At 48.6% G+C, this 57,671-nt stretch carries 45 protein-coding genes and 1 tRNA gene (2 of these 46 cut by a window edge); 28 read left to right on the plus strand and 18 right to left on the minus strand.

All coding sequences use genetic code 11. The features are described from left to right. The 12 genes from DWZ67_RS14585 to DWZ67_RS14640 form a co-directional block, all read left to right on the plus strand. A protein-coding gene (locus tag DWZ67_RS14585; protein ID WP_120139171.1) for a TrkH family potassium uptake protein crosses the window boundary here: on the plus strand, positions 1-319 show its end. 1,133 nt of this gene lie to the left of the window's left edge; 319 of the gene's 1,452 nt are visible here — the last part of the coding sequence; its start codon lies beyond the left edge, outside the window; its stop codon occupies positions 317-319. A gap of 103 nt (positions 320-422) precedes the next feature. Beyond that, the gene (locus tag DWZ67_RS14590; protein ID WP_005823953.1) at positions 423-794 is read left to right on the plus strand and encodes a hypothetical protein; all 372 of its coding nucleotides are present in this window, start codon (positions 423-425) and stop codon (positions 792-794) included. A 111-nt stretch (positions 795-905) separates the two neighbouring features. After that, entirely contained in the window at positions 906-1,256 is a 351-nt protein-coding gene (locus DWZ67_RS14595) for an NADH-quinone oxidoreductase subunit A (RefSeq protein WP_005823956.1), read from the plus strand. Beyond that, entirely contained in the window at positions 1,247-1,828 is a 582-nt protein-coding gene (locus DWZ67_RS14600; protein WP_005823959.1) for an NADH-quinone oxidoreductase subunit B, read from the plus strand. The genes DWZ67_RS14595 and DWZ67_RS14600 overlap by 10 nt, the downstream gene beginning before the upstream one ends. Positions 1,829-1,843: 15 nt before the next feature. Further along, the gene (locus DWZ67_RS14605) at positions 1,844-3,433 is read left to right on the plus strand and encodes an NADH-quinone oxidoreductase subunit D (RefSeq protein ID WP_016274121.1); all 1,590 of its coding nucleotides are present in this window, start codon (positions 1,844-1,846) and stop codon (positions 3,431-3,433) included. A gap of 140 nt (positions 3,434-3,573) precedes the next feature. Further along, the gene (nuoH, locus tag DWZ67_RS14610) at positions 3,574-4,650 is read left to right on the plus strand and encodes an NADH-quinone oxidoreductase subunit NuoH (protein ID WP_009037156.1); all 1,077 of its coding nucleotides are present in this window, start codon (positions 3,574-3,576) and stop codon (positions 4,648-4,650) included. 57 nt (positions 4,651-4,707) lie between these two features. Continuing rightward, complete coding sequence (locus DWZ67_RS14615) at positions 4,708-5,211, plus strand: 4Fe-4S binding protein (RefSeq protein WP_120139173.1); 504 nt, start codon at positions 4,708-4,710, stop codon at positions 5,209-5,211. Positions 5,212-5,241: 30 nt separating this feature from the next. After that, positions 5,242-5,754, plus strand: a complete 513-nt coding sequence (locus DWZ67_RS14620) for an NADH-quinone oxidoreductase subunit J (RefSeq protein ID WP_005823970.1) — start codon at positions 5,242-5,244, stop codon at positions 5,752-5,754. A gap of 5 nt (positions 5,755-5,759) precedes the next feature. Then, entirely contained in the window at positions 5,760-6,068 is a 309-nt protein-coding gene (gene nuoK / locus DWZ67_RS14625) for an NADH-quinone oxidoreductase subunit NuoK (protein ID WP_117749173.1), read from the plus strand. 85 nt (positions 6,069-6,153) lie between these two features. Then, positions 6,154-8,067, plus strand: a complete 1,914-nt coding sequence (nuoL, locus tag DWZ67_RS14630) for an NADH-quinone oxidoreductase subunit L (RefSeq protein WP_117703475.1) — start codon at positions 6,154-6,156, stop codon at positions 8,065-8,067. A gap of 51 nt (positions 8,068-8,118) precedes the next feature. Further along, positions 8,119-9,603 carry a NuoM family protein gene (locus tag DWZ67_RS14635; protein WP_005823976.1) on the plus strand — a complete coding sequence of 495 codons (1,485 nt, stop codon included), beginning with the start codon at positions 8,119-8,121 and terminating at the stop codon, positions 9,601-9,603. A 121-nt stretch (positions 9,604-9,724) separates the two neighbouring features. After that, positions 9,725-11,164, plus strand: a complete 1,440-nt coding sequence (locus DWZ67_RS14640; protein WP_117588658.1) for an NADH-quinone oxidoreductase subunit N — start codon at positions 9,725-9,727, stop codon at positions 11,162-11,164. 135 nt (positions 11,165-11,299) lie between these two features. On the opposite strand, the gene DWZ67_RS14645 is transcribed toward DWZ67_RS14640, so the two are convergent. After that, positions 11,300-14,083: an ATP-binding protein gene (locus DWZ67_RS14645; RefSeq protein WP_120139244.1), complete on the minus strand. Its 2,784-nt coding sequence runs from the start codon at positions 14,081-14,083 to the stop codon at positions 11,300-11,302. A 234-nt stretch (positions 14,084-14,317) separates the two neighbouring features. On the opposite strand from DWZ67_RS14645, the gene DWZ67_RS14650 reads away from it, so the two are divergent. Then, entirely contained in the window at positions 14,318-17,023 is a 2,706-nt protein-coding gene (locus tag DWZ67_RS14650; RefSeq protein WP_120139175.1) for a TonB-dependent receptor, read from the plus strand. Between the two features lie 120 nt (positions 17,024-17,143). Continuing rightward, positions 17,144-18,325 carry a hypothetical protein gene (locus DWZ67_RS14655; RefSeq protein ID WP_120139177.1) on the plus strand — a complete coding sequence of 394 codons (1,182 nt, stop codon included), beginning with the start codon at positions 17,144-17,146 and terminating at the stop codon, positions 18,323-18,325. Positions 18,326-18,447: 122 nt separating this feature from the next. Here the strand turns inward: DWZ67_RS14655 and DWZ67_RS14660 are convergent, their stop codons facing one another. The 4 genes from DWZ67_RS14660 to DWZ67_RS14680 all read right to left on the minus strand — a co-directional run bounded on the left by DWZ67_RS14660 (position 18,448) and on the right by DWZ67_RS14680 (position 22,369). Beyond that, entirely contained in the window at positions 18,448-18,873 is a 426-nt protein-coding gene (locus tag DWZ67_RS14660; protein WP_087332919.1) for a DNA-binding protein, read from the minus strand. Positions 18,874-19,208: 335 nt separating this feature from the next. After that, a complete protein-coding gene (locus DWZ67_RS14670; RefSeq protein ID WP_009037162.1) occupies positions 19,209-20,486 on the minus strand; it encodes a mechanosensitive ion channel family protein in 1,278 nt (425 codons plus the stop codon). 27 nt (positions 20,487-20,513) lie between these two features. Further along, on the minus strand, positions 20,514-21,527 hold the full coding sequence (locus DWZ67_RS14675) for a DUF4435 domain-containing protein (protein ID WP_120139181.1): 1,014 nt from the start codon (positions 21,525-21,527) through the stop codon (positions 20,514-20,516). Between the two features lie 11 nt (positions 21,528-21,538). Beyond that, on the minus strand, positions 21,539-22,369 hold the full coding sequence (locus tag DWZ67_RS14680) for an AAA family ATPase (RefSeq protein WP_022402321.1): 831 nt from the start codon (positions 22,367-22,369) through the stop codon (positions 21,539-21,541). A gap of 139 nt (positions 22,370-22,508) precedes the next feature. Between DWZ67_RS14680 and DWZ67_RS14685 the strand changes: the two genes are divergently transcribed. Next, positions 22,509-23,420, plus strand: coding sequence for a DMT family transporter (locus tag DWZ67_RS14685; protein WP_008665644.1), 912 nt, complete (start codon positions 22,509-22,511; stop codon positions 23,418-23,420). Positions 23,421-23,436: 16 nt separating this feature from the next. Here the strand turns inward: DWZ67_RS14685 and DWZ67_RS14690 are convergent, their stop codons facing one another. The 6 genes from DWZ67_RS14690 to DWZ67_RS14715 form a co-directional block, all read right to left on the minus strand. After that, positions 23,437-24,021 (minus strand): Crp/Fnr family transcriptional regulator, encoded by a 585-nt coding sequence (locus DWZ67_RS14690; protein ID WP_005824006.1) that lies wholly within the window; start codon positions 24,019-24,021, stop codon positions 23,437-23,439. A 24-nt stretch (positions 24,022-24,045) separates the two neighbouring features. After that, on the minus strand, positions 24,046-25,149 hold the full coding sequence (gene meaB, locus DWZ67_RS14695; protein WP_005824008.1) for a methylmalonyl Co-A mutase-associated GTPase MeaB: 1,104 nt from the start codon (positions 25,147-25,149) through the stop codon (positions 24,046-24,048). A 49-nt stretch (positions 25,150-25,198) separates the two neighbouring features. Next, positions 25,199-26,272: a DUF1573 domain-containing protein gene (locus DWZ67_RS14700; RefSeq protein WP_016274130.1), complete on the minus strand. Its 1,074-nt coding sequence runs from the start codon at positions 26,270-26,272 to the stop codon at positions 25,199-25,201. A gap of 141 nt (positions 26,273-26,413) precedes the next feature. Continuing rightward, positions 26,414-32,311 (minus strand): alpha-2-macroglobulin family protein, encoded by a 5,898-nt coding sequence (locus DWZ67_RS14705; RefSeq protein ID WP_120139182.1) that lies wholly within the window; start codon positions 32,309-32,311, stop codon positions 26,414-26,416. Positions 32,312-33,015: 704 nt separating this feature from the next. Beyond that, positions 33,016-34,473: an aminoacyl-histidine dipeptidase gene (locus tag DWZ67_RS14710; protein WP_120139184.1), complete on the minus strand. Its 1,458-nt coding sequence runs from the start codon at positions 34,471-34,473 to the stop codon at positions 33,016-33,018. 370 nt (positions 34,474-34,843) lie between these two features. After that, the gene (locus DWZ67_RS14715; protein ID WP_005824021.1) at positions 34,844-35,830 is read right to left on the minus strand and encodes a lysylphosphatidylglycerol synthase transmembrane domain-containing protein; all 987 of its coding nucleotides are present in this window, start codon (positions 35,828-35,830) and stop codon (positions 34,844-34,846) included. 135 nt (positions 35,831-35,965) lie between these two features. Between DWZ67_RS14715 and rsmA the strand changes: the two genes are divergently transcribed. From rsmA to DWZ67_RS14730, 3 genes are all read left to right on the plus strand, one after another. Continuing rightward, the gene (gene rsmA / locus DWZ67_RS14720) at positions 35,966-36,760 is read left to right on the plus strand and encodes a 16S rRNA (adenine(1518)-N(6)/adenine(1519)-N(6))-dimethyltransferase RsmA (protein ID WP_120139186.1); all 795 of its coding nucleotides are present in this window, start codon (positions 35,966-35,968) and stop codon (positions 36,758-36,760) included. Between the two features lie 26 nt (positions 36,761-36,786). Continuing rightward, entirely contained in the window at positions 36,787-38,133 is a 1,347-nt protein-coding gene (gene mgtE / locus DWZ67_RS14725) for a magnesium transporter (protein ID WP_165852480.1), read from the plus strand. A gap of 117 nt (positions 38,134-38,250) precedes the next feature. Next, on the plus strand, positions 38,251-40,104 hold the full coding sequence (locus DWZ67_RS14730) for a DUF349 domain-containing protein (RefSeq protein ID WP_120139187.1): 1,854 nt from the start codon (positions 38,251-38,253) through the stop codon (positions 40,102-40,104). A gap of 85 nt (positions 40,105-40,189) precedes the next feature. Here the strand turns inward: DWZ67_RS14730 and DWZ67_RS14735 are convergent, their stop codons facing one another. Continuing rightward, positions 40,190-41,368: a phosphoribosylaminoimidazolecarboxamide formyltransferase gene (locus DWZ67_RS14735; protein WP_044468380.1), complete on the minus strand. Its 1,179-nt coding sequence runs from the start codon at positions 41,366-41,368 to the stop codon at positions 40,190-40,192. 182 nt (positions 41,369-41,550) lie between these two features. Beyond that, positions 41,551-41,621: transfer RNA gene (locus DWZ67_RS14740), tRNA-Gln, on the minus strand. Positions 41,622-41,838: 217 nt separating this feature from the next. Between DWZ67_RS14740 and rsfS the strand changes: the two genes are divergently transcribed. From rsfS to DWZ67_RS14755, 3 genes are read left to right on the plus strand one after another with little or no spacing between them, the layout of a single operon-like run. Then, positions 41,839-42,198 (plus strand): ribosome silencing factor, encoded by a 360-nt coding sequence (gene rsfS / locus DWZ67_RS14745; protein WP_005824036.1) that lies wholly within the window; start codon positions 41,839-41,841, stop codon positions 42,196-42,198. Positions 42,199-42,207: 9 nt separating this feature from the next. Continuing rightward, positions 42,208-44,223: an ATP-dependent zinc metalloprotease FtsH gene (gene ftsH, locus DWZ67_RS14750; protein ID WP_120139189.1), complete on the plus strand. Its 2,016-nt coding sequence runs from the start codon at positions 42,208-42,210 to the stop codon at positions 44,221-44,223. Further along, positions 44,213-45,055, plus strand: a complete 843-nt coding sequence (locus DWZ67_RS14755) for a phosphatidate cytidylyltransferase (RefSeq protein ID WP_005824038.1) — start codon at positions 44,213-44,215, stop codon at positions 45,053-45,055. Before ftsH ends, DWZ67_RS14755 begins: the two co-directional genes overlap by 11 nt. Positions 45,056-45,172: 117 nt before the next feature. Here DWZ67_RS14755 and DWZ67_RS14760 read toward each other — a convergent pair whose 3' ends face one another. The 3 genes from DWZ67_RS14760 to surE all read right to left on the minus strand — a co-directional run bounded on the left by DWZ67_RS14760 (position 45,173) and on the right by surE (position 47,958). Then, entirely contained in the window at positions 45,173-45,922 is a 750-nt protein-coding gene (locus tag DWZ67_RS14760; RefSeq protein ID WP_165852481.1) for a NigD-like protein, read from the minus strand. Positions 45,923-46,020: 98 nt separating this feature from the next. After that, positions 46,021-47,169: a lipid-A-disaccharide synthase gene (gene lpxB / locus DWZ67_RS14765; RefSeq protein WP_009037174.1), complete on the minus strand. Its 1,149-nt coding sequence runs from the start codon at positions 47,167-47,169 to the stop codon at positions 46,021-46,023. 24 nt (positions 47,170-47,193) lie between these two features. Further along, on the minus strand, positions 47,194-47,958 hold the full coding sequence (gene surE, locus DWZ67_RS14770) for a 5'/3'-nucleotidase SurE (protein ID WP_005824046.1): 765 nt from the start codon (positions 47,956-47,958) through the stop codon (positions 47,194-47,196). 157 nt (positions 47,959-48,115) lie between these two features. On the opposite strand from surE, the gene DWZ67_RS14775 reads away from it, so the two are divergent. The 7 genes from DWZ67_RS14775 to DWZ67_RS14805 all read left to right on the plus strand — a co-directional run bounded on the left by DWZ67_RS14775 (position 48,116) and on the right by DWZ67_RS14805 (position 56,725). Next, entirely contained in the window at positions 48,116-49,552 is a 1,437-nt protein-coding gene (locus DWZ67_RS14775; RefSeq protein WP_120139193.1) for a DUF1080 domain-containing protein, read from the plus strand. 45 nt (positions 49,553-49,597) lie between these two features. Continuing rightward, entirely contained in the window at positions 49,598-50,071 is a 474-nt protein-coding gene (locus DWZ67_RS14780) for a DUF456 domain-containing protein (protein ID WP_005824051.1), read from the plus strand. A 421-nt stretch (positions 50,072-50,492) separates the two neighbouring features. Then, positions 50,493-51,263: a ParA family protein gene (locus DWZ67_RS14785; protein ID WP_008665665.1), complete on the plus strand. Its 771-nt coding sequence runs from the start codon at positions 50,493-50,495 to the stop codon at positions 51,261-51,263. A gap of 114 nt (positions 51,264-51,377) precedes the next feature. Continuing rightward, the gene (locus tag DWZ67_RS14790) at positions 51,378-52,262 is read left to right on the plus strand and encodes a ParB/RepB/Spo0J family partition protein (protein ID WP_005824054.1); all 885 of its coding nucleotides are present in this window, start codon (positions 51,378-51,380) and stop codon (positions 52,260-52,262) included. After that, entirely contained in the window at positions 52,263-53,042 is a 780-nt protein-coding gene (locus tag DWZ67_RS14795; protein WP_005824056.1) for a DUF5683 domain-containing protein, read from the plus strand. 52 nt (positions 53,043-53,094) lie between these two features. Continuing rightward, positions 53,095-54,390 carry a transglycosylase SLT domain-containing protein gene (locus tag DWZ67_RS14800; RefSeq protein WP_410492082.1) on the plus strand — a complete coding sequence of 432 codons (1,296 nt, stop codon included), beginning with the start codon at positions 53,095-53,097 and terminating at the stop codon, positions 54,388-54,390. A 76-nt stretch (positions 54,391-54,466) separates the two neighbouring features. Further along, complete coding sequence (locus DWZ67_RS14805) at positions 54,467-56,725, plus strand: RelA/SpoT family protein (RefSeq protein ID WP_005824059.1); 2,259 nt, start codon at positions 54,467-54,469, stop codon at positions 56,723-56,725. A 17-nt stretch (positions 56,726-56,742) separates the two neighbouring features. Here the strand turns inward: DWZ67_RS14805 and DWZ67_RS14810 are convergent, their stop codons facing one another. Both DWZ67_RS14810 and DWZ67_RS14815 read right to left on the minus strand, forming a co-directional pair. Continuing rightward, the gene (locus DWZ67_RS14810; protein ID WP_005824060.1) at positions 56,743-57,132 is read right to left on the minus strand and encodes a MerR family transcriptional regulator; all 390 of its coding nucleotides are present in this window, start codon (positions 57,130-57,132) and stop codon (positions 56,743-56,745) included. Between the two features lie 29 nt (positions 57,133-57,161). After that, positions 57,162-57,671, minus strand: partial view of a M23 family metallopeptidase gene (locus DWZ67_RS14815; protein ID WP_005824061.1) — the 3' portion only. Its footprint extends 459 nt past the window's final position; 510 of the gene's 969 nt are visible here — the last part of the coding sequence; the start codon falls outside the window, past its right edge; it ends in the stop codon at positions 57,162-57,164.

A 57,671-nucleotide genomic window follows, 5' to 3' on the forward strand; every position in this document is an offset into this window, starting at 1 on the left:
GATTCGGATAAACAAGCAGGTTATACCTCCCTCCATAGTCTCCACCGTACTGGCTTTTTGTTTCATCTACCTGATTATCATCATCGTCAGTACATTGCTGATGATGGCTATGGGAGTAGGAACTGCGGAATCGTTGGGTTGCGTTATTTCCAGTATCGGCAATATGGGACCCGGGTTAGGCGAAACCGGACCTGCCTATTCGTGGAATGCCCTGCCCGATGCAGCTAAATGGCTGTTATCCTTTTTAATGCTTCTGGGTCGTCTTGAGTTATTTACCGTACTGCTGCTTTTCACACCGGATTTCTGGAAACGGAATTGATTTAGGATAAAAAGTGTAAAAATAATCATTTTTTGTTATGCGGGGATAGCAAATTGAACAATACTTATTATATCTTTGCGCCCTTGAAAGAGAGAATTGTGGTATGAAGCAATGCATTAAATACTGTTTAATCATAATCTTTGCAGCCCTATTGCACGACAGTGCAACCGGAGCTGCAGATATTTTGTGCGTTCCTGCCACCCGACAAGCAGAATGCTGTACGCTGTCACAAGCTCCTACCACCCAACAAGCAGTCCAGAAGTTCTACGACTTGTTTTCACCAAACTCCCTCTGCATAGAACATGTGGACCATACGCAAGTACCAACCAACAAAAGCGTACTCCTGCGCATGTACATCTACAAGATGCAGCAGCATGCCTATGCACCGGAATGCGACCGTTTGTTGAATCTGTCTCCTCATCCCGTACCCGACGCGAATTATTACGTGTTCGGGCTAAGAAAGATTATCATTTAGAAGGCCTGCAAGCGCAGACGCTTGCCCCTGACCTCGCCGGACAACAAATCAGAGGTTTTGTCCTCCGGTGCGATGTATCTATTATTATATATCTAAAATCTTATCAGGTTTATGAACTTTACTTTGTTAGTGGTCGTCTTATTGACGGCAATCGCTTTCGTGGGTATCGTCATCGCGCTCTCCAATGCGATAGCACCCCGTTCGTACAATGCACAGAAGATGGAGCCGTACGAGTGTGGTATCCCTACCCGCGGTAAATCGTGGATGCAATTCCGGGTAGGTTACTATCTGTTTGCCATCTTGTTCCTGATGTTCGAAGTGGAAACGGTATTTCTGTTCCCTTGGGCAGTCATCACCCGCGAACTTGGCGTGGCAGGACTTTTCAGTGTTTTATTTTTCCTGATTATATTGATTCTGGGCCTTGCTTATGCCTGGAGGAAAGGAGCTTTGGAATGGAAGTAACAAAGAAACCGAAAATTAAATCTATCCCTTATGAGGAGTTTACAGACAACGAAACGTTGGAGAAACTGGTTCGGGAACTTAATGCCGGAGGCGCCAATGTCGCCCTTGGCGTACTGGACGATTTCGTCAACTGGGGACGCAGCAACTCACTGTGGCCTCTTACGTTTGCAACCAGTTGTTGCGGTATCGAATTCATGGCCCTCGGCGCAGCCCGCTACGATATGGCGCGCTTCGGGTTCGAGGTAGCCCGTGCCAGTCCGCGCCAGGCAGACATGATTATGGTTTGCGGAACAATAACCAACAAGATGGCTCCCGTTCTGAAACGTCTTTACGACCAGATGGCCGATCCGAAATATGTAGTAGCCGTAGGCGGCTGTGCCGTCAGCGGAGGCCCGTTCAAGAAATCCTATCACGTGGTGAACGGTGTGGACAAGATTCTGCCGGTGGATGTCTACATTCCCGGTTGTCCTCCGCGTCCGGAAGCATTCTACTACGGCATGATGCAATTGCAGCGTAAAGTGAAAATAGAGAAATACTTCGGTGGAGTAAACAGAAAAGAAGAGAACCACTAATCAGTACTTAAAAATATGGAAATAAAATACATAGAGCCCTCAGTCCTGCACGACGAAATGCTGCGTCTGCGGAAAGAGAAACAAATGGACTTCCTGGAATGCCTCAGCGGTATGGATTGGGGAATACCCGACGAGAAAGACGCACCGGACACCCCCCGCGGACTCGGCGTAGTCTATCTGTTGGAATCTACTGTTACCGGCGAACGGATAGCGGTACGCACCGCCACTCTAAACCGGGAACATCCCGAACTTCCTTCCGTCAGCGATATCTGGAAAGCTGCGGATTTCAACGAGCGCGAAGTCTACGACTTTTACGGCATCGTTTTCATTGGTCATCCGGATATGCGCCGACTCTATCTGCGCAATGACTGGGTAGGCTATCCCATGCGTAAAGACAATGAGCCGGAAAAAGATAATCCGTTGCGTATGGACAACGAAGAAACGGTGGACACTACCATGGAATTGGAGCTGAATCCCGACGGTAGCATCAAGAATAAGGAGATGCAACTTTTCGGTGATGAGGAATATGTGGTGAACATCGGTCCCCAACATCCGGCCACCCACGGCGTAATGCGTTTCCGTGTATCATTGGAGGGTGAAATCATCGACAAGATTGATGCCAACTGCGGCTACATCCACCGGGGTATCGAGAAGATGTGCGAAAGCCTGACCTATCCGCAGACCTTGGCTCTGACCGACCGTCTGGACTACCTGGGCGCACACCAGAACCGCCATGCCTTGTGCATGTGTATCGAAAAGGCAATGGGCGTGGAAGTAAGCGAACGCGTGCAGTACATACGTACCATCATGGACGAGTTGCAGCGAATAGACTCTCACCTGCTGTTCTATTCTTGTCTTGCTATGGACCTGGGTGCATTAACGGCCTTCTTCTACGGTTTCCGCGACCGCGAAAAGATACTCGACATCTTTGAGGAAACTTGCGGCGGACGCCTCATCATGAACTACAACACCATCGGTGGCGTGCAGGCAGACATTGCTCCCGGCTTCGTAAAGAAAGTGAAGGAGTTTATCCCCTACCTCCGCGGTATCCTACACGAATATCACGACGTATTCACCGGGAACATCATTGCCCAGCAACGTCTGAAAGGTGTGGGTATACTCTCACGGGAAGATGCCATCGCCTTTGGAGCTACCGGAGGCACCGGACGCGCCAGCGGATGGGCCTGCGACGTGCGTAAGCGTATGCCATATGCCGTATATGACAAGGTGGACTTTAAAGAAGTCATCCGCACCGAAGGCGATTCATGGGCACGCTACCTTATCCGTATGGATGAAATTCTGGAGAGCCTGAAAATTATCGAGCAACTGATAGACAACATCCCGGAAGGAGCCTACCAGGAAAAGATGAAACCTATTATCCGCGTACCGGAAGGCACTTATTATGCAGCCGTAGAAGGTAGCCGCGGTGAGTTCGGCGTCTTCCTCGAAAGCCACGGCGACAAGATGCCTTACCGCCTGCATTTCCGCAGTACGGGCTTGCCATTGGTATCGACCGTAAATACGATTTGCCGCGGAGCTAAAATCGCCGACCTTATTGCCATTGGCGGAACATTGGATTATGTAGTACCAGATATTGACAGATAAAAGGATTTACGATTTGACAATTTACAATTTACCATGCGGAATTACAGCGCAGCCAAATTGTAAATTGTACATTGTGAATTGTAAATCAAAAAGCGCCTCGTAAATTGTAAATAGTAAATTGTAAATAGTAAATGAACAACGTGTTTGACTTTAGTATAGTAACCAACTGGATACACCAGATGCTGACTTCCCTGATGCCGGAAGGACTGGCAATATTCCTCGAATGCGTGGTGATTGGCGTATGCATCATCTTGATGTATGCCGTGCTTGCCATCATCCTGATTTACATGGAGCGTAAGATATGCGCCTTCTTCCAATGCCGCCTCGGTCCGATGCGCGTGGGGAAATGGGGATTGCTCCAAGTGCCCTGCGACGTCATCAAGATGTTGACAAAGGAAATCATTGATTTGAAATTCTCTGACCGGTTCCTCTACAATCTGGCACCGTTCATGGTAATCATCGCTTCTTTCCTGACATTTGCCTGCCTGCCCATCAACAAGGGATTGGAGGTATTGGACTTCAATGTAGGAGTGTTCTTCCTGCTGGCTGCATCGAGTATCGGCGTAGTGGGTATCCTGCTGGCAGGCTGGAGTTCCAACAATAAATTCTCGCTGATTGGAGCCATGCGAAGCGGTGCGCAGATTATCAGCTACGAGTTGTCCTGCGGATTGAGCATACTGACAATGGTAGTGTTGATGGGAACCATGCAGTTCTCCGAAATAGTAGAAGGACAAGCTGACGGCTGGTTCATCTTCAAGGGACATATCCCTGCATTGATAGCCTTCATCATCTACCTCATTGCCGGAAATGCGGAAACCAACCGCGGTCCCTTCGACTTGCCCGAAGCCGAAAGCGAGTTGACTGCCGGATACCATACGGAATACAGCGGTATGGGCTTCGGATTCTTCTATCTGGCAGAATATTTGAATCTGTTTATCGTAGCCTCCGTGGCAGCCACCATCTTCCTGGGAGGCTGGATGCCGCTACACATCGTAGGCCTGGACGGCTTCAACGCAGTGATGGATTACATTCCGGGATTTGTATGGTTCTTCGGAAAGGCCTTCTTCGTAGTCTTCCTGCTGATGTGGATAAAGTGGACCTTCCCCCGCCTGCGTATTGACCAGATTCTGAATCTGGAGTGGAAGTACCTGGTACCCATCTCTATGGTGAACTTGATTTTGATGGTATTAATTGTAGTATTTAAATTGCATTTCTAACCGGCGTAGCGCCGGAGCAAGATTTCCTTGCGGATAATTTTAATAAAGGCAAAAGTAATGAAAGAAAAGAACTCTTATATCAGCGGACTCATACACGGCGTCACTTCTCTGCTGACGGGTATGAAGACAACCATGACCGTATTCTGCCGACGAAAGACTACCGAACAATATCCGGAAAACCGCTTGACATTGAAACTCTCCGACCGTTTCCGTGGCACGCTGACCATGCCCCATAATGATAAAAATGAACATCGGTGTGTAGCTTGCGGTTTGTGCCAGATGGCTTGTCCCAACGACACTATCAAGGTGACCGGCGAGATGGTTGAAACGGAAGACGGCAAGAAAAAGAAGATATTGGTTAAGTACGAATACGACCTCGGTTCGTGCATGTTCTGCCAACTCTGTGTGAATGCCTGCCCTCATGATGCCATCACGTTCGACCAGGATTTTGAGCATGCTGTGTTTGACCGCACGAAACTGGTCATGACGCTGAACCGTCCGGGCAGCCATGTAGAAGAAAAAAAGAAACCCGCTGCTCCCAAAGAAGAGACAACAAAGTAATTCGTTAATAGTAACTTGTAATTAAACAACATGGAAATAACTCTTGAAACAGTAGTATTCTACTTCCTTGCGGCCTTTATCACCGTATTTTCCATCTTGACGGTAACGACCCACCGCATGGTGCGCTCGGCCACCTACCTGCTGTTCGTGCTTTTCGGTACGGCAGGCATCTACTTTCTGCTGGGTTACACCTTCCTCGGTTCCGTGCAGATTATGGTCTATGCCGGCGGTATCGTAGTGCTCTACGTCTTCTCCATACTGCTTACCAGTGGCGAAGGCGATGTCATCGAGAAGTTAAAGCGTAGCAGGTTCCTTGCCGGACTGGGTGCCACCGTGGGCGGTGCCATCATCGTAGTATTCATCACTTTGAAGCATAAGTTCATTGCCACCACCGACGTGGAACCTTTGGAGGTCAACATCAAGACCATCGGTCACCACATGCTGAGCGGTGACAAGTATGGTTATCTGCTTCCCTTCGAAGCTGTCAGCATCTTGTTATTGGCATGTATCGTAGGCGGATTATTAATAGCACGTAAAAGATAAGAATTATGATACACATGGAATATTATCTGATAGTTTCGGCTATCATGTTCTTCGCAGGCATCTATGGGTTCTTCACCCGCCGCAACACACTGGCAATACTTATCAGCATCGAGCTGATTCTGAATGCCACGGACATCAACTTTGCGGTGTTCAACCGTTTCCTATTCCCCGGAGGACTGGAAGGATATTTCTTCTCTTTATTCTCCATCGCCATCTCGGCGGCCGAAACGGCTGTAGCCATTGCCATCATGATTAACATCTACCGTAACATCCGCAGCATCCAGGTGAACAAACTGGATGAGATGAAATATTAAACAGTGGAAAGTTGAAAACAGAAAGTGAAAAATTAACTTTTCACTTTCAGTTTTCAACTTTCACCTTTCAATTATCAATTAAATTATGGAATATACAATATTAATCCTTCTACTCCCTTTCCTCTCTTTCCTCGCTCTGGGACTTGGAGGTAAATGGATGTCACACCGCACTGCCGGCCTTATCGGAACTACGGCACTGGGTGTGGTCGCAGTGCTTTCCTATCTCACCGCAGGAATGTACTTCAGCGCTCCCCGCCTTGCCGATGGTACGTACGAGGCGCTGATGCCCTATAACTTCAAATGGCTGCCTTTCACAGAAAGCCTCAGTATCGACATGGGTATCCTACTCGACCCGATTTCGGTTATGATGCTCGTGGTCATCAGTACCGTTTCGCTGCTGGTACACATATACTCTTTCGGCTACATGAAGGGCGAACGCGGTTTCCAGCGTTACTACGCCTTCCTGTCGCTCTTCACCATGTCCATGCTCGGACTGGTAGTAGCAACGAATATCTTCCAGATGTATCTGTTCTGGGAGTTGGTGGGCGTGTCCTCCTATCTGCTGATTGGTTTCTATTATACGAAGCCGGCGGCTATTGCCGCTTCGAAGAAGGCGTTTATCGTGACCCGTTTTGCTGACCTGGGATTCCTTATAGGTATCCTCGTCTATGGGTATTATGCCGGTACATACACCTTCAGCCCTAATGAGATGGCGCTGGCAAAGGGCGGTGCGGCAATGATTCCGCTTGCCTTGGGACTGATGTTCATCGGTGGTGCCGGAAAGAGTGCCATGTTCCCGTTGCACATCTGGCTGCCCGATGCCATGGAAGGTCCTACGCCGGTCAGTGCACTGATTCATGCCGCCACAATGGTGGTTGCAGGTGTCTATCTGGTGGCACGCATGTTCCCGTTGTTCATAGAATATGCTCCCAGCGTGCTGCACATCGTGGCATACGTAGGAGCCTTCACGGCATTCTATGCCGCCAGTGTGGCATGTGTGCAGAGTGACATCAAGCGTGTACTGGCATTCTCCACCATCTCCCAAATCGGTTTCATGATGGTGGCGCTGGGTGTATGTACATCAGCCGACCCACACGAAGGGGGACTGGGCTACATGGCAGGCATGTTCCACTTGTTCACACACGCCATGTTCAAGGCATTGCTGTTCCTCGGAGCGGGTAGCATCATCCATGCCGTACACAGCAACGAGATGTCTGCCATGGGTGGACTGCGGAAGTATATGCCCATTACGCATATCACGTTCCTCATCGCATGTCTCGCCATTGCAGGTATCCCGCCGTTCTCCGGATTCTTCTCCAAAGATGAAATCCTGACGGCATGCTTCCAGTTCAGCCCCACTATGGGATGGATTATGACAGTGATTGCAGGTATGACAGCATTCTATATGTTCCGTCTTTATTATGGTATCTTTTGGGCCGGCTCAGAGCCGGGGCAAAAGTCGGCAAGCGATGGGGGCGACAGCCACATGCCTCACCCCCACGAGAGTCCTCTGGCGATGACCCTGCCCCTGATGCTCCTTGCTGTGGTTACGATAATTGCCGGTTTCATTCCTTTCGGACACTTCATCAGTTCCAACGGTGAAGCATATAACATCCATCTGGATTGGAGTGTGGCAGGTACAAGTATCGCCGTAGCGGTGGTTTCCATAGCCATTGCCACCTACATCTATGCAGGTAGCCGGCAACCCGTTGCCGATACATTGGCACACCGTTTCAAAGGCTTGTGGACAGCAGCTTACCACCGCTTCTATCTGGACGAGGTCTACCAGTTCATCACCCACCGCATCATCTTCGGCTGCATCTGCCACCCCATTGCATGGTGGGACCGCCACGTGGTCGACGGTTTCTTCAACTTCCTTGCCTGGGGGGCTGAAGCTACCAGTGAAGAGATACGCGGCCTGCAAAGCGGACGCATCCAGCAATATACATTTGTATTCCTGCTGGGCACGCTGGCACTGATACTGCTACTATTGCTATAACCCGAGATTTTTCAATCGTAAATCGTAAATCGTTAAATCGTAAATATAAAGATGAACTTTTTATCATTATTCGTACTCATCCCCTTGCTGATGTTGCTGGGTCTTTGGCTCAGCCGCAACATCGCACAAATACGCGCGGTGATGGTGACCGGTGCATCGGCTCTGCTGGTTCTTTCTGCGGCATTGACCGTGATGTACCTCAATGCACGCCACGCTGGTGCCACGGATGAAATGCTGTTCCGTGCCGACATGGTCTGGTATCCTGCACTCAACATCCACTATTCGGTAGGAGTAGACGGTATTTCGGTAGCCATGCTGCTGCTTTCGGCCATCATTGTCTTTACCGGAACATTCGCCTCCTGGAGGCTGCAACCGCTGACTAAAGAATATTTCCTTTGGTTCACCTTCCTTTCCATCGGTGTGTTCGGGTTCTTCATCTCGATAGACCTGTTCACCATGTTCATGTTCTACGAGGTTGCCCTTATTCCCATGTATCTGCTTATCGGTGTATGGGGGTCGGGACGCAAGGAGTACTCCGCCATGAAGCTGACACTGATGCTGATGGGCGGCTCCGCCTTCCTGCTTATCGGTATCCTGGGTATCTACTACGGTGCCGGAGCCACCTCTATGAATCTATTGGAAATAGCACAGATGCACAATATTCCCATCGAACAGCAACGTATCTGGTTCCCGCTCACCTTCCTCGGTTTCGGTGTGCTGGGCGCTCTGTTCCCGTTCCACACATGGAGCCCCGACGGTCACGCCTCCGCACCGACTGCCGTATCCATGCTCCATGCCGGTGTATTGATGAAACTGGGAGGTTACGGATGTTTCCGCATAGCCATGTACCTGATGCCCGAAGCTGCACAAGAACTGGGATGGATATTCTTGATTCTTACCGGAATCTCCGTGGTATACGGCGCATTCTCCGCTTGTGTACAAACCGACTTGAAGTATATCAACGCCTACTCTTCCGTCAGCCATTGCGGTCTGGTGTTGTTCGCCATTCTGATGATGAACCAGACAGCTTGCACGGGTGCTGTTCTGCAGATGCTCTCTCACGGACTGATGACAGCCTTGTTCTTCGCCCTTATCGGTATGATATACGGACGTACCCATACGCGTGACGTCCGCGAACTCTCCGGTCTGATGAAGATTATGCCTTTCCTGGCTGTCTGCTATGTAATCGCCGGTCTTGCCAATCTGGGATTACCCGGACTCAGCGGTTTCATTGCCGAAATGACCATCTTCACCGGTTCGTTCCAGCATCCCGATACGTTCCACCGCGTATGGACAGTCATTGCATGCAGTTCCATCGTGATTACAGCAGTCTATATCCTGCGACTGGTAGGAAAGATTCTCTACGGCACCTGCACTAACAAGCATCACCTCACTTTGAGCGACGCCACTTGGGACGAACGCACAGCGGTCATTATCCTCATAGCATGCGTTGCCGCCCTTGGTATGGCACCATGGTGGATTAGCGGCATGATTGGAGACAGCGTGCTGCCAATAACTGATTTATTTACGATTTGACGATTTACGATTGATAAATGACTTGTAAATCCCAAGAGTAACCTCAATCGTAAATCATAAAATCGTAAATCCCAAGAGTAATTTCAATCGTAAATCGTAAATCGTAAAATCGTAAATAGATATGGATTATTCCCAATTCCTCCTGCTCAAAGAAGAGCTTTCGCTGATATTGGTCATCGTCATCCTTTTTGTCGCCGACCTCTTCATGAGTCCGGATGCACACAAGAATGACGGCAAACCGGTGCTGAACACAATGCTGCCCGTTGCTCTGCTGACCATACACACACTTATCACCATCGTCCCCGGTCCTGTGGCCGATGCCTTTGGCGGCATGTATCACAATCAGCCGATACAGAGCATCGTGAAATCCATCCTCAGTATAGGTACACTGATTGTATTCCTGATGGCGCACGAATGGATGCGCCGTCCGGACACTGCCATCAAACAAGGTGAGTTCTACATTCTGACACTTTCCACCCTGCTGGGTATGTACTTCATGATTTCCGCCGGACACTTCCTGATGTTCTTTATCGGCCTGGAGACGGCAAGCATCCCGATGGCAGCCCTGGTTGCCTTCGACAAATACCGCCACCACTCTGCCGAGGCAGGTGCCAAATATATTCTCACGGCACTGTTCTCCAGCGGATTGCTGCTATACGGATTATCTTTGATTTACGGTACGGTAGGCACTCTCTACTTTGCCGACATACCGGCACGCCTCACCGGCGACCCGTTGCAGATTATGGCATTCGTATTCTTCTTCTCCGGCATGGGATTCAAAATATCACTGGTGCCTTTCCATCTTTGGACAGCAGACGTTTACGAAGGTGCTCCAAGCACGGTGACAGCCTATCTGAGTGTCATCTCTAAAGGCTCTGCCGCTTTCGTGCTGATGGCTACTCTCATCAAGGTATTCGCTCCGATGGTGGAACAATGGCAGGAAGTGCTGTACTGGGTTATCATCGCCTCCATCACAATTGCCAACCTCTTCGCCCTACGCCAGCAGAACCTGAAGCGGTTGATGGCTTTCTCCAGTATCTCGCAAGCAGGTTACATCATGCTGGGTGTCATCAGCGGAAGCGCACAAGGTATGACGTCGCTGGTATACTACGTGCTGATATATATGTTTGCCAATCTTGCCGTATTTACCGTTATCACGATTGTGGCACTGCGAGCAGGCAAGTTCACACTTGAAGACTATAACGGGCTGTATACCACTAATCCGAAGTTGGCGTTCCTGATGACACTGGCACTGTTCTCTCTGGCAGGCATCCCGCCGTTTGCGGGCTTCTTCTCGAAGTTCTTCATCTTCGCGGCAGCTTTCGAAGGCGGCTTCCATCTGCTGGTATTCATTGCCCTTATCAATACAATCATCTCGCTTTATTACTATCTGAAGATTGTAAAGGCAATGTACATCAACAAGAGCGACGAGCCGATTGCAGCATTCCGCAGTGACAACTATACACGTGCCAGCCTGGCCATTTGCACGCTGGGTATTGTGGTACTGAGTATTGCAAGTGTGGTATATCAATCCATCGATAAGTTCTCATTCGGATTATAACCGGAGGGTATCATCACTTACCACAAATTACACAGATTGGCACAAATTATCTTTAGAAGTTCTGATAATCAAGAGCTTTGACTTGTGTTAATCTGCATAATTTGTGGTGAGTGTGTATTTTAGCACATTTCCATACTATACAATCGGCAGCACAAACCAAAAGCATGAGCCTTTCCCCGGTTCACTGTCCACACCGATTGTGCCACCCAACTGCTCTATAATGCTCTTGCTGATAGAAAGCCCCAGGCCGGTGCCATGCACAAACGTATTCAGCTTTATAAAACGGTCGAATATCTGAGCCTGCATTTCCGGCTCAATGCCAAGGCCCGTATCGGCCACATAAAAACGCAAATGAGTTTCATCCACCTTATCATATCCTACACGTATACTTCCCGCAGTGGTGAACTTGATGGCATTGTTGACAAAGTTGGCTATGACCTGATTCAAACGGTTACGGTCACTGACAATCCGGCATTCCGGCAGATGACGGTCGAAGAGAACTTCCACACCCGGTTTGGCCTTCATCTTCATGAAGCGCACGATGTCCTCACACAGCATGTTCACGTCCAGCTCTTTTTCCACAAAGTCAAATGTCCCGGCCTCTATCTTGGACAAATCCAGTATGTCGGAAATCAGCTGCAACAGCAGGTCATTGTTTTCTTCAATAATCGCCATATACTGCCTTTTTTCCTCCATGTCCCCGGTCTCTCCCATCAGACTGGAGAAACCGACAATCGCATTCAGGGGCGTACGTATCTCATGGCTCATATTGGCAAGGAAGGCACTCTTCAGACGGTCGGCGGTTTCTGCCTTCTCCTTGGCTTCAATCAGCATAGCCTCCGTCTCCTTCAATTCCGTAATGTCATAGTTGACGCCTATCAGCTCTATTTGTCCGTTCTCCGGTTCAAACAGATTGACAACCACATTGGTACGTACCCAGTTCCATTTTCCCTTTTCGCCCGGACGTTCAATGCGCATCTCTCCCTGGAAATGTTTGGCTTCGCCCACACGGGCCTTACTGAAGAAATCAAGCATCCTCCTGCGGTCACTGGGGTACATCTTGCTGTATATTCCCACGACATCCGCCAATTGGGTATTCTCGTCCTCTCCCATATTCTTATACCATTGCTTGATGGCATAGCCTTTCCGGTCGAGCAGATTCAGCTTGGCATAACCTACCTTCGCATAATCCGATATAAGCAGGAAGAAATTCTCGAAATCACAGATACGGCTCATGGCATCAATCCGTTCCGTATTGTCGATGTTAATCATGGCATAGCCGGTAAAGTTACCTTTACTGTCATACACCTTGCTCACTTTCGTATAAAGATGTATCACATCCTTCGGCTGTTTGGAAGTGGAGTAATACCCTTCAGTCCGGTCGAAAGCATAATTCAGGCGAAAGTCGACCATATCCTCAGTCTGTATACGTTCTGCCAATTGGGCGGACACATTCGGGTTCTCGAATAAGTTCACTCCAATGACATCCTGTTTGTCACGGACCCCGAATATCTCCATATCCTTATTGTTGATGTCTACCAGGAATCCGTCTTTGTCATAGATTTCCACCCCGGCCGGTATATTGGCAAAGATATTCTTGAACAGTTTTTCGCTATGGTCCAAAGCCAGATGAGTCTGTACCGAGTCTGTCGTATCGAGGAATAACGCCACCACTTCATTCTTTTCCGGAGAGTATATCACCACGTGGCAGTGCTTGTTGGTGAGCTCAAAACACATGTCCATTTCCTTATGTGTCCCGGTGTTCACTATATCAAGCAGATATTCTAGCCTGGGGGCCGCCTCCCTTGAAAAGGACGAGGCAGTCTTGCCGATAAACGTCGACGCGGGTTTTCCTAGAAAATCGGCAAAGATAGAATTCGCATCTGTCACATAATACCCGTAGGGGTTGTCCTTTTCATCACAGACAATGGACATCCGCACATACCCCAAAGGCATATAGCGGAACAAGTTGCTGAGGAAAGTACGTTCGCGCACAGCCTCATCCTTCGTTTTGCGCAACTCTATGCAAATGCTGATGACATTTGCCAACGAACTAAACCATTGGTAATCCTCGTTGGTCCACATTCGGGTACGGTCTACCAAATCAATGCCCATATATCCCCACACCTGGTCATTGGCAACCAGCGGAGTTACCATCAAGGACTTTATATTCTGTCTCGCCAGAATTTCATATTCGGCGTAAGCGTGCTCCGGCAGTTGCCCCAGCGTTTCCAGCAGAACGGGCTTTTGTGCCATAATCTGTGACGTCCACCACGGCAAGCTGTCAGCCTGGACTCCCTGAAGCATTTCTTTCTCAGGAGCCACTCCCGGAGCCACCACCTCGTATGTGCAGCTCTGGTACCGGCACTTCTCATCATATTGGAATATATAGACACGTCCGCCGCGAAAGAAATCAAGAATATCTTTCAGTATGTCGTAAATGCCCGCACTTATATCCTCGTCTTTCAGGAAGCGGAATAGGGAATGGGATATTGAGGTCTGCCGATAAAGTAAATCGTTCACTCTTTGCAAAGCCTGCTTCGCAGCCTCCTCCTTCGGCATCTCTACGCGCTGCAACACTCCGAAAGCCTTCAATGTTCCATCCGGCAAATGCTCCTTATACCCCACGCGCGAGTAGACCCAGACCACTCCTTCAGTAGAATAGATAGGAAACGTATGTTCATAGACCTCCATATTCTGAATGGCAAGGAACTCCCGGCTGATACGCGCCCGATAGTCTTCGCGTATCATTTTACCGAAATCCTCAAAGCTCAGGTATTCCCCTTCCAAGCCTAACAACTTACAGACATATTCGGAACAGAGATACTGCCTTGAAGAAAAATCAGCCTCCCACCAACCTATCCGGCCAAGAATGGAAAGGCGCCGGAAACGTTCACTATCGTCACGATGAACAGCCATATATTTATCAATATTGGTTTGAGATACAAAAATAGCCATAAAACTCCAATAAGCAACCATTAGAAACCTTTTTCGTCCCAAGCAGCCTATATATAAGGATAACAAACAATCCGGAAGAATGTGCGGTAACCAAATCGTAATAGATTTGAAAATGAAACGTATGTTCCATGTATCACCGGTGTAATGTCATTGCCTCATCTTTGCAGCGGATTAAAAAACGTACAAAGAAAAGAGATGAGCATGAAATTAGACTTGGGAAAGATTTTCTTCCTTATTTTATTCCTCACACTTTCCGTCATGGCTGCCACAGCGGGAACCATCAAAGGGACAATCACCGACCGACAAACCAAAGAACCGCTGACGGGAGCCACCGTGCAAGTGAGCGGAACGGCACAAGGCGCCGTCGCCGATTTGGATGGTAACTATACACTGGAGCTGAAAAACGGGACCTATACCCTCACCGTCCGTTACATCGGCTACAAAGACATGACGATAAATGCCGTAGAGATAAAGGGTGAAACCGTGCTGAACTTCGACATGGAGCCGGACACGCAAACCCTGGGCGAAGTGCAGGTCACCGCCAAGAAGAACCTCGAAGGCGAACGTGCCTTGCAAATGGAACGGCAAAAAGCGACCCTCGCCATCGAGAACCTCGGTTCCAAAGAGATGTCCCTCAAAGGCATCGGCAATGTGGAAGAAGGAGTAAAGAAAATAACGGGTATCTCCATCGCCAGCGCCGGACAACTTATCGTCCGCGGACTGGGCGACCGCTACAGCACCACCACGCTGAACGGACTGCCCATCGCCTCGCCCAACCCGGACAACAAGCTGGTGCCGCTCGACCTGTTCCCCTCGTCTACCGTACAGAACATCACCGTCAGCAAGGTGTATGACGCAGCCGCCTTTGCCGACTACAGCGGTGCGCACATCAACATCAGCACCAAAGAAAACATACCGGAAGATTTCTTCCAACTGAGCCTCAACACGGGCGGGAAGTTCAACACCTTAGGCAAAGACCGCTATCAGATGGACCGCAGCGGTTCGCTCTTGAAAACACCCGGCGTAGACGCGGCCGCCCTCGACATGCCCTTGATGGAGTTTGACAAATACGTGAAGACCCACAATATCTTCGATACCTCCTTTGCCGCCAGCAAGAAGAGCTCGTTGCCCGAACTGGGCGGAAACCTCGGTTTCGGAAAGAACTTCGGTATAGGTAACCAGACACTCAGCCTGCTTGCCTCCTTCAGCGCCAGCAACGGCTACCAAAACATGGAAGATGCCTTCTACAAGACACTCGAAGCCACCGGCACCGTGCAGGACGACTTCTCCTACGACAGCTTTGCGCAGGAACTGAAGCTCGCCGCCCTCGGCTACCTGGGCTACACCTTGCGCCGGAGCGACCGCATAGGCTACACTTTCTTCTACGCCCGCAATGCCATCGACACCTACCAACGCCGCGAAGGTACTGATGCCGAAGGACACGAGCTGACCGGCAGCAACAACATCATGCACATATACACCCTGCAAAACCATCAACTGAACGGAATCCATAACTTCAGCAAGAGCGACAGGTGGCAACTGACCTGGGGAGGCTCGTACAGCAAGACCGGCAGCGAAGAGCCCGACCGACGGCAAGTGATGTACGTCAAAGACAACGACGGCAGTCTCAGGCTCTTCAAACTGAACCGCCAAGAGACTATGCGCTACTTCGGCAGCCTGGACGAAGAAGAGTGGAATGCCAACCTCGCCATGCGCTGGAAGTGGAACGACACCAGCCACCTTAAGCTCGGCTTCAACTACAAGGACAAGAACCGCGACTACAGCGCTACCCGCTTCTACTACAACCTGAACAAACTGAACCCCGTCATCACCGACATCTACAACACCGACGGCTTCCTCAACCAGCAGAACATTGCCGACGGACAAATCGTGGTACAGCGTGTGATGCAGCCCAAAGACAGCTACCGCGCCGGAAACGAAATCTACTCTGCCTACCTGCTGACCGACTTCTATCCCACCGAAGCTCTCTTGGTGAACCTCGGCCTGCGCTACGAAATGAGCAAGCAATGGGTGCGCTACGCCAGCGACGGCGGCGACTGGTACTCCCGTCGGCGCAATTTAGACAAGAACGACCTCTTCCCCGCCCTGAACCTGAAATATGCGGTGAACCCCACCAACAGCATCCGCTTCTCTGCCTCGCGCACCGTCACCCGTCCCTCGTTCATCGAGATGGCACCCTTCCTCTACCAAGAGTCCTACGGTTCGGCACAAATCCGCGGTAACGAAGAGTTGCAGAACGGTTACAACTACAACTTCGACCTACGTTACGAACGCTTCGGCAAGGACGGCGACATGCTCTCCGTGACCGGCTACTTCAAATACCTCGACAGCCCTATCGAACGCATCCAAGACCTGCAAGGCGGCGCCACGCTGCACAGCTTCAAGAATGCCGACAACGGCATGGCTGCCGGCGTGGAGCTGGAGATGCGCAAACGGCTCGTCAAGGACCTGCGCCTAGGCGCCAACATCAGTTACATGTACACCAACGTGAAGCTGCCCCAAGGCGGTGCCTACACCAACAAGGAACGTTCGCTGCAAGGCGCATCGCCCATACTTGCCAATGCCGACCTCACCTACTCGCCGCGCTTCGGTGAAGACAGGCAACTCAACCTCGCCCTGCTCTACAACCTGCAAGGCAGCCGCATCCATGCGGTAGGCGTGTCGGGTCTGGGCGATGTCAGGCAACAGACGCTGCACACGTTGAACTTCAGCGCCGGATATAGCCTGAACAAGCACTTCAGCCTGAAGCTGCAAGTGAACGACCTGCTGAACCGCGATGTCATCTTCAAGCAAGATGTGCCCACCACGGGGCAGGAAATGGAAGTGGAACGCTACCACAAGGGAACGAACTTTGAGGTGGGAATAAGCTACAACCTATAAAGTCCCCCGTCCTCCCCCTGAAGAGAACGGAGAACACTCTTTGACAAACAAGCTGATTTAAGAGAATCAATCTGAATGACAGACAGATAAATTGGATATAACAACTAAAACAATTGAATTATGAAAACAATGAAATGGAAATTCTACTCTCTGGCCTTTGTAGCCGGAATGTCTATCCTCACCGCTTGCAGCAGCGACGACGACAACGACAATGACGGCAACGGCGGCAACGGAAACGGCAATGAAATCGAAAACGGTACGATACTGAAAGGTACCATCACCTCCGACGTGACCCTGGCTGCCGGAAACACCTACAAGCTGAGCGGCGAATACATCGTAGAAGAAGGTGCCACGCTCCACATAGAGGAAGGCGTGAAGATTATCGCCGTCTACGATGACATCGCAGACTACATCCTCGTGAAGCAGGGCGGTAAAATCAACGCCGTAGGCACGCCGGACAAACCCATCGTAATGACCAGCGAAAAAGAAGAGCCGGGCGCATGGGGAGGCATCCACATCTGCGGACGCGCCCACACCAATGCCGAAGGCGGCAAGGGAAGTTCTGAAATAGGCGGTGCCGTTTACGGCGGCAACGATGATGCCGACAACTCGGGCACGCTGCAATACATTCGTCTGGAATACACCGGCTTTGCCTTCGATGAAGAGCACGAAGCCAACGGTATCTCTTTCTACGGCGTAGGCAACGGTACCATCGTGGACCACTGCCAAGCCTACAAAGGTTCCGACGACGGCTTTGAGTTCTTCGGCGGCTCGGTAAACGTGAGCAACCTCGTAGCCGTAAGCTGTAGCGACGACTCCTTCGACTGGACCGAAGGCTGGAACGGCAAAGGCACCAACCTCGTGGCTTACCAAGAAGCCGAATCCACACTGGGCTACGACTGCGACTGCCTGATGGAGTGCGACAACAACGGCAGCAACAACGCCGCCACTCCCGTTGCCCACCCCGTATTGAAGAACCTCATCCTCGTCGGCAACGGCGACAGCAAGCAAGGCATCCGTCTGCGTGCCGGCACGGAAGTGGAAATAGACAACGCCAAGGTCTGCGGCAAAGGCCAGCCCCTGACCGTGGAAACCGCCCTTACCGAAAACGCCCTGAAAAACAGCACTTCCAAACTGACCAACATCACCCTCACCGCCGAGCTGAGCAGCAAAGAAGGCATCTACACCCATGCCGACTTTATCGCCGTGACAAGCAACAAGGTGGACGCCAACCTGAGCTATAGTTCTTTCGAGGACATCAGGAAAGAATGCAGCTGGATGAACGGAAGCTGGGTGAAGTAAAAAAAAAGAAGCACTCACAAGACTATAAAAAAACACACAACTTCTTCAACAGCGTACCCCTCGAATGCCTTTCCTGCTTCAAGGGGTACGTGCTGTTTCAAGAAAGAAACTAAAAATACCGTTTACTTCTTCTTCAGCTCCTTCTTCAATTCTTGAACCTGAAAGCTGAACAAGTCCAGACGACGACAAACGCGCTGCATGAAACTGCCTGCCGCCCTGAAGCAGATACGCGAAATGCGCACTTTATCTGCCGTGCAGTCCTCTATCCGTTCCACCGGTTCGCTGGTGATGGAGGGGAAAAAATTTCCAAGTCCCTTGATGTTCACCGTGCGTCCACTGGCCAGATAGTCCGCTATAATATCCGGCAGTTGCACCAGCACGGACTGGGCATCGCCCACCTGCAGGGAGCTGACAAAAGCCAGTCTCTTGGCAAGTTCATCGTTGCTCACCGGTTCAGGCTGAAGCACTTTTGATGCCGCATAGTAGCGCACCACTTCCTTGTCTCCACTCTTGTCCACCTTCTTGCGGACCACATAATTCATTGACATACCAATCTTTCTTTTAATTAGGTTAGCAAAAAAACGAAAGATATTCCCACCCGGCGTGAAACACATCTACAGCCTACGCACACAAAGCCTATACCTTACGGTAAAGACTCCGTGACCGAATACCTTTCACTATATGACTGAATACCTAAAACACCCGGATGTATTGCCCCGAAACATGGGGATGTTTTCACCCAAAACACCCGGATGTAATACCCCAAAACATGGGGATGTTTTGGGAGAAAAGATAGGGATGTTCTGACCTTTCAGTATAGGGTTCAAAGGTAATGACTCCCTATGAGAAATACAATAGATATAGGCCTTTTTGATGATCGGAATCAAGCTCCTTTTTCTTCGGAAGCAGCAGGCAGTACCCGCTGGAAATCTCTGCCGGACGGAGACTGGAATACCTGCAAATCGAATTCGGGGATGATTGCCAGCACATGGTCGAACACATCCGCCTGCACCCCTTCATAGGGCACCCAATCCTTCAGCGCACAGAAGAAATAAAGCTCTATCGGGATACCGCGGTCGGTAGGCTGGAGTTGGCGCACCATGCAGGTCAGTTCCTGGTTTACGTCGGGAAGACTTTTCAAATAAGCCGTCAGATACGCCCGGAACACACCCAGATTGGTCTGGCGGCGTCCGTTGACGAGGATGGAGTTATCGATGCCGTTTTCCACATTGTACTTTTCAATCACTTCCTCCGTCTGCTCCACATAATCTTTCAGTAGCTGTATCTTGCGATATTTTGCCAGCATCTCCGGGGTGCAGAAACGGACGCTGGTCATGTCGATATTGATACTGCGCTTCACTCGCCGCCCACCGCTCTCGCGCATGCCGCGCCAGTTCTGGAAGGAGTCGCTGACAAGCAGGTAAGGAGGGATGGTGGTAATGGTATTGTCCCAGTTGCGCACTTTTACGGTGTTCAACGTTACCTCTATCACCGTACCGTTGGCACCGTACTTGGGCATCTCAATCCAGTCGCCCACCTTCAGCATGTCGTTGGCCGAAAGCTGCACACCGGAGACAAAGCCCATAATGGAATCCTTGAATACCAGCATCAGGATGGCTGCCGAAGCACCCAATCCGGCAAGCAGCGAAAGCGGGTCGCGGCCTATCAGTTCGCCCACGACCACAATGCCGCCCACCAGCCATAGGATGACTTGCATGGTTTGCAACATCCCCTTTAAAGGGCGGTCACGAAATTGCTCCTTCTCACTGTATACACTGTAAACAGCCTTCAGGAACGAGTTAACGAAACTCAGGAAAGTAATGATGATGTAAATAAGGCAGATACGCCGGATGAAATCCATTGCCGATGAACCGACTTCGACAAATGCCAATGGAACAAACAGATAGATGATAACGGGAGCCACCATGCGGCTGAGGTGCACCATCACTTTACGGTCGAATACGATGTCGTCCCACGTAGCCTTGGTCTTCTTCACCAGTTGTGCCACTACCTTCAGCAGGATTTTCCGGCATAGGGCATCCGCCAGGAAAGCAACGGCAAGTATCAGTGCGAAGGCAATGAATTGGTCGAGCATATCAGCCCGGGAAGGGGATATGCCCCACCCGATTAAAAGGTCGTCTATCTTCTTCAATATCTCCATAATCGTATGTTTATCATAACGGCAATCTTATCTACGCGACTGTTCCTCCCGCTCGAGGAACTCCATAATGTCTTCTTTCAACCACTGATAAAGATAAAGGTTCTTGTAGCCGCTGTTTTTTTTCAGCATCACGGATACATTGACCTGACTGTTCTCATACCCCGTCAGTTCGTTGCGGAACTGTTCGTTATGCTCTGCCAGGCGCTTTATCTCCTGCTCGCGTTCACGACGCAGCACCGTACATACCGGGATAAGGATTTTCAGCACTACACAATCCATGATATGGTGTCCTTGGATATAAAGATAGGTATTGTCCGGAGTCAGTCCCAAACGTTCCAACTCCGTGCCCAGCTGCTCCACCCGGTCGATGTAGCGGGGGAAACGGGCTTGCAGTCCGGACAGCTTTGCCGACACCGTCTTTTGCATCTCGTCCAGACTACGGTAAGGATGACGCAGGTTTATCTCTTGCAAACGCACGCAGGCGTTGAAGTCGTACATCGGGAAAGTGTGTGTGTCGTGCTGGCGGTAGAACCAGACATTCCACAGAAACAGCGGATAGGCAATCTGAGAATAACGCTTCAGAAAAGCGGGGAAGTCCAGGATATGCCGGTCGTTCAGCGTGGCCTGCACACAGACTTCATGCAGACTGTCGGCAAAGCAGTGGAAGTTCTCGATGGCATAGCCATAAGTCTGGAAGATATAGGGATTCTTGTTTATCTTATGCGACACCTTGGTGGCACCTTGCAGCAGGAAGTCGTAGTCGCTGTCTACACAAGCTATCAGGCTGCGGCCCAGCTCCGATGTGTTCAACGTATTCATCAGCACCATCTTCTTGCCCTTTGCCAGAGAGGTGGCCGAGGGAAGCATCACTTGAAAATAACGTTCCTCATTCTCGAACTCGGACAGCAGCGTCCGCCAGAAAGCGATGTCGTCATAGCTCTCCACATACGCCACTATGCGCCTTCGTGCTCTCTTGGGAGACAACTTGCGGGCGGCATCCAGATAGGCGGAAGTAAGGTTATGTTTTAAAGAAGTGGACACTTGGGCAGGGATTAAGGATTAGGGATTAGGGAGGAGATTTCGCTGACTTCGGTGACGGCATCCAGCCAGCCTTCCATGATGACGGCGGGCGAATGGGTGGTGAGGATAAGCTGCACATTGGGATTCAGGTTGCGTATCATGCCGATGAGCTTCTGCTGCCATTCGATGTGCAGGGAGGCTTCCGGCTCGTCCATGAAGAGTACGCAGTGGTCATCGTCACGCACCAGCACGGTCAGCAGGATGACCAGCATCTGCTTCTCGCCCGAAGACAGCTTGTAGGGCAGCAGGCGCTCACCGTTCTGATAGAAAACGATGTCGTTGCTTTTGCGGTCTATCGTCTTATGGGTATAGCTGAAAAGCTCGTCAATCATATCCTGGAACTTCCGCTTGGGGAGGGAAAGGGAGGGAGCCAGGCTACGCTGCTCTTCATCACCGCTGAGCAGTTCTATCATCTTGTTGCCGATGTTCACCTGATAGTCCAGATAACGGCGCTGGAGCAGATAGAGCTGCCAGTCCAGTTCCGACTTCACGTTGGCATCGGCCATGCGTGCCGTAAAGTCGCCCATGATAAGGGGACGGTCGTAGCTGCGGATTACATCATAGGGGATAAAGGTGGCTGCGGGGTTGTCGAAGTAGACGTGTACCCCGTTCTTCTCGTCACTCTTCACTTCACCCGATGTCTGTTCCAGATAGTTGACCGAACGGTTCAGGATAGTGGTCTTCCCCACTCCGTTGATGCCGGAAAGTATATTGACGTCAGGACGCAGGTCCCAGGCAATATCGTACCGATGCCACAATCCGTGTATTTCGATACGCTTGATGTAATTGGCTTGTACTTCCATGGTTTCTTGCTTTAATTAGAAGCAAATATACACGATAATCTCTTATTTCTACGCCCATGAACCAGAAAAATCATATAATGAAAGATTTTCTCTTTTCAGAAAATAGTTGTTCTTTTGCACCCGCAAAGAACAAAAGAGTATGAACAAGAACATTCAAGGGCATCTGTTCGCCCTTACCGCAAATATCTTATGGGGCCTGATGGCACCTATAGGCAAGTCGGCTCTGGTGGAGTTTTCCGCGTTGTCAGTAACCACATTCCGCATGGTAGGCGCAGCTGCCTGCTTCTGGCTCCTCTCCTTGTTCTGCAAGCGCGAGCAGGTGGACCACCGGGACATGCTGAAGATATTCTTCGCCGCACTCTTCGCACTGGTATTCAATCAGGGTGTCTATATCTTCGGACTCTCCATGACTTCGCCCATAGACGCCTCCATCGTTACAACCACGCTGCCCATCGTCACCATGATAGTGGCTGCAATCTATCTGAAAGAACCGGTCACCAACAAGAAAGTGCTGGGCATCTTTGTAGGGGCTATGGGAGCATTCATACTCATCATGAGCAGCCAGACCACCGGTGCCGGCAATGGCAGCCTCATCGGAGACCTTCTCTGCCTGCTCGCCCAAATCAGCTTCTCCATTTATCTGACCGTATTCAAGGGGTTGTCGCAGAAATACTCTCCCATCACCCTGAACAAATGGATGTTTGTCTATGCCTCCATGTGCTACATCCCGTTCTCTTACCACGACGTGGCTGCCATACAGTGGAGCGAAATATCTACAGCCGCCCTGCTGCAAGTGGGATATGTGGTTGTGGGAGGAAGCTTCCTTGCCTATATCTTCATAATGAGTGCGCAGAGGCTGTTGCGCCCCACTGTGGTGAGCATGTACAACTACATGCAGCCCATCGTGGCCTCAACCGTTGCCATCATCTTAGGATTGGGAGTGTTCAATTTGGAAAAGGGAATAGCCATAGCCTTGGTATTCCTGGGAGTGTACATCGTGACACAAAGCAAGTCACGCAAGGATTTCGAGAAAGAAGGGAAAGCCGTATAAAACAGCCGTTCCACCGTCACAGTACTCCGGCACGTACCCGGCTCAGAGACTCGGGAGTCATTAACAGATAAGATGCTATGTGGTTGACTGAGGCACGCCGGGCTATCTCCGGATAATCCCTGACGAAACGCGCATACCGCTCGCGTGAGGTTTCGAAACGCCAAGAGTCTGCTTTATATTGGGAAAGCATTAAAGACCCCTCCAACAAATGACGAAGCAGACGGGCTATATGCAGATAGCGCTCAGAGAGTTCGACCAGCCCTGCATACGAAATGCTCCAGATGACGCCTTCCTCCAGGGATTCCAGCTGAAGGCAATTACGGCGTCCGGTGAAAAGGCTGACGATACACATAGCGCCGTCACCGTCGCAGGCAAAGTTCTCTGTAATGTCCCGGCCTTCTTTGAAATAGAACTGGCGAAGCAGTCCTTTCTCTACGAAAACAATATCCCTGGCTATATCTTTCTCACTAATCAACAGTTCTCCTTTGTGCACCTCACGGCGTACAAACAAACCGGCAATGAGCTCCAGCTCCTCAGAAGGGAGTTCATGAAGGCGGCGGGTAAACCGCCGCGCCACTTCCATATTGTTTTCCTTAGTCATCGATACAGGGAAAGGGATATGCCCTTATTTCTTCAGTTCTGCAAAATAGGTGTCCAGCAAGTTCTTGGCAGCCACAAAAGAAGTCAAGTTGCCTTGCAGCACTTGTTTTTCCTTGCCAGTCAGCATCGCTTCAATCTGCGGATTGTGGTAGAAGCTGTCGCGCAGCTGTTCGTTAATGGTCTCATACATCCAGTATTTGCTTTGCTCATTGCGGCGGTATTCAAAATAGCCGTTATCTTTCACAAAGTCAATGTATTTGTAGACCATATCCCACACTTCTTTTACACCAAGATTATAGAAACCGGAATAAGTCAGCACTTGGGGTGTCCAACCGCTCTCCGGAGCCGGGAAGAGGTGCAGCGCATTACGGAACTGCGTTGCTGCCAGTCTGGCCCGCTCCAGATTGTCGCCATCAGCCTTATTAATAACAATGCCATCGGCCATTTCCATGATGCCGCGTTTGATGCCTTGCAACTCATCGCCCGTACCCGCCAGCTGTATCAGCAGGAAGAAGTCTACCATAGAATGTACGGCAGTCTCACTCTGCCCCACCCCTACCGTCTCTACAAATATCTTGTCGAAACCGGCAGCCTCACAAAGCACAATCGTTTCACGCGTCTTGCGTGCCACGCCACCCAGCGAACCGGCAGAGGGACTGGGACGTATAAAGGACTTGGGATGAACGGAGAGCTTCTCCATACGCGTCTTATCACCGAGAATACTGCCTTTGCTGCGTTCACTGCTCGGGTCAATGGCAAGAACGGCCAACTTGCCACCGTGTTCCTCCAGTACATGCAAGCCAAATACATCAATAGAGGTACTTTTACCGGCACCGGGCACACCACTGATACCCACACGGACGGAGTTGCCCGAATAGGGCAAACACTTCTCTATCACCTCCTGCGCCACAGCCTGGTGCTCCGGTTTCACACTTTCCACCAGTGTTACAGCCTGGCTGAGTACCGTAACATCACCTTTCACTATACCCTCCACATAGTCTGATACGGAAAGCTCGCGTTTCTTCCGCCTAGGACGGTTCTTCAAGTAAGGATTGACCGATGAAGGTTGCTCAATGCCTGCATTGACAACCAAGCCTTTATATGCTTCATTATTTTCGGGATGTTCCATGGCTATTTGTGAGTTATAAGTTATGAGTTATGAAGGACTTTACGACTTCTTATTGTTTTGCTTTAATGTTGATTTCAACTTTCGGCTGCATCGGGTCATTGGTAATCATCAGCAGACGCAGATGACGGCGCTTCTTGCCTATATTCTTCTTCACTACCGTTACCCGCAGGCGAGTGCTTTCACCGGGTTGCAATACACTCTTCTTGAGGTTAACTCCCACTGCCGGGTGGAATACCTGGAGCTTGTTTATCTGTAAAGGAGAACGCCCGGTATTGGTAATGGTAATATCCTGACGTGCTTTTGACTTCTTTGCCAATATCGCACTCATATCAACTTCTTTGGTAGAAAGGTTGATGGCAGGAGCATTTGCCTTCTCCACTTCCGTCATTCCGGAGAAATCCGGTAAAAGAATGGCAGAAACGGGAATTTCGTTTTCATCGCCCACCTTGTCACCGGAGAAGCGAGAAAGATAGACCGACGCTTGAGTCAGTCCGAGGTCAGTCAGTCTTTCCGAATTCAATGTAAGTGTAATCACTCCTTTTTCTCCCTTTTGCAAGACATTGGGCTCTACTTTTGTCTGCAAATAAGGAGGCAGATGCATCAGTACCGGTTCATAAGGACGGTCGGAAAGATTGACCACGCCGATATGAATCACCGGCTGCTCACCATGCTGAATATCGGGAAAGTCGAGGCTGTTCTTGTCAATACGTATCTGACCGATAAGATAGGGATGCGTCTTGGTAAAATCCTTGATTTCCTGTACTACTTCACCATTGAACTTCAAATAGACCAGATTGGGTTGCGCATTGCTGTAAATAGCCACGGATTTCTGGAAATGTCCCAATGCCTTGGCGTCAAAAGTCACATTTACTGTTCCTTTTGCCCCCGGAGCAATAGGCGTTTTTGTCCACTGGGCCACGGAGCAGGCGCAATCCGGCTCTACTTCTGTAAGCACTAAAGGCTGGTCACCCGTATTGGTGATGGTATATTGCACAGTCACGGGATGCTTCCATTCTATCTGGCCGAAACTGTACATCTCTGTATTCGAGGTAAAACGAGCTTGCGCTACAGCAGTCAATACCACACTTGCAAGCACATATAAAGTTATCAATATCCGCTTCATCTATTTTTCTTAATATCAAGATTTCCTAATTCTGCCACTCTCATTCAATATTAGTCGGACAAAAATAGGTGTTTTTAGCGAGAGTACCTAAAATAGCGGAGCGCAATTTGTACAAATTGCGCTCCGCTCCATACTCTATTGTTACTTTATTACAATTATCCCTCCCGCCGAATGCGAAGCATACTCCGGAGCATACGCACACTGTATCGTGGCCAGCCCCGTTTCGTATGTTCCGCCACGGGCTATGCGATAACTGTGCTCTAAGACATAAACGCCTTTGCCCAAATGGTCGAAGAAGAAATTGGTTGCGGCATCTTCCACTTCTGCATAATAACCGAGGCCATTACTCCAACGATAACCGGAAAGCGAGCCTATAGGTTCAAAGCAGGCACCCCGCTGGTCTTTCAACTGAACAAAATCCATAGTACGGTCCAAGCGGATAGTCAAACGGGCCACTATTTTATCACCGACGGATAATACGGTCCCTTCCGTAACCGGTTGCAAGGACTTGCTACCACCGGCCGATATACGCTCTACATAAAGTTTCTTCTCTACATTCAATTCACCCCCCTGCTGCTTTACATCAGATATGGGTGACAGATACTGGGCATAAACAGCTCCCCAGGCAATGCCTGCATCCCGTTTCTCTACGGTGACGGTTTTAGCTTTCAGCTCCGGACTTCCTTGAGCGAAGGTTTCCTTGACATAACCCAAACCCGGGATTATGGTCTTTGTAGGCGACAATGTTTCCAAAACTTTGTTACCTAACGTGATACGTACGTCTCCCCGACTTTCCAGCAGATTAGTACCTTGACAAAGCAATGCATAAACAGCATCAGCCGTTGCAACCGGAGAATTCCAACTGGTAGTCTGCTTCTGTTTCAGCAGCCAGAGTTTCATTTCCTCCACCAAAGCATCGTTGCCACCTGCCATACGCAGGGCTTCCATTACTTCCACATGGGCAGGGATGGGCAGCATACCCCAGTTATACGGATTTGCTTGGAAAGCAAAGTATGCACCCAGTTCATCCGTCTGTACCAGATGTTCCTTGAGGGAAGCGATGAATTCATTCGCCTCGGCTGTACGCCCTACTGCTTTCAGGATGATGGCAGACTGTGCCTTGCTGCTCATGGTTCCATCTTTAAGATTGGCACCTACTTTTGATAGGAAATAGCGGTAAGCCGCTTGATTGTCTGCCGGCACTTGTTCGCCGCTAAGGGCTATCAGATACAGATATGTCATTGCCGATTCGGAGTTGGCAGTAATTCTGGCGCCATTTTTTTCGGCTTTACGGATATTGCGATACTCTTCCAAAGCCTGCCGATTCAAATAGCCGAAAGCTTTCTGCCGCATGGCGGCAACTTCTTCAGGCAGTTCATTTTTCGTCAGCAGAGGAAGACGAACAAGTAATTCTGTAATATAGCCAGTTATATAGCGGCTACCGGACATTCCCTTATACCAGCTCCATCCACCGTCTTCACCCTGCAATTCTTTCAATTTGGTAAAAGCGGAAAGATTGCGGTTATTCAGTTGGTTGATATCAAACAGCGTGGCAATACGTGCCTGCTGTTCGGCTTCAGTAGTAGCTTCCAGTACCCACGGAGACTCGCTGAGCAGGATATTCTTCACATCCTGATTCTTCTCCAACTGGCTGAGGAAGGTTTCTTTCGTGCCACCGGCAGCCTTCCAACTGTCAAATACAGTCTTAATGCGGGGCTGGCTGTTGGCAATGAAGCCTGCCAGACTATTGGCATACCAAGCTGTAGCCCAAGAAATGGCATTATCATTGGCAGGCAGGCTCAATGCCGGCAACGCTTGTACAGCATACCAAGCCGGATTCCCGGTAAATTCTACAGTCAGACGACGGTCTGTCGCTGTACGGCTATTACGGTTGAAAAGGCTGTCTAATGAGAACGTACGGGTCTCCTCGCCACGGATAGGCATAGCAAGCGTTTCCGTAATATACTCCTTATTACTTAATACGGGCAACAGATGCTGCTCGCCATCGCTAAACGTACCTCCATCGGCAACCATACGAATACCAAGCAAACCATAGCGGTCGGACACTTCGAAATGGAAGTTGACAGCAGTATTTCTTCCTGCTTCTACCAAGAATTTCTGATGTTGAGTAGCAATAACTTTCTCCGTCATAGGGTCGAACAGTGTGAATACTGCTGTTCCTTTCACCGCTTTACCCGTCAGATTGGCTATTGTTCCGGCTATCTGTGTTTTATCTCCAACGCGGACAAACCGAGGCATATTCGGAGTCAGCATAAACTCCTTGGCAGTTACAACGGAAGCATCCAATATCCCAGTCAGCATATCCTTAGTATGTGAGTAACCACGGAAATTCCAACGAGTCAAGCTCTGCGGCATCGTAAAAGAAAACGCAAGCTCCCCTTGTTCGTTTGTACGAAGTTGAGGATAAAAAAAGGCTGTTTCGGCAAAGTTGGTGCGAAGCCCCTCAATAGGTTGCAAGGCCTCGCCAACCGGTATCGTTTCCGATTCAAAAACAACATCTTCCACCGCGTCTTCCGCTACTTGTGCAGGAACATATTTCACTTCAACGGCATTCCCGGATTCTGCTTTGGAAGCAAGCATCGGCTGGTTGGCACCACGTATTCTAAGATTACCGGTCAAAGAGCTATTCCGGGTAGTCCCATACCCCACAACACTTACTTCTTCCAAAAGCGCATTGTCTTCTACCATCACTATCCGCATCCTTCCATCCATATAAGGAGAACAGAAGTAGTCAAACGACCACACCGGAATCCTCCAAGCCTTCAACGGGAAATAAACGGAGAAGTAATTGCTATTATAACGGCTCGCACCACGGAATGCCCCATACAGATTATCCGGATAGAAAACCCGTAGTATCTGGTTACTCTTATAAATCTTATCCAGTGAAGCGTCGTACATCGTAGCCAACATCTCAGCCGCAGCAGGCATACCTTGAGGCGTCTTTATGACGAGCTTCCACTCTTCTTCCTGTCCGGGACGCAAACGGTCACGGAACACTTCCCATTTCATGTCGAGAGCACGTTCCGGCTCCCGCTTCTTCAGTTCAACCTGATGACTGTACATCTCGCCAGCTTTCACAAAACTGAAAAGAATGGTGATTCCCTTGCCATATGCTTCCTTATAAGGGAATTCCATACGAATAATAGTATCATTCAACTGCAACACACGGCTTTCAATGCGTTTTCTGTCACAAAAGACATCCATCAGCACATATGCATCCCGATAAGAAGTCCCCAAAAGAAAAGCGGCAGGGTACTGTACATCAAATTCCTCATTTTCTTTATAATAAAAGAAATCTGTAAACGCAGCCGGACGCTTGTCACTCTTTGAAAAGAGCATGAAACTGTCACTGCCATATGCCCCATTATTCTCTTCACGTCCCAAACTATCACGTACAGAAAGTTTCAAGCGATAGTTACCTGAAGGAAGCTTGTTCCAAGCCGAAAAATCCTGGAGCCGATTGGCTGTGAAGGTACCCTCCAATACAACATCATCCAAGGGTTCAGAACCTGCAATATTCCTTGCCCCATTTTGTTCTGCAAATGGATAAAGGCAATAGGAACCTTCAATGTGCTGAGGAATATTCATTACATTATTCACTCCAAAAGTGAAAAGCATACTGTCTTCCTTACAAACATATTGAGGCAAGCGAATATCAAAGGAATAAGCTTTAGGACCTGCCAACAAGTTATACGAAGCGGATTGCGTTTCACCGGCCTCATCCGTCACCACCGCCTCCACATGATAAGTATACACACTCCCATACCCGTCTGTATCTACAGCCGGAGCTTCTAAAGTCAAGGGTATGGAAAAATCCCCGTTGGTATCCAATTGTATGGTGTCAGACAATAATGGTTTATCAGCATTGCTCCAATAACCAGGTCTCGGATTCCGGCGAGTCACCGTATATGCCAATGGCACATCCTGCACCATCATGCCATTGAAGGCCTTGACATTTCCTTTCAACACAACCTTGTCACCCAGCCGATAAGCTTCCGAAACCGGAGTGAAGGCAATCTCGAACGTAGGTCGCTTGTACTCCTCTACCCTAAAAGTGACGGTAGATTGAGGCTCTTTGGTTCGTATGCTGAACATGCCATTCAGGCAAGCTGCCGGAAGTACAAACTCCGTAGCAAAAGAGCCGAAATCATTGGTCCGCCCCTTCCTGGTGGCAAGTTCCTTGCGGTTGGCATCCAACAAGACAAGCTCATAATCAACTCCTTGTAGTACCTGGGCGCTATCACTATTCTGCTTGTAAGCTATCCCTTTTACATGAACGGTCTGCCCGGGACGATAAAGCGAACGGTCTGTCAGCAATGCCATCTGCCTCCAATCTGTATCCTTAATACCGTAATAAGGATGATTCATATAAACGTTCTGCGGCATCATGGCTGTGTCTCTGCCTTTACGCGCCACATAACTTCGGATTTCACTCTGCCAGGGTAATACAGCTTTCCCCCCGGCATCAGTCAGTACCTCTGCCATCGCTTTTCTATTCTTCTCATCATAAAAAGAGTAGAAACTCACCTTGGCACCAGCAATCGGCTGTCCACTACGGGCATCCAATGTAGCCACTTCCATACGGTTGTCACCCAAATCCAATGTCAGCACCTTGAAGCGGGTAGATACCAGAAATTTATCATCTGTACGGGCCGTTTCAGTATCAGGTACTATTTGAAGAATATAGACTCCCGTTTCCCGAGGAATCATGAACTTAAATACAGTGTCCGAGGCAAGATAAGGGACATCTTCAGGCAATTTATCCTTGCCTGGCAACGGCTTTAAGCCAAAATGCGTGGAAGAAAACTTCCGGGCATACTTTCTATAAGTATCTTTATTTATACCATGGTCCATCCAAGGTACTTCACTTAAAGTAGTGGTATATAAGTTGAGAGTAAAGCCCTCGACATTACGATAATGCAGCCTCATATTCACCGAATCGCCGGGATAACCGCTTTCATTCATAGTCAGAATGAGTTCAGGCTGTAAAATCTGTTCACGGATATTTTTCAACTCATTGATACGCTTATACGCAGGATAGCGCTTCAAGCCTTCTTCACAGACTTTTAGAGCCTCATCAGCGCGTTTCGGTTCCAAACGGCGCAGGTGGTTGGCTTTATGAATGTAAACCTCGGCACAAACCTCTCGTGAACCGTATTCCTTTATCAATTTATTCAAAACCTCAAGATATTCCCGATTAGCCTTTTCCTGACGCATTCGGAAAGTAGGATAAGGCTGCTGGCTGATACCACCGGTCAACTTCCAGTTCCAATAATCAAGAGAACAGAGCAACATAGCATCTTCCGAACCGGCACGACGGCGATAAGCATTCATCATATCCAGATAAATCCTTTCGATACGGGTCTGTACCAAAGAATCCACGCTGAAACCATCCAGCTGCCGATAAGCATCAACAGCACGGCTTACCAATAGATGGTACATATCGTGCCCATAGAACCGGCTACCGTCTTCCAACGCCACAAAAGGCACATATTGTTCTGCAGATGTATTGAGCAAGCGGATGGAATCCTGCAAGGATGCACGGTTACACCTATCTATTTTATCCACAAACTGGCTGATACTCCACTCACGGATATCTTCTGGAACCTCGTCAACAGTCAGTAAAGTACGTGACAGCAAGACACGGCGATTCTTCCGCATCAAGTCAGCATATTCATATGCCAACAAAGAATGTAGAATAGCCTTGTTCACCGGATTCCTCTCCGATTGTGCCCAAGATTCCATATATTTCAGACTGGAGTAAAGGCTGTCCGGAGTCAGCCCCTCTTGATAAGTCTCCCTACAAATGTAGGCTTTCAACATTTGCGGAGCATTCTGCTCTTGCCGACCTTTCCGATAGATTTCATCAGCCAGTTTTATCACTGTTTGAGGCAGGCTTTTCTTTTGAGCCTGCTCCACCTGCTTCCACAACTTATCGTACGTCTGCGCATACAATGCCGAAGCCCCAAATGTAACCAGCAGCAACAATATGCTACAAATTCTTTGAATTACTCTCATAATTATTCGTTTGTTAGTCTTTGTATTAATAACAAAGGAAGTGAATAAAGTTCAAACAAATGTACTTTTGGACATAAAAAATCTTATTCTACTCCTACAAAAAAACAAGGGATATGTTTTGCAAACATATCCCTTGTGCTATACTTAAATGTTAGTGTACTCACATTTGGAGGCTATAATATCTCATTGCCTCCATCCAATTCTTACCAGCTGCGGTAAGAATGTGCTTAAATGAATTTGCAATCTTCTTTTTCATAATCTTAAAAAATTAAACTAATACCTGAAAACTAAAATTCAATACTTCACGAAAGGGGGGGGGAATGCTTAAAGCATTACGTAACCCCAAATGTTCTTATCGGCTTCGCCGACATGCTTAAAAAAACTCTTTAACATTTTCATTTTGTTATCCTCCTAAAATCAATCTTGTTATCCTTAAAAAATCTACTAGTTTTCTATTGTTTTCATGTTTTACAACACAAAAATAGAGCCTTTGTTCAAGATAACAAGCAAAAAACAGATAGAAAACATGTTTTATAACATATTTCTTGACTTAGGTCAATTTTTAGGGAGAAAGTGCAAGGATATTGACATACCATTGTAATAAGTCTGGGACATTCTGGCAGAAAGAGGACAAACTGTCACAGACAAAAAAGGCAGGATACTTAATAAAGCACCCTGCCCCTATTCATTACATAAAGTATTCTCTACTTTTCAGGAGTCTGCTCCAATGTAGCCACCAAGAAATCATAGAACTTGGAAACAGTAGGAATTAACGCACGCTCGTCCGGTGAATGCGGAGAACGCAAAGTGGGACCGAAAGAAATCATATCGAGTCCTGGACAATTGGCACCAATAATACCGCATTCCAGACCTGCGTGAATAACCTTCACGGCAGGTTCCACACCAAACTGCTGCTTATAGGACAGCTTCATGGCATGCAGTATAGGAGAATCCACATTAGGCTGCCATCCGGAATAGCCACCACTCAATTCCACCTTCATACCTGCCATAGCGAAACAAGCTGTCAGGCTGTCTGCCAGGAAATCCTTCATCGTATCGCAAGAACTACGCGCCAAAATACGAACTTCGGCCTTACCGTCTGCAATGATTACGATAGCCAAATTGGAGGAAGTTTCTACAGTATCGGGAACAGTAGGAATCATACGCATCACACCATTCTGGCAAGCCATCAACACGTTAATCATATTATCCTGGATTTCTGAAGGAACAACGGCAGTGGGTAGAGTTACCTCTTCTATACTCAGGGTAATACCACTTTCAATCGGAGCATATTCGTCATTCAGTTGTGCCTCGTATTCCTTCATATAATCTTCCAAACCGTCCATATCCTCAGGATTGAACACCAATACTGCATGTGCTTCGCGAGGGATAGCATTACGCATATTACCACCTTCAAAACTTGCCAGCTGGGAGTCAAACTCAATCAGCAAATCATGTACGATGCGTGCCAGCAATTTATTGGCATTACCGCGCCCTTCATTGATTTCCAAACCGGAGTGACCGCCACGCAAACCTTTCAGCGTAATCTTACGAGCAACGAAATCGGCCATAGGCGTCTCCTCCTTATATTCCAAAGTAGCAGTAATATCAAGACCACCGGCACAGCCGATATAGAGTTCGCCTTCGTCCTCAGAATCAAGGTTCAGCAGAATTTCCCCTTGCATAGTTCCGGGTTTCAAACCGAATGCACCATACATTCCCGTTTCTTCATCCTTGGTTATCAGAGCTTCCAATGGGCCATGCTTCAAGTTATTATCTTCGAGCACCGCCATAATGGCAGCTACTCCCAAACCATTATCTGCTCCCAGCGTGGTTCCTTTGGCTTTCACCCAATCACCCTCAACATAGGTTTCAATGGGATCTGTTGTAAAATCGTGAATAGTATCGTTGTTCTTCTGAGGCACCATGTCCATATGCGCCTGAAGGATGATGCCTTTGCGGTTTTCCATACCCGGAGTGGCAGGCTTACGAATAATAACATTGCCGACCTCGTCGACAAATGATTCCAACCCCAAGCCTTTTCCAAAATCAATAAGGAATTTGGTAATCTTCTCCATATGTCCTGACGGACGGGGAATCTGGGTCAGTGAATAAAAGTGCTTCCATACATTCTGTGGAGCTAACTGTAAGATTGTACTCATAATTCTAAAAAGTTAGTTTTCGCAAATATAACGGTTTATTCTCGGAAAGTACAATAAACCGGGATTTTTCTAAAGTACTAAATCATCAGCTATCTTAAACATGGCTTTTACATCTTCACATATTGCGATAGAACATCTGCACCTAATATAGCTACCATATTTAGGAATTTCTCCCACTTCTATATCCAAGCAACAATATCGTTTAAAGAAACCAATCTTCCAACAACCTTTAGGCTTCAGTACTTATAAGGAAGTACTGAAGTACTTGCAAAGAAGTATTACAGTACTTTTAAAGGAGTACTCTCTATAAGTACTGTCTCTGTCCTCTAACACAAGAAGTGACAATATAGGAACCCACCACAAGAAACGTCTATTTCTTTGCCCTATTCGCCAACGCCAGGTGCAACGACCCGTAGATGCCCAACACTATCACCAGCAACGTCTGTATGCCATGCACTATCAGAGCAAATATACCCGCATCCGTAGCATTTACCCCATAAAGCATCATCATAGTGATGACAGCAAAGTGCCAGGGTCCTGCCCCGTTGGGCGTGGGAACAATGACTGCAAACGTTCCGCCGACAAACATCACCAGTCCGGCAAGGAAACTAAGGTGCTCCGTAAACTGGAAGCAATAGAAAGTTATATAGAAATGATAGAAATAGCATAGCCAAATAAGTAAAGTGTAAAGAACAAACAAAGGCACATTCTTCACATTCTTAAGTGACATCACACCTTCCCATATATTCAAGACTACTCCCTTTACCTTTTCAAAAAAAGAGAGCATACGCAACAGAAAATAGAGAAGTACCAAAACACCAATAATAGAAAAAAGAGCCACATAAAACCAAGGGGAAGTCACAAGATGCACCAGCGAAGGAATCTTGGTGCCCGTCTCCTCGAAAAAACGGAAAAAGACAGGCATCTGCGCCAAAAAAGTAATCCCCGTAATCAGCAGAATGCAAAGCGTATCTACCAACCGCTCCGTCACCACCGTCCCCAGGGACTTTGCAAAGGAAACATTATCATATTTGGCAAGTACTCCACAACGCGAAACCTCTCCCACACGGGGCAGTACCAGATTGGTGGCATAAGATACAAAAATGGCATCAACGCAATCGCTTGTTTTGGGATGAGCATCCAGCGGCTCCAAAGTCTGCTTCCAACGCCAGCCTCGTAACACATGGCTCATCACACCGAAGAACAAGGACAACAACATCCACCACCAGTTCGTCTGATGAAGGAGAACTTCTTCTGCCTTTGAAAAGTCAAAATCACGATATACCCAATAGAGGATAAAACCACCCAATAAAATGGGTAAGATGATTTTCAACGTCTTTTTTAGCAGCTTATTCATACGATATTCCCAAATTCTTCATTCTTCATTCTTCATTCTTCATTGAAAAGAACTACCTTTGCTCCGTGTAAAGATAGGTTGTTGTTCACACTACAGCCTACGTTTACGGAGCAAAAGTAATGATTTAGTTGATACATGAGAGTAGTTAAACCTAAAAAGTTTCTCGGGCAACACTTCCTGAAAGACCTGAAAGTGGCACAAGACATCGCCGACACGGTAGATGTCTGTCCCGAAATTCCCATCCTCGAAGTTGGTCCGGGAATGGGAGTACTGACCCAGTTTCTTCTGCCCAAAGAGCGCAACGTCAAAGTAGTAGAACTGGACTACGAGTCAGTGGCCTACCTACGGGAAGCCTATCCGCAACTGGAAGACAACATTATTGAGGACGACTTCCTCAAAATGAACCTGCAACGGTTGTTTGGCGGGCAACCTTTTGTGCTGACGGGAAACTATCCTTATAATATCTCCAGCCAGATATTCTTCAAAATGCTGGAATATAAGGATCTGATTCCCTGCTGTACGGGTATGATACAAAAGGAAGTAGCCGAGCGCATAGCCGCCGGGCCGAGCAGCAAGACATACGGAATCCTAAGTGTACTGATACAAGCATGGTACAAAGTGGAGTACTTGTTTACGGTACACGAACATGTCTTCAACCCGCCCCCCAAAGTTAAAAGTGCCGTCATCTGCATGATGCGCAATGAAACGCACGATTTAGGCTGCGACGAGAAATTGTTCAAGCAAGTAGTGAAAACCACGTTCAACCAACGCCGCAAGACTCTGCGGAACTCCATAAAACCGATACTCGGCAAAGACTGTCCACTGACGGAGGACGTATTATTTAATAAACGCCCGGAACAACTGTCCGTACAGGAATTTATTCAGCTGACCAACCAAGTGGAACAGGCATTGAGAACGATTAATGATTAATGGTTAGTGATCAAACACGAACAATCATGGAAATAGACGAAGAATACATAGACAAAGTCAAAAGCCTGATAGAACAGAAAGACGCGGAAAACGTCAAAACACTTTTGACAGACCTTCACCCGGCGGATATTGCAGAACTGTGTAATGACCTCGGCTTGGAGGAAGCCCGCTTCGTTTACCGCCTCCTTGACAACGAAACGGCAGCGGACGTACTGGTTGAAATGGACGAAGACATCCGGAAAGAATTCCTGGAGCTTCTACCTTCGGAGACCATTGCCAAGCGTTTCGTGGATTATATGGACACGGACGATGCCGTAGACCTGATGCGCGAACTTGATGAAGACAAGCAGGAGGAAATACTTTCGCACATCGAAGATATAGAACAAGCCGGTGACATCGTTGACCTGCTGAAATACGATGAAGACACTGCCGGTGGTTTGATGGGTACGGAAATGGTGACTGTCAATGAAAACTGGAGTATGCCGGAGTGCCTGAAGGAAATGCGCCTGCAAGCTGAAAAGCTGGATGAAATTTACTACGTATACGTCATCGACGACGAAGACCGTCTGCAAGGGGTATTCCCATTGAAGAAAATGATAACTTCCCCTTCTGTCTCCAAGGTAAAGCATGTGATGCGGAAAGATCCTATCTCCGTCCATGTAGATACCCCCATTGACGAAGTGGTACAAATCATCGAAAAGTATGACTTGGTGGCAGCTCCTGTTGTAGACAGTATCGGGCGTCTGGTAGGCCAGATTACCGTAGACGACGTCATGGACGAAGTCCGCGAACAGTCGGAACGTGATTACCAGTTGGCATCCGGTTTGTCCCAAGATGTAGAAACGGACGATAATGTCATGCGCCAAACTTCCGCCCGTCTTCCATGGTTACTTATCGGTATGCTAGGCGGTATAGGCAACTCCATGATATTGGGTAACTTCGACACGACTTTCGCCGCCCATCCGGAAATGGCCCTTTATATTCCGTTGATTGGCGGTACGGGGGGAAACGTGGGAACCCAGTCGTCTGCCATCATCGTGCAAGGCCTTGCCAACAGCTCACTGGATGCCAAAGACACCTTCAAGCAGGTAGCCAAGGAAGCAGTAGTGGCGGTCATCAATGCCACCATCATCTCCCTGCTGGTATACATCTATAATTTTATCCGGTTCGGAGCTACGGCTACGGTCACTTATTCCGTCTCCATCAGCCTCTTTGCAGTCGTCATGTTCGCCTCCATCTTCGGAACGCTAGTCCCCATGACTTTAGAGAAACTGAAGGTTGACCCGGCCATTGCCACCGGCCCGTTTATCTCCATTACCAATGACATTATAGGCATGATGCTGTACATGGGTATCACTGTCTTACTGTCATAAAAACAAGAAAATAGAAAAAAATCAAGGCAAATTGTATGAAGTAATCATTTTATTTCATTAATTTGTAGCCTAATGTAACCCGAACGGGAGGAACCCGTTTCTAAAAAAGTAAATACAATGACGGACACTCATGACACTAATCTCCCCGAAAAGCCGGTGGAATTAGAAGAAGAAAAGAAGGCAGCAGAGGTTTCTGAACCGGCAACAACAGAAACTCCCGCTGAAGAAATCGTTTCGGAAAAGCCGGTAGAGCCAGTTCAGAAGCTCACGAAAGAGGAAATACTTGCCAAACTCAAAGAGGTGGTTGCAGACGTGGAGAACGTGGCAAAACCTGAAATAGACGGTTTGAAGCAATCTTTCTACAAGCTGCACAATGCTGAGCAGGATGCGGCCAGAAAACTGTTCATTGAAAACGGAGGCGCCGCGGAGAACTTTGTTCCACAAACAGACTGTGTGGAGGAAGAGTTCAAGAATATCATGTCCGTCATCAAAGAAAAAAGAAGTGCACTCACAGCCGAACTGGAGAAGCAAAAGGAAATGAACCTGCAGGTAAAGCTTTCCATCATCGAAGAGCTGAAGGAGCTGGTTGAATCTCCAGATGACGCCAACAAGAGCTATACGGAGTTCAAGAAACTACAGCAGCAATGGAACGAAGTTAAACTCGTTCCGCAAGCTAAGGTCAACGAGCTTTGGAAAAACTACCAATTGTATGTTGAGAAATTCTATGACCTTCTGAAACTGAACAATGAATTCCGCGAATACGATTTCAAGAAGAATTTGGAAATCAAGACACATCTCTGTGAAGCTGCCGAAAAGCTGGCGGATGAAGCGGATGTAGTTTCAGCTTTCCATCAGTTACAGAAGCTACATCAAGAATTTCGTGATACAGGGCCGGTAGCCAAGGAACTACGCGACGAAATCTGGGCACGTTTCAAAGCTGCCTCTACAACCGTAAACCGACGTCACCAGCAACATTTCGAAGCGTTGAAGGAAGTGGAACAACACAATCTTGACCAAAAGACCGTAATTTGCGAAATCATAGAAGCCATCGACTACAAAGAACTGACAAACTTTGCTTCTTGGGAGAGCAAAACGCAAGAAGTCATCGCACTTCAAAACAAATGGAAGACCATCGGTTTCGCTCCGCAAAAAATGAACGTGAAGATTTTCGAACGTTTCCGCAAAGCGTGCGACGAGTTCTTCCGTAAAAAGGGAGAGTTCTTCAAGACCCTGAAGGAAGGTATGAACGAAAACCTGGAAAAGAAGCGTGCCTTGTGCGAAAAAGCAGAAGCTCTTAAGGACAGTACCGACTGGAAAGTAACTGCCGATGAACTGACCAAACTTCAGAAAGAATGGAAAACCATCGGTCCGGTAGCAAAGAAATATTCGGATGCCGTATGGAAACGTTTCATCTCCGCTTGTGACTACTTCTTCGAACAAAAGAACAAAGCCACTTCTTCACAGCGCAGCGTAGAGCAGGAAAATCTGGAAAAGAAAAAAAACATCATCGAGAAACTGAATGCTATTGATGACCAAATGGATACGGAGGGAGCTACCCAATTGGTACACGACCTCATGAAAGAGTGGAACGGCGTAGGACATGTACCTTTCAAAGAGAAAGACCGAATCTATAAGCAATACCATAGTCAGATAGACAAATTGTTTGAACGCTTCAACATCAGTGCCTCCAACAAGAAGCTAAGCAACTTCAAGTCGACTATCAGCTCCATTCAGGAAGGTAGTCCACAAGCCCTTTACCGGGAACGCGAGAAGCTGGTACGTGCCTTCGACAATATGAAGAACGAGCTCCAGACATATGAAAACAATCTCGGCTTCCTAACCACTTCTTCCAAGAAGGGAAACAGTCTGCTGACAGAAATCAACCGCAAGGTGGAAAAGCTGAAAGCAGACATCGAACTTGTAAAAGAAAAGATAAAAGTGGTGGACGAGAACATCAAAAACCAAGGATAACGTAACAAGATAAGACTTAATAAAAAAGGAACCCGCCCCTACAGCTATGCAGCCGTGGGGGCGGGTCTACTTTTTATACACCTTATCAATGATGGAACAGACGGATACCCGTGAACGACATGGCAATGCCATATTTATCGCAAGTTTCAATCACATGGTCATCGCGTACAGAACCACCCGCTTGGGCAATGTAATCTACTCCACTCTTATGGGCACGCTCAATATTGTCTCCAAAAGGGAAGAATGCATCCGAACCCAAAGAAACACCTTTCAATGTATCCAACCAAGCCCGTTTTTCTTCACGGGTCAGCACTTCAGGTTTCTCCGTAAAGAACTGCTGCCAAACACCGTCAGCCAGCACATCGTCATGGTCTTCACTGATATAGACATCAATCGTATTATCACGGTCGGCACGGCGGATTTTCTCTACCCATGGCAAATTCAACACCTTCGGATGCTGGCGTAAATACCAAATGTCGGCCTTGTTGCCCGCCAAGCGAGTACAGTGGATACGGCTCTGCTGGCCGGCACCAATACCGATAGCCTGACCGTCCTTCACATAGCATACAGAATTCGACTGCGTATATTTCAAAGTGATAAGGGCTATCATCAAATCACGTTTCGCTGCTTCCGGGAAATTCTTATTCCGAGTAGGAATATTCGCAAAGAGTTCATCTCCATTCAGCTTTATCTCATTACGTCCCTGCTCAAACGTGATACCAAAGACATCCTTATGTTCAATCGGGGCAGGCTTATAGCCGGGACTTATCTGAATCACATTGTAAGTTCCTTTACGCTTTTCCCTCAAGATAGCCAGTGCTTCGTCCGTATACCCCGGAGCAATAACGCCATCCGAGACCTCGCGGTTAATAAAACGTGCAGTAGCCTCGTCGCACACATCACTCAAAGCGATAAAGTCACCATAGGAAGACATACGGTCGGCACCGCGGGCACGCACATATGCGCAAGCAAGCGGAGAGAGCGGAAGATTATCCACAAAATAAATCTTCTTCATTGTCTCGTTGAGTTCCAAGCCGATGGCGGCACCCGCCGGACTGACGTGTTTGAATGAAGTTGCAGCAGGCATACCGGTCGCCTCTTTCAGTTCCTTTACCAACTGCCATCCATTCAAGGCATCCATAAAATTAATATACCCCGGACGTCCATTCAAAACCTCAATAGGTAACTCCCCCTCCTGCATGAAAATGCGAGCCGGCTTCTGGTTAGGGTTACAGCCGTACTTCAGTGCTAATTCTTTTGCCATAAAATTCTGCTTTAATGTTGAAATGCTACAAATTTACAGAATATTTCCGGCTTACAGAAGCCTTGTCACTGAATTTGCCACCGAATGCCTACACTGAAATTTTCGTACATGGTCGAAAAGCAACAAAAAACCACTAAAACTTGCGATTTTAGTGGTTTTTTGACTTAAATAAGGTAAGTTCGTTGGGCTACCTGGATTCGAACCAGGAATGACAGGACCAGAATCTGTAGTGTTACCATTACACCATAGCCCAATTGTTATTATTTCCGTTTTGCGGTTGCAAAGATACAAAGATTTCTATAAATCAAAACAAAAACGAGTATTTTTTTCGCAAAAAACTGATAAGATACCGTAATCCAAAGGATTATATAACTAAAAAAAATCAAAAATTGAAAGAGTTTTCCTCTTTTGCGTGTTTGATATGAGAAATCAACGTATATTTGTCAACTGTTTTAATATAATAATGTATAATGAACGAAACGAAGAAACTGATTCAACAGATAACAGAAGGTATTCAAGATAAAAAAGGAAAAAAAATCGTCATCGCAGATCTGACAAAAATCGACGATACAATATGCAATTATTTCGTCATCTGCCAAGGAAACTCTCCCAGCCAAGTGACAGCCATTGTAGAATCCATCAGGGACTTCACACGCAAGGGTGCCGATACCAAGCCCTTTGCCGTAGACGGGCTGCGCAATGCCGAATGGGTAGCTATGGACTACTCGGACATATTGGTGCATGTCTTCCTGCCTGAAACAAGGGAATTCTACAATCTGGAGCACCTATGGGCAGACGCCAAATTAACTCAAATTCCTGACCTCGATTAATCAAAACGTATGGACAATAATACCAACAAGAAACCCAATAAAGTGAATATGCCCAAGTTCAACCTGAACTGGCTGTATATGATTATAGCGATGATGTTGCTGGGGTTGTACCTGACCAATGAAAGTGGTACGGCAACTAAAAACATCTCTTATGATGAATTCCAGCAATATGTACGAGACGGTTATATAAGCAAAGTCATCGGCTACGACGACAATTCCGTCGAAGCATACGTCAAACCCCAGCACGTAGGAAACGTATTTCGTCAGGACTCCAGCCGCGTAGGCAAGAATCCGCTTATTACGACCGAGGCCCCCTCACGCGAGAGCCTAGGTAATTTCCTGCAAAAGGAAAGAGACGACGCCCACTTTGACGGCTCCATTAACTACGAAAAAAAGCGGAACTACTTCGGTGCCATTTTGTGGCAGATTCTCCCCTTTGCATTCCTTATCGGTTTCTGGATTTTCATGTCCCGCCGCATGAGCGGTGGTGGAGGCATGGGCGGAGGTGGAGGCATCTTCAGCGTAGGAAAGTCCAAGGCCCAATTGTTTGAAAAAGGTTCCCCCATCAAGATTACATTCAAGGATGTGGCAGGACTTGCTGAAGCCAAGCAAGAGGTAGAAGAAATTGTCGAGTTCTTGAAAGAGCCCCAGAAATATACCGATTTGGGAGGTAAGATACCCAAGGGTGCCTTGCTGGTAGGCCCTCCGGGAACCGGAAAGACCCTGCTTGCAAAGGCCGTGGCCGGAGAAGCCAACGTACCTTTCTTCTCTTTGGCAGGTTCCGACTTTGTGGAAATGTTTGTCGGCGTGGGAGCTTCCCGTGTCCGCGATTTGTTCCGCCAAGCAAAGGAAAAAGCACCTTGTATCGTGTTCATCGACGAGATTGACGCTGTAGGGCGTGCCCGTGCCAAAGCAGCCGCTATGGGTGGCAACGACGAGCGCGAGAACACATTGAACCAGTTACTGACCGAGATGGACGGTTTCGGCTCCAACAGTGGTGTTATCATCTTAGCCGCCACCAACCGTGTGGATGTTTTGGATAAGGCATTGCTGCGCGCCGGACGTTTTGACCGCCAGATACATGTAGACCTACCCGACCTTAATGAGCGTAAGGAAGTATTCGGTGTACACCTGCGCCCCATCAAGATAGACAATAGTGTGGATGTAGACCTTCTGGCACGCCAGACTCCCGGATTCTCGGGGGCAGACATTGCCAATGTATGTAACGAAGCAGCTTTGATAGCCGCCCGCCACGGCAAAAAGTTTGTCGGAAAGCAAGACTTCCTGGACGCTGTAGACCGCATTGTGGGTGGGTTGGAAAAGAAAACCAAAATCACTACCGAGGCCGAACGCCGTTCCATTGCCATACACGAAGCCGGCCATGCCAGTATCTCCTGGTTACTGGAATACGCCAATCCACTGATTAAAGTAACCATTGTACCCCGTGGACGCGCTTTGGGCGCGGCTTGGTATCTGCCGGAAGAACGGCAAATCACCACCAAGGAACAGATGCTCGATGAGATGTGTGCCACCTTGGGAGGACGTGCTGCCGAAGACCTATTCTTAGGTAGAATATCCACCGGAGCCATGAATGACTTGGAACGCGTGACCAAGCAGGCGTACGGTATGATTGCCTATCTGGGTATGAGCGAAAAACTCCCCAACCTCTGTTACTATAATAATGAGGAATATTCCTTCAACCGCCCGTATAGCGAAAAGACTGCGGAACTGATTGACGAAGAAGTGAAGCAGATGGTCAACGAACAGTACGAACGTGCCAAGAAAATATTGTCCGAAAACCAAGAAGGGCACAACCGGCTGGCACAACTGCTGATTGACAAAGAAGTAATCTTTGCCGAAGACGTTGAACACATCTTTGGGAAACGTCCATGGGCTTCCCGCTCGGAGGAAATCAGTGCAAACAAGACTGCTGCCGAGCTGAAAAAAACGGAGCAAGAAGAAGAGCAAAAAGCCATAGAAGCAGAAAAGGAAGTCAAGGAAGAAGAAGAAAAGCATGAAAAATAACTTTATCCAACGTGCCGTTACCGGCGTGTTATTCGTCATAGTATTGGTGGGCTGTATTCTTTACAGCCCCCTTTCGTTCGGTATACTGTTCACCATTATCAGCGCACTGAGCGTACATGAGTTTGCCCAATTAGTCAGCAAGAGCGGCGAAGTAAGCATAAACAAGACCATCACTGCATTGGGGGGAGCCTACCTTTTCCTTGCATTGATGAGTTTCTGTACCCAGCAGTCTGTAGGAGCACGAGTATTCCTTCCTTATTTGGGACTATTGCTCTACATGATGATTACGGAACTTTACCTCAAGAAAAAGAATCCGACGGGTAACTGGGCCTACTCCATGCTAAGCCAATTGTACGTGGCACTCCCCTTTGCCCTGCTGAACGTACTTGCTTTTCAGAATTCCCCGGAAACGAGCAGTGTGACCTACAACCCTATTCTACCGCTTTCCATTTTCGTATTTATCTGGTTGAGCGATACAGGTGCCTATTGCGTAGGTTCGCTGATAGGCAAACACCGTCTGTTCGAACGTATCTCACCTAAAAAATCCTGGGAGGGCAGCATCGGCGGCGGAATATTCTCCATCGCTTCCTCTCTTGGCTTTGCACATTTCTTTCCTTTTATGCCAGGATGGCAATGGGTAGGTCTGGCAATCGTTGTCGTCATTTTCGGCACTTGGGGCGATCTGACCGAATCACTCATGAAACGCCAATTGGGCATCAAGGATTCCGGTAACATTCTGCCGGGGCATGGAGGGATGCTCGACCGTTTCGACAGTGCCCTGATGGCAATTCCTGCAGCAGTTGTTTATCTATATGCCTTGACGATGTTCTAACGACGGCTCACATGACCAAACTTACATAAAACAGATATAAAAAGAGCACCCGGGCAAGATGAATGACATCAAAATCACGGGTGCTCTTTCTAACTATATACTCTCGCAAACTCTTTCTTACTTCAACTGCATATTGGACAAATCCACATTAGTAGTCAGCTTTTCATTACTCCCCGCAGTTTTCAAATCAAAGGTTACTTCCACCTCTCCATTCTCTTCTGAATTGAGTTTCAACTTGATGCCTTTGGTTTCAGAGGGGATGTCCAGACTGTTCAAGTTATAGGAGACAGCACCAGGACTACGACGTCCCGTCAGGTCATCATAGTCGTTATAGCGGAGTTCCAAATGGACATATCCATCTTCGCCATACAAAGCATCATCTTCTTGCGGACGCACCAGGCTGATGCGGTGTTTATTATCAGTCGAAGATGGCAGGTTCTGCATGAAAAAAATGTTCATATAGCCACCACTGATGGTAATATCACCTTTATATATAAGCACGGGGTCATTACCGAATTCCTCTTCGGTTTCGGGAGTCAGCATCTCCACCTCTTTCGTCAAGACGTTCTGCAGACGCAGCAGCTTCACAGCATGGTCATATCCTGCATAGTTGTCCCACAAAGGATTGAACACGGTAATCACACGCTGCCCATCCACAGCATCATACCACCCAATGTCCGTATTTACCGGCCAGAGTGTCCCCCAGACATCGCAGTTTAAATAAAAGGCATTTCCCGTAACACGCACAGTAGCCCACAAAGGCGGGGTAAAATTACCCAAAGAATATCCGTCGTTATCATCACATGATTGCAAAGCGGGCATCACTGCCAAACATATTGCCATAAATAACCAATGTAGCTTTTTCATACTCAAAGTTCTTTTCATTTGTTTCTGTATAGAAAATACAAAAGCCGGGCATTTACTGCACCGGCTTTCCCCATTTTAACAAATTCTTAATTTTTCGACTATTCCTCCCTGCTCCTCCTCAACAATGCCACCATCTTGCGGGCAGCATGTTTGGGTGCCCCTGCCTCTCCCAGACGGGATGCCATATACTCATATCCCTCGAGCATCTGACGGCGGTATTCCTTATCGTACAAAATGCGGTTCAGCTCCGAGCGTACCTGCTCTACCGTCATGGTATCTGCAACCAGCTCTTTCACCACCTCCCGGTTGGCTATGAGATTGACCAGGGAAATGTACTTCACTTTCAGTACATGCCGTTTCAGGAAAGCGATAACCTTCCCTATCGGAGTATGGTAGCACACCGCTTGCGGCACACGGAACAGAGCAGTTTCCAGCGTTGCTGTCCCCGAAGTGACCAGTGCAGCCTCTGCCTGCCTCAACAAAGGAAATGTCTTGTTGAAGATAATCTTCACGTCCGCCCCACCCACATAACGTTTGTAATACTCGGGAGAAATGCCCGGAGCACCAGCCAGCACCAGTTGATAATCGGGAAAAGAAGCTGCCGCACGAAGCATGTCGGGCAGATTGTCCTTGATTTCCTGCTTGCGGCTACCGGCCAGCAGAGCAATGACGGGTTTGGCCGAAAGTCCGTTTGCCCGGACAAAGTCGTCGAATGTCTCTGAGCTGGAAGCAAGAAAAGCCGTCACTTCATCCACTGTCGGATTGCCGACATAATGTATCGGATACCGGTGCTTCCCTTCAAAAAACTCCACCTCGAACGGTAGGATGGAGAACAGCTCATCCACATCCCGTTTAATATTCTTGATGCGGTATTCCTTCCATGCCCAAATCTTGGGAGAAATATAATAAAAGACAGGAATCCTTGTGTTGGCATGGACAAACTTGGCTATATCCAGATTAAAGCCCGGATAGTCCACCAAAATCAGCACATCCGGCTGCCACGCAACAATATCCTCCTTGCAGCGCTTCATATTGGCAAAGATGGTGCGCAGATGCAGCAATACGGGAATGAACCCCATATACGCCAACTCTTTGTAATGCTTCACCATCACACCGCCCACTGCAGCCATGAGGTCGCCTCCGAAGAAACGGAACTCCGCTTGCGAGTCCTCCTCCTTCAATGCAGCCATCAGATGGGAGGCATGCAGGTCGCCGGAAGCTTCACCGACAATCAAGTAATACTTCATATCAATTGATAATTGTCAATTAATTCAGAACCATGCTTTCAGTTCATCAATCAAGCCGTATGCCGTTGCATCCACCGTGGTCGGGGTGATTGCCACATAACCGTTATCAAGCGCCCAATGGTCATTCTTCTCATTTTCGGCATCGTTGTTCTCAAACTCGCCGGTCAGCCAGTAGTAATGGGCATCTCCTCTATGGGCAAAGTTTTCCCATTCATTGGTCCATTGCCCCTTGGTTTGTTCGCAAATCTTCACACCCTTCAATTCTTTGGTATCGGGGAAGTTGACATTGAGGCATGTCAACGGAGGGAGTCCTTTCTCCAATACCAGCCGGGCTATCTCGCGGATGTAAGGACCTGCGGGCTCAAAATCAGCGTTCGGCTCATGGTTGCAAAGGGAGAATCCGATGGAAGGCACTCCTTTCAGGCATCCCTCTATCACAACGCCCATCGTACCGGAATAATGCAGGTTTACAGAAGAATTGTCGCCGTGGTTGATGCCGCCTACCACCAAGTCGGGCTTGCGGTCGAGCACCGTATGAAAAGCCAGCTTCACACAATCGGTCGGCGTACCGGAACACTTGTATACCGTCAGCCCAACATCCTTACGGACCAACTGGTAGTGGATAGGTTCCGTTACAGTCAGCGCACACGCACTTCCAGAGCGGGGTGCATCCGGCGCCATTACCACAATCTCGCCCAGCGGACGGAGGAATTTGATTAACTCGCTAATACCTTTCGCAATGATGCCGTCATCATTGGAAATCAATATCAAAGGTCTCTGATTTTCCATAACTTTCTTTTTTATTATCGTGCAAAAGTAGCTAAAAAGGCTTTAAACAGAATACTACAAAGATAATAATTCTTTTGTATTCAAAGATATTTTCAGAAAAGGCTAACTTTGTACCGACAATAATTGGAATATAATCATTCATAAAATCCATGCTATAATGAACACTTTTTGCCATTCTACCATTGCTGCACGCATCGAGACGGCAGCTGCCGCAATTATTCTGTTTCTAACAACCCTGACAAGCTGTGGCAGGAGCAGTTCTCCCGAGCCACTTGACCAATGGAATGACGGGACATCTACGCTTCACACGGCAGACCCGGTCATCGCAGAAGGCCGGAAGCTCTTCAACGACAAAGAATACCAAAATTTCCGACTCACCGGAGAAGCCCTCACACAACCCGGCTCCGAAGCAGGCCTCCTCTTTCATACGGACGGCGAGTCCGGTTATGAAGTGATATTCCGTAACGGAGACATCGACGGCACACGCAAGAGCGGCTCACTCGCCTCGGTGCGCAACCTCCATCGCTCACTCGCAAAAGATGGAGAATGGTTTGACTTCGAGATAACCGTACGCGGACAAAACATCATTGTCTGCATTAACGGAACCGAAGTTGTCTGCTATACCGAACCCGGACACCCATATCGCACAGAGGAGCACGCCCGGCAACTGCTGAGTCAAGGTTCCATTGCCCTGCAAGGCATACACGGCGAAGTGTCATTCCGGAATCTCGCCATCGAACGGCTTGCCAAGGAAGCACGCAACGAAGCCGACACGCTTGCTCCGGTAGACGAGCGCACGGATGAGATAATCAGGCTACAGCAGCGCGATTTCCCAGTTATAGACTACCACGTTCACTTGAAAGGAGGGCTGACGAAGGAAACGGCACACGCCATGTCCATGAATTACGGTATCAACTATGGTGTCGCCCCCAATGCCGGAGAAGGAGGCGTAGGACGTATGCTGGCCGACGACAAAGAAGTGTATGACTATTTTAATGAAGTAAAAGAGATGCCATTCCTATGCGGTGTACAAGGTGAGGGACGCAAATGGACGGCAACTTTCTCGCAGGAAGCCCTGGGGATTTTCGATTACCTGTTTACCGACGCCATGACCATCATAGACCACAAGGGACGCAATTCGCGCATCTACCGGGCCGAAGAAGCACTCTTTGATGACATTACGCTTGAACAGTATATGGACCACCTTGTCGACCAAACAGTTCTGATTCTGACCAACGAGCCTGCCGACATTTATGCCAACCCTACCTTCTTGCCCGATACTATGGCGCATGATTACGACAAATACTGGACGGACGGACGCATTGAACGCGTATTGGATGTATTGCAACAACATGGAATCGCTCTGGAAATCAATGCACGCTACCGGATTCCCAGTTTCGAGATTATCCGTCGCGCCAAAGCACGTGGAATCAAATTCACATTCGGTACAAACAATGTCGATGCCGACTTCGGACGACTGGAATACTGCGCCGAAGCCATCAAGCAATGTGGCCTCACAGCCGACGATATATGGTTCCCGTCGATGAGCACACGCCGCTCCCGCCCCATTGTCATATACAACCGATTCGAGTAGCAGGGAACAACCGCTGTCATCTTCACCAACAGAAACGATACACCTATGGACATTCTTCTCATCATCTTGGGCATCCTCTGCCTGATTGTCGGATTGGCAGGCTGCATCCTGCCTATGATTCCGGGACCGCCCGTAGCCTATGCAGGCTTGTTGCTTCTACATTTCACGGACAAGGCGCAGTTTTCCACCACGCAGTTACTTTTATGGCTGGCAGCAGTCGTCCTTGTACAGATACTGGATTATTTCGTCCCGATGCTGGGCAGCAAATACAGCGGAGGCAGTCGGTGGGGAACGCGCGGCTGCCTCATAGGCACCATCGTAGGGTTGTTCTTCATGCCTTGGGGCATCATCCTCGGCCCCTTTCTCGGAGCCTTTGCCGGCGAACTGATGGGAGGCAGCAAGACAGACCAGGCCTTGAAATCGGGGCTGGGCTCGCTGCTTGGATTCTTGCTGGGCACAGTAGTGAAATGTGTGATGTGTGCGTACTTCTGCTGGGAGTTCGTCAAAGCCTTGGTCTGACACCAGCTCCTCTCCTTCTGCCCGGGAACAACTTATCCCCCGACCATCTTCCACACGGTAGTCCATCTGCATGAGATGTACATCTCGAGCAACATGAGATGCACGTTTCAAACAACACGAGATGTACATCTCATGCAAGTAGAGAGAATAGTCCAAGCCAATGTCTTCCATTGGTTTACAAATCTTAATCTTCTGCAAGCGAGACAAAAAATCAGCTTCATTTCAAGATAAATACGTATATTTGCCCACCAAACAGAGAAAGAACGCTTTACGCGCAATTTACAAGAAGAAAAACAGCGGTAAACGTCTGTGAGTTATTAACAAAACAGCCGACTTATCAACCGTTTTTGCAATCTTTCTCCAAATTTGTAGGCGCTATCCGGAATTATCACTTATTTCGCTGCCAATAAATATTGAGATTATGGGAAAAATAATTGCTATGGCTAACCAAAAGGGTGGTGTAGGCAAGACTACGACGACAATCAACCTCGCAGCCTCACTCGCCACGCTTGAAAAGAAAGTGCTCGTTGTAGATGCCGACCCGCAGGCCAATGCCTCCTCAGGATTGGGTGTGGACATCAAGCAGTCGGAATGTACTATCTACGAGTGCATTATTGACCGTGCAGACGTACGCGAGGCCCTTCATGACACGGAGATAGACACACTGAAGGTAATCTCCTCCCACATCAATCTGGTAGGTGCCGAAATAGAGATGCTCAATCTGAAAAACCGCGAAAAGATACTGAAAGAAGTACTCGCTCCGCTGAAGAATGAGTTTGATTATATCTTGATAGACTGTTCCCCGTCTTTGGGTCTGATTACGGTCAACGCACTGACTGCCGCCGATTCGGTAATCATCCCCGTACAAGCGGAATATTTTGCACTGGAAGGCATCAGCAAATTGCTGAATACCATTAAAATCATCAAGTCCAAGCTGAACCCTGCCCTCGAAATCGAAGGCTTCCTGCTGACGATGTACGACTCGCGTCTGCGCCAGGCCAACCAGATTTACGATGAAGTGAAACGCCACTTCCAGGAATTGGTATTCAACACCGTCATCCAGCGCAATGTGAAACTGAGCGAAGCTCCCAGCTACGGCCTGCCCACCATTCTCTATGACGCAGACTCAACCGGAGCCAAAAACCACATGGCACTTGCCAAGGAATTGATAAGCAGAAACGAAAAGAAGTGATTATAGTGGTTAGTGATTAATGATTAGTGATAAATACCATATTTACAATGCACAAACAAATCATCCCGTATGGTTAAATTGTAAATTGTAAATCGTCAAATAGTAAATAAACAGATGGCACAAAGAAATGCATTAGGACGCGGGCTGGACGCCCTCTTCTCCATGGATGAAGTAAAGACCGAAGGCTCCTCCTCTATCAATGAGATAGAGCTGTCGAAGATTACGGTCAATCCCAACCAGCCCCGTCATGAATTCGATCCGGTTGCGTTGCAGGAGTTAGCCGATTCCATCTCCGAAATCGGCATCATACAGCCCATCACCCTGCGCAAGCTTAGCGACGACGAATACCAGATTATCGCCGGCGAGCGTCGTTTCCGTGCTTCGCAGCTTGCCGGACTGACAAGCATCCCTGCCTATATCCGCACTGCAGATGACGAGAACGTCATGGAAATGGCGCTCATCGAAAACATACAGCGCGAAGACTTGAACTCCGTAGAAATAGCCCTCGCTTACCAGCATCTGTTGGAACAATACGGACTGACGCAGGAACGCCTCAGCGAACGCGTAGGTAAGAAGCGTACCACCATTGCCAACTACCTGCGCCTGCTCAAACTGCCCGCCCCCGTCCAGATGGGACTGCAGAACAAGCAGATAGACATGGGACATGCCCGCGCTTTGGTAACGCTTGGCGATCCCAAACTGCAAGTGAAGATTTTCGAAGAAATCCTGGAGCACGGGTATTCCGTACGCAAAGTGGAAGAAATCGTAAAGTCACTGAGTGAAGGCGAAAGCGTGAAGAGCGGTGGTCGTAAGATTGCCCCCAAGCGCGCCAAACTGCCCGAAGAATTCAATATGCTGAAACAACAGCTCTCGGGCTTTTTCAGTACCAAGGTGCAGCTAACCTGCTCGGAGAAAGGAAAAGGTAAAATCAGTATCCCGTTCAATAACGAAGAAGAATTGGAACGTATCATCGGCATTCTTGATACGCTGAAGAAATAAATGAGGAAAAAAGGAAGAATATATCAGTTAGCCATTGCCCTGCTGCTCTGTTTTTTACAGATGGCAGGGATTGCTATGTATGGTCAGGACCGTCCACGTGCCGCTTCCAAGCGTGCGCAGCGGCATCAGACCGATACACTCAACACCGTGGTGAACCGGGACAGCCTCACTGTTGCCGACAGTCTTGCAGCCGAAAACAAGCGGAAGATGCTGGAAATGACTGCCAGCCCCGACCTGAAGGAACAGCCCGTGCCTACAGACAGTCTGCAAAAGGCCATCGACCCCAAAAGGTGGGTACCTAATCCCACAAAAGCCACCTGGCTTGCCCTCGTCATTCCCGGCGGTGGACAAATTTACAACCGCAAGTATTGGAAACTGCCCATCTTCTATGGAGGATTTGCCGGTTGTGCCTATGCCCTTACGTGGAACAGCAAGATGTATAAGGACTATTCGGCCGCCTACAAGGATGCCGTAAATGGTAATTTCAACTCCAGTACCATTACCGACCTGCTGCCTCCCAACTATAACTATACCGAAAGCCAGCTGACGGAGACACTACGGAAGCGTAAGGATACCTTCCGACGATACCGCGACTTGAGCATCTTCGCCTTTATCGGTGTATACCTGCTGTCCGTTGTCGACGCATACGTAGACGCAGAGCTGTCCAACTTTGACATCACCCCCGACCTCAGCATGAAAGTGGAACCTGCCATAATCAACAGCCAGATGACTGGTTCCTCTAATAAGAACGTCGGCGTGCAATGCAGTTTCCGATTCTAAAAACGAAAATTAAAGCATAAATTATTACCTAATGACACACAAGGCCATATATATGAAAAGAATTATTCTCGGTTCCTCGCTTCTGTTTTGCGCCCTCTTCACCGCTCCGGCCATGCATGCGCAAGAAAGCGTGGAAGTGCTTATCCGCGAAAACGGCACGGAACGCCAGGAATCCATCGAGCTGCCCAAAAGCATGACCTATCCGCTGGACAGCCTGCTCAATGACTGGAAAGCCAAGAATTACATAGACTTGGGAAAAGACTGCAGCACCTCTACCGTAAACCCGATGTTCAGTGACTCTGTATACATAGACCGGTTGTCGCGCATGCCGACCGTCATGGAAATGCCATACAACGAGATTGTGCGCAAGTTCATCGACATGTATGCCGGACGTCTGCGCAACCAGGTTGCCTTCATGCTGAGCGCCTGCAACTTCTATATGCCCATCTTCGAAGAAGCGCTGGATGCCTACGGCCTGCCGCTCGAGCTGAAATACCTGCCCATCATAGAATCCGCTCTCAACCCTTCTGCCGTATCCCGCGCGGGAGCCTGCGGACTATGGCAGTTTATGCTCGCCACCGGAAAGATATACGGACTGGAAAGCAACAGCCTCGTAGACGAACGCCGTGACCCGATAAAGGCGACCTGGGCGGCAGCACGCTACCTGAAGGACATGTATGACATTTACAAAGACTGGAACCTGGTGATTGCCGCCTACAACTGCGGTCCGGGCACCATCAACAAAGCCATCCGCCGCTCGGGAGGGAAAACCGATTATTGGGAAATCTACAACTATCTGCCCAAAGAGACACGCGGCTACGTGCCCGCCTTCATTGCCGCCAACTACGTAATGACCTACTACTGCAAGCACAACATCTGCCCCATGGAAACCGACATTCCGGAAGCAACCGATACGGTGCAAGTAAGCCGTAACCTTCATTTCGAGCAGATTTCCGACCTATGCGGCATCAGCCTGGACCAGATAAAGAGCCTGAATCCCCAATTCAAGAAAAGCATCATCCCCGGAGAGAGCAAGCCGCAGACGCTACGCCTCCCCATCAACTACATCAGTGCCTTCATTGACAAGCAAGACACCATCTATGCCCACCGCAGTAACGAGCTGTTCAAGAACCGCAGAGTCGTGGCCGTTTCCAATACACGCTCGGCAGCACGTAGCAGCAAAGGCAGTACCGCTACGGGGAATGTCACCTACCACAAGATACGCAGTGGCGAGAATCTCGGCAGCATTGCACGGAAATACGGCGTCACTGTCAATCAGTTAAAAAGTTGGAATGGATTGCGCAGTACCAGAATCTCCGCAGGAAAGCGCTTGAAGATTTATAAATAAAGACATAAACGCTTGCCCGGTGTTGAAAATTGCTTATTTTTGCAAAAAGTGAAGTGAAGAAAGGAGAAAGCAGTATATGGAAGAAAATATAAGTCAGAAGGAAAAGGAAAAAGCCGAAGAGGAAATGATCGAACAGGCATTCCAAGAACTGTTGAACGACTATTTGGCCACCAAGCACCGCAAGCGCGTCGAAATAATAACCAAAGCATTCAACTTTGCCAACCAGGCGCATAAGGGCATCAAGCGTCGTTCCGGCGAGCCCTACATCATGCACCCCATTGCTGTGGCAAAGATTGTCTGTAATGAGATAGGACTGGGGTCTACTTCCATATGCTCGGCATTGCTGCATGATGTGGTGGAGGACACCGACTACACCGTAGAGGATATTGAAAACATCTTCGGTCCCAAAATCGCCCAGATTGTAGACGGGCTGACAAAGATTTCCGGCGGTATCTTCGGCGACCGTGCCTCGGCGCAGGCAGAGAACTTCAAGAAGCTGCTGCTCACCATGTCCGACGATATCCGGGTTATCCTCATCAAGATAGCCGACCGTCTGCATAACATGCGTACACTCGGCTCCATGCTGCCCAACAAGCAGTTCAAGATTGCAGGCGAAACACTCTATATTTATGCCCCGCTCGCCAACCGCCTCGGCTTGTACAAAATCAAGACAGAACTGGAAAACCTGAGCTTCAAGTACGAACATCCGGAAGAGTACCACGAGATAGAAGAGAAACTGGAAGCCACCGCCGTGGAGCGCGACAAGGTATTCAATGAGTTCACCGCTCCGATACGGGCGCAACTGGACAAAATGGGACTGAAATACCGTATCCTTGCCCGTGTAAAGTCCATCTACTCCATCTGGAACAAAATGCAGACCAAGCATGTCCCCTTCGAGGAAATCTATGATTTGCTTGCTGTCCGCATCATCTTCGAGCCCCGCAATATAGAGGAAGAGCTAAACGACTGCTTCGACATTTACGTCTCCATATCCAAGATATACAAGCCCCACCCCGACCGCCTGCGCGACTGGGTGAGCCATCCCAAAGCCAACGGCTACCAAGCCCTGCACGTCACCCTTATGGGTAACAACGGGCAATGGATTGAAGTACAAATCCGCAGTGAACGCATGAATGACGTTGCCGAACAAGGCTTTGCCGCCCACTGGAAATACAAAGAAGGCGGAGGCAGCGAAGATGAAGGCGAACTGGAGAAATGGTTGCGTACCATCAAGGAAATTCTGGACGACCCACAACCGGACGCCATCGATTTTCTCGATACCATCAAACTGAACTTGTTTGCATCGGAAATTTTCGTCTTCACCCCGAAAGGCGACCTCAAGACCATGCCGCAGAACTCTACGGCACTGGACTTTGCCTTCTCCTTGCATACCGACATCGGCAGCCACTGCATCGGCGCCAAGGTAAACCACAAACTGGTTCCCCTAAGCCACAAACTGCAAAGCGGTGACCAGGTAGAGATATTGACCTCCAAATCGCAACGCGTACAGCCGGAGTGGGAAGTGTATGCCACCACTGCCCGCGCCCGCGCCAAGATTGCCGCCATCCTGCGCAAAGAGGCGAAAGCCTATCAGAAAGAAGGTGAAACCATACTGAACGAATTCTTCAAAAACGAGGATATACGTATGGATGATGCTGCTCTGGACAAGCTGACCAGGCTGCACGGCTTCCACACCCGCGACGAGCTGCTCGTTGCCATCGGCAACAAACGGGTTGTGCTGGGCGATGCCGACAAGAACGTGTTCAAGGAAAAGCAGAACAGCAACTGGAAGAAGTTCCTGACCTTCTCCTTCGGTAACAAGGACAACAAGGATGCCAAAGAACAACCGGAAGAGAAAACACCGCAAGAGAAAATCAACACTAAGCAGATTCTGAAGCTGACGGAAGAGACCATCTCAAAGAACTATATTATGGCCGACTGTTGCCATCCCATTCCGGGTGACGACGTACTGGGATACATCGACGAGCAAAACCGTGTTGTCATCCACAAGCGCCAATGCCCCGTTGCCACCCGCCTTAAGAGTAGCTACGGAAACCGTATCATCGCCACCGAGTGGGACACTCACAAGGATTTGTCGTTCCTCGTCACCATATATATAAAAGGTATAGACAGCATGGGATTGCTGAACGAAGTAACTCAAGTCATCTCCCGCCAGCTCAACGTGAATATCCGTAAACTGACCATCGAAACCAACGACGGCATCTTCGAAGGAAAGATACAACTCTATGTACACGATGTGGACGACGTGCGCACTATCTGCAATAACCTGAAGCAGATACAGAATATAAAACAAGTGACGAGAGTAGAGGAATAAACGGAGTGGTATTTATTCTACTTCAGTCCTTGAATATTTTCCTTCAAGCTCTCCACATCCTCGTAAGTAAACTCATCCAATGCCAGTTTCATGCCTACCAGTTCTTCGCGGATAGCTCTCAGGCGATCTACGATTTCAAAGTTGCGTATCGTAGCTTCTTTATTGTCTTTCATCCGTTGGCGGGCGCCGGGCAAGGTCATTCCGCGCTCCTTCACCAGATGATAGATAAGTTTCACTGTCTCAATGTCCTCCTTACGGTACTGGCGTATTCCCCGCCCCCCCTTCTTCGGATTGAGTTGCGGAAACTCCTTTTCCCAGAAACGGAGCAGTGATTCGTTGACATCGAACATGGCAGCCACCTCGCTGATGGAGTAATATAACTTTAAATTCTTATCTGTATTCAGCATGATGTAATCCTTTCTCTATAAATCATCCGTCAATCAAGCACCTTACCATGGTTCGCCGCAATCTGTATCATGCGGTCATAATCCTCGGCACTGAGATCCATGAAGTAGTAGTTGACGGGATTCACAACTTTTCCCTTAACGTGTACTTCGTAGTGCAAGTGCGGACCAGTACTCTTGCCCGTACTGCCTACCCCGCCAATGACCTCACCACGTACCACTTTCTTGCCCAACTTCGTCCGGAAATCGCGCAAGTGTGCATACACCGTCTGATAACCGAAGCCGTGGTCTATCACAATTCTGTTGCCATAGCCCGATTGCCAGCCCATCTGCACCACGGTGCCATCTCCCGTGGCATAGACATCCGTGCCCTGGGGAGCCGAAAAGTCCATACCCTCATGGAACTTGCTGGTACCATAAATGGGGTCGATACGCGTACCGTAACCCGAAGCGGTCTTACGGAGGTCTTTATTGGAAACCGGCTGTATGGCAGGAATGCAGCGCAGCATTTCATCATGATTCTTGCACATCTCCACCACATC

The sequence above is a fragment of the Bacteroides sp. AF34-31BH genome (genome assembly GCF_003602795.1).
Classification (GTDB): Bacteria; Bacteroidota; Bacteroidia; order Bacteroidales; family Bacteroidaceae; genus Bacteroides; species Bacteroides uniformis.

Excerpts from the sequence above, each read along its gene's own strand:
- DWZ67_RS14590 (WP_005823953.1), top strand. The coding sequence starts at position 423 with ATGAAGCAATGCATTAAATACTGTTTAATCATAATCTTTGCAGCCCTA.
- DWZ67_RS14595 (WP_005823956.1), top strand. The coding sequence starts at position 906 with ATGAACTTTACTTTGTTAGTGGTCGTCTTATTGACGGCAATCGCTTTC.
- DWZ67_RS14600 (WP_005823959.1), top strand. The coding sequence starts at position 1,247 with ATGGAAGTAACAAAGAAACCGAAAATTAAATCTATCCCTTATGAGGAG.
- DWZ67_RS14605 (WP_016274121.1), top strand. The coding sequence starts at position 1,844 with ATGGAAATAAAATACATAGAGCCCTCAGTCCTGCACGACGAAATGCTG.
- DWZ67_RS14615 (WP_120139173.1), top strand. The coding sequence starts at position 4,708 with ATGAAAGAAAAGAACTCTTATATCAGCGGACTCATACACGGCGTCACT.
- DWZ67_RS14620 (WP_005823970.1), top strand. The coding sequence starts at position 5,242 with ATGGAAATAACTCTTGAAACAGTAGTATTCTACTTCCTTGCGGCCTTT.
- nuoK (WP_117749173.1), top strand. The coding sequence starts at position 5,760 with ATGATACACATGGAATATTATCTGATAGTTTCGGCTATCATGTTCTTC.
- nuoL (WP_117703475.1), top strand. The coding sequence starts at position 6,154 with ATGGAATATACAATATTAATCCTTCTACTCCCTTTCCTCTCTTTCCTC.
- DWZ67_RS14635 (WP_005823976.1), top strand. The coding sequence starts at position 8,119 with ATGAACTTTTTATCATTATTCGTACTCATCCCCTTGCTGATGTTGCTG.
- DWZ67_RS14640 (WP_117588658.1), top strand. The coding sequence starts at position 9,725 with ATGGATTATTCCCAATTCCTCCTGCTCAAAGAAGAGCTTTCGCTGATA.
- DWZ67_RS14645 (WP_120139244.1), bottom strand. The coding sequence starts at position 14,083 with ATGGCTGTTCATCGTGACGATAGTGAACGTTTCCGGCGCCTTTCCATT.
- DWZ67_RS14650 (WP_120139175.1), top strand. The coding sequence starts at position 14,318 with ATGAGCATGAAATTAGACTTGGGAAAGATTTTCTTCCTTATTTTATTC.
- DWZ67_RS14655 (WP_120139177.1), top strand. The coding sequence starts at position 17,144 with ATGAAAACAATGAAATGGAAATTCTACTCTCTGGCCTTTGTAGCCGGA.
- DWZ67_RS14660 (WP_087332919.1), bottom strand. The coding sequence starts at position 18,873 with ATGTCAATGAATTATGTGGTCCGCAAGAAGGTGGACAAGAGTGGAGAC.
- DWZ67_RS14670 (WP_009037162.1), bottom strand. The coding sequence starts at position 20,486 with ATGGAGATATTGAAGAAGATAGACGACCTTTTAATCGGGTGGGGCATA.
- DWZ67_RS14680 (WP_022402321.1), bottom strand. The coding sequence starts at position 22,369 with ATGGAAGTACAAGCCAATTACATCAAGCGTATCGAAATACACGGATTG.
- DWZ67_RS14685 (WP_008665644.1), top strand. The coding sequence starts at position 22,509 with ATGAACAAGAACATTCAAGGGCATCTGTTCGCCCTTACCGCAAATATC.
- DWZ67_RS14690 (WP_005824006.1), bottom strand. The coding sequence starts at position 24,021 with ATGACTAAGGAAAACAATATGGAAGTGGCGCGGCGGTTTACCCGCCGC.
- meaB (WP_005824008.1), bottom strand. The coding sequence starts at position 25,149 with ATGGAACATCCCGAAAATAATGAAGCATATAAAGGCTTGGTTGTCAAT.
- DWZ67_RS14700 (WP_016274130.1), bottom strand. The coding sequence starts at position 26,272 with ATGAAGCGGATATTGATAACTTTATATGTGCTTGCAAGTGTGGTATTG.
- DWZ67_RS14705 (WP_120139182.1), bottom strand. The coding sequence starts at position 32,311 with ATGAGAGTAATTCAAAGAATTTGTAGCATATTGTTGCTGCTGGTTACA.
- DWZ67_RS14710 (WP_120139184.1), bottom strand. The coding sequence starts at position 34,473 with ATGAGTACAATCTTACAGTTAGCTCCACAGAATGTATGGAAGCACTTT.
- DWZ67_RS14715 (WP_005824021.1), bottom strand. The coding sequence starts at position 35,830 with ATGAATAAGCTGCTAAAAAAGACGTTGAAAATCATCTTACCCATTTTA.
- rsmA (WP_120139186.1), top strand. The coding sequence starts at position 35,966 with ATGAGAGTAGTTAAACCTAAAAAGTTTCTCGGGCAACACTTCCTGAAA.
- mgtE (WP_165852480.1), top strand. The coding sequence starts at position 36,787 with ATGGAAATAGACGAAGAATACATAGACAAAGTCAAAAGCCTGATAGAA.
- DWZ67_RS14730 (WP_120139187.1), top strand. The coding sequence starts at position 38,251 with ATGACGGACACTCATGACACTAATCTCCCCGAAAAGCCGGTGGAATTA.
- DWZ67_RS14735 (WP_044468380.1), bottom strand. The coding sequence starts at position 41,368 with ATGGCAAAAGAATTAGCACTGAAGTACGGCTGTAACCCTAACCAGAAG.
- rsfS (WP_005824036.1), top strand. The coding sequence starts at position 41,839 with ATGAACGAAACGAAGAAACTGATTCAACAGATAACAGAAGGTATTCAA.
- ftsH (WP_120139189.1), top strand. The coding sequence starts at position 42,208 with ATGGACAATAATACCAACAAGAAACCCAATAAAGTGAATATGCCCAAG.
- DWZ67_RS14755 (WP_005824038.1), top strand. The coding sequence starts at position 44,213 with ATGAAAAATAACTTTATCCAACGTGCCGTTACCGGCGTGTTATTCGTC.
- DWZ67_RS14760 (WP_165852481.1), bottom strand. The coding sequence starts at position 45,922 with ATGAAAAAGCTACATTGGTTATTTATGGCAATATGTTTGGCAGTGATG.
- lpxB (WP_009037174.1), bottom strand. The coding sequence starts at position 47,169 with ATGAAGTATTACTTGATTGTCGGTGAAGCTTCCGGCGACCTGCATGCC.
- surE (WP_005824046.1), bottom strand. The coding sequence starts at position 47,958 with ATGGAAAATCAGAGACCTTTGATATTGATTTCCAATGATGACGGCATC.
- DWZ67_RS14775 (WP_120139193.1), top strand. The coding sequence starts at position 48,116 with ATGAACACTTTTTGCCATTCTACCATTGCTGCACGCATCGAGACGGCA.
- DWZ67_RS14780 (WP_005824051.1), top strand. The coding sequence starts at position 49,598 with ATGGACATTCTTCTCATCATCTTGGGCATCCTCTGCCTGATTGTCGGA.
- DWZ67_RS14785 (WP_008665665.1), top strand. The coding sequence starts at position 50,493 with ATGGGAAAAATAATTGCTATGGCTAACCAAAAGGGTGGTGTAGGCAAG.
- DWZ67_RS14790 (WP_005824054.1), top strand. The coding sequence starts at position 51,378 with ATGGCACAAAGAAATGCATTAGGACGCGGGCTGGACGCCCTCTTCTCC.
- DWZ67_RS14795 (WP_005824056.1), top strand. The coding sequence starts at position 52,263 with ATGAGGAAAAAAGGAAGAATATATCAGTTAGCCATTGCCCTGCTGCTC.
- DWZ67_RS14800 (WP_410492082.1), top strand. The coding sequence starts at position 53,095 with ATGAAAAGAATTATTCTCGGTTCCTCGCTTCTGTTTTGCGCCCTCTTC.
- DWZ67_RS14805 (WP_005824059.1), top strand. The coding sequence starts at position 54,467 with ATGGAAGAAAATATAAGTCAGAAGGAAAAGGAAAAAGCCGAAGAGGAA.
- DWZ67_RS14810 (WP_005824060.1), bottom strand. The coding sequence starts at position 57,132 with ATGCTGAATACAGATAAGAATTTAAAGTTATATTACTCCATCAGCGAG.